Source organism: Ralstonia pickettii (assembly GCF_001699815.1).
GTDB classification, from domain to species: Bacteria; Pseudomonadota; Gammaproteobacteria; order Burkholderiales; family Burkholderiaceae; genus Ralstonia; species Ralstonia thomasii.
In genome coordinates this window covers 1-49840 of the sequence record NZ_MCGB01000106.1, presented here as the reverse complement: position 1 = coordinate 49840, position 49840 = coordinate 1, and the positions used below count along the sequence as shown (strand labels likewise).

Sequence of the window (49840 nt, the reverse complement as noted above, 5' to 3'; positions counted from 1 at the left end):
TGAGGTCGACAAGATCTCGGACAACAACGCAGGTGTGAACGGCCCTTGGCCGCGCGCCAGCGATTCTTGCATTTACTGCCACGGCTTCGAAGGCAACGCCGTTACCCAGGCCTATCCGCGCCTGGCGGGGCAGAAGGAGGCCTATCTCAGGAAGCAGCTCAAGGCATTCGCCAGTGGCGAGCGTAGCGATCCGACCATGACGCCAGGTACGCCTGGGGCGCGCATCACTTCATCGCTGCGGTTGGCGCGTTTCGGCCCGACATGGCCGAACTGCCGCCGCGCCTGTGCGTGCATGCCGCTGCGGTCGATCGGCTGTACGCCGATACGCTGGTCGACCTGGAAGCCGAAGCCGGCGACCTGCTGCAGGCCGGTGTGCCGTGGTCGCGTGTGCGGCCATTACAACAGTGCATCGATATGCCGCCCGACACGCTTACGCAGCCTGCGCCGATATCGCCCGTGGTGTTCAAGAGCGTCGGCAGTGCCCTGTGGGATCTGGCCGCCTGCGTGCTGGCGCTATCCAAATCCAGAACTGTTTAAAAACCTAGCATGTGCTCAAGACGCCCGCCCCAGGCGGATGTCAGGCACCGCTTGTAACAGAAAACCTCTAGAAAAAGGGTTCTAGCCAAGGCAATCACACGGGATAATGGCCATCCCTTCCGCCTGGGAGGAGACGTAGAGCGCACCGCAACGTATTGATCACGTTTACGTCGGATGCGTCTGACACAGGAGCACATATAGAGATGGCCTATAAAAAAGCACTGGCGGCTGCCGCCGGGATGATCCTCGCCACCGCCGCGCACGCACAAGCTGCCGGCAGCAACATCGTCAGCCTCGGCTGGTTCCGCGTGATGCCGAATAGCTCGAGCGACCCGCTGGTGGTCAAGAGCATCGGCGGTATCCCGGTGAATCAGTCGCAGTCCGGCACGGGCGCCAAGATTCAGGAAGCCGATACCGTTGGTCTCGCCTTCACGCATTTCTTTACCGACAACGTTGCCGTTGAACTGGTGGGTGGCATTCCGCCGCGCCACAAGATCGAAGGGACGGGCGCGCTGTCGGGTTACGGCGAAATCGGCTCGGCCAAGCAATGGAGCCCGGCCGTGCTGGCGAAGTGGTACTTCTTCAACGCCGACACCAAGTTCCGTCCGTACGTGGGTCTGGGCCTGAACTACACCTGGTTCTCCGACGAGAAGATCACGAACAGCGCCTTCCAGACGAAGCTGGCTGGCCCGGGCAGCAAGAGCAACGTGTCGACCGACGGTTCGTTGAACCCGGTGCTGAACGTGGGTGCTACGTACGCCATCACCAAGGACTGGTTCGTTGGCCTGTCGGTGTCGTACCTGCCGCTCAAGACCACGGCAACGATCGACAGCACTACGGCGACCGGCGTCCACGTCGTGAGCGAAGCGAAGATCAAGATCAACCCGGTCGTGACCTTCCTGAACGTCGGCTACCGCTTCTAAGCGGCTTCCGCGTCAACAAAAAGGCGTGCCACAGCGGCACGCCTTTTTTGTTGCCAACGCCCGGCTCAGGCGGAAGATTTGACCGGGTAGCCGGCTTGCTCGATGGCCGCCCTGACTGCATCGGCGCTGGCGCCGCTGGTGACGGCCACGGTCTGCTTGTCCAGATCCACCTGTACATTGGCACTTGCATCGACCTGCTGCACTGCTCGCGTGACAGCCGACACGCAATGGCCGCAGCTCATGCCGGTCACAGAAAAGGTTGTGGAAGACGTTGTCATGGCGTGCTCCTGAAAAGAGGGAAGAGAATCACGGGAGCAGTATGAACCTTCCCATCGTGGGAAGTGCAAGCGTAGAATGAGGGCTTGACCTTACCAAGATGGGAAGGTCTAGGCTGATGCCATCTTCTTCAGAACGGACGCTTCCATGACCGCCGCCAGCCTTGCCGACGTGACCTCCACCGACCTCGATATCAGCGGGATGACGTGCGCGGCTTGTGCGGGCCGGGTCGAACGTGCCTTGCGCGCCGTGCCAGGCGTGACCGAAGCCAGCGTGAATCTCGCGACCGAGCGCGCTCGCGTGCAGGGCGGTGCCGGCAGCGATGCACTGATCGCCGCAGTCTCTGCCGCCGGGTACGAGGCGCGCGTCGCTTCCGATGAAACCGCCGCCTCCGTTGTTGCCGAACCCGACTTCTGGGAAGGTGCCGGCCCCGTGTGGATTGCCGCCGCCCTGTCCGTGCCGCTCGTGTTGCCCATGATCGCAGGGTGGTTCGGCGGCGGCTGGATGCTGCCTGCGTGGGTGCAGTGGCTGCTGGCGACGCCGGTGCAGTTCGTGATTGGCGCGCGCTTCTACAAGGCGGGCTGGAAGGCGCTGCGTGCGCGTGCCGGCAATATGGACCTGCTGGTCGCGCTCGGCACGTCGGCGGCGTATGGGCTGTCGCTGTGGCTGTGGTGGCGCGCCGGTGCGGACGGGATGCACCATGCGCCGCACTTGTACTTCGAAAGCGCCGCCGTGGTCATCACGCTGGTGCGGCTTGGCAAGTGGCTGGAAGTGCGTGCCAAGCGCCAGACCGCGCAGGCCATCCGTGCCCTGCAGGCGCTGCGCCCCGATACCGCTCGCGTGCGCAGCGCCGATGGCACGCTGCGCGATACCCCGGTCGCCCAGGTGCGCGTGGGCGATGTGGTGTCCGTGCGTGCCGGTGAACGCATCCCCGTGGATGCCGTGGTGCTGGAAGGCGCGAGCCACGTCGATGAATCCATGCTGACCGGCGAAAGCCTGCCCGTGCCCAAGCACGAAGGCGACCGCGTGACCGCAGGCGCCATCGCCACCGACGGCGTGCTGCTCGTGCGCACCACGGCCATCGGCGCGGACACGATGCTTTCGCGCATCATCCGCCTTGTGGAAGACGCGCAGGCCGCCAAGCCGCCGATCCAGCAACTGGTCGACCGCGTGAGCGCCATCTTTGTGCCGGCGGTGCTGGTGGCGGCCCTGCTCACGCTGGCCGGTTGGTTCATCGCTGGTGCGGGGTGGGAGACGGCCATCGTCAACGCCGTGGCCGTACTGGTGATTGCCTGCCCGTGTGCGCTCGGCCTTGCCACGCCGTCTGCCATCATGGCCGGCACGGGTGCGGGCGCGCGGCGCGGCATTCTCATTGCCGATGCGCAGGCGCTCGAACGCGCCCAGCAGGTGGATTTCGTGGTCTTCGACAAGACCGGCACGCTCACCGTCGGCCAGCCGCGTGTGACGGCGGTGGAAGCGGCATCCGGCGTCGACACCGACACGCTGCTCGACCAGCTTGCCGCGCTGCAGGCTGAGAACACGCACCCGCTGGCACACGCTACGCGTGAATATGCGATGGAGCGGGGCCGTGCAATCACGCCCGCGCAATCGCCGGAAGTGTTGGCGGGGCGCGGCACGCGCGGCATCGTGAATGGCGCATCGCTGCAACTCGGCAATGCGCGGTGGATGGACGAACTGGGACTGGATCGCGGCGCATTGCAAACGCGTGCCGATGCGCTGGAGGCGCAGGGCAACACCGTCTCGTGGCTTGCGCAGCGTGATGAAGGCGGGGTGCAACTGCGGGGCCTGATTGCGTTTGGCGATGCGCTCAAGCCCGGTGCCAAGGAGGCCGTAGCGGCGCTGCAGACGCGGGGCGTGCGCACCGCGCTCGTGACGGGGGACAACGCCGGCGCCGCGCACAGCGTGGCGCACGCGCTCGGCATCGACGAAGTGGCCGCGCAAGTGCTGCCGCAAGACAAGGCCGCGCGTGTGACGGCTTGGCAGCAGAGCGGCCATGTGGTGGCGATGGTGGGCGATGGCATCAACGATGCGCCCGCGTTGGCGGCGGCCGACGTCGGCATCGCCATGGCCACGGGCACCGATGTGGCGATGCAGGCCGCCGGTATCACACTCATGCGCGGCGAGCCGCGCCTGGTGAGCGATGCGCTGGACCTGTCGCGCCGCACCGTCGCCAAGATTCGCCAGAACCTGTTCTGGGCTTTCATCTATAACGTGGTGGGCATTCCACTGGCGGCATTCGGCTTGCTGAACCCCACGTTTGCCGGCGCGGCAATGGCGTTCTCCAGTGTGAGCGTGGTCACCAATGCGCTGATGCTGCGCCGCTGGCGCGCCACCGGAGACAACGCATGACGCGCACCCATCTCATCGACCCAGGCCCCGTCAACATTGGCGAGGCCGCAAAGGCCAGTGGCGTGTCGGCCAAGATGATCCGCTACTACGAGAGTATCGGCCTGCTGCCGCCGAGTCCGCGCACCGAAGGCAACTACCGCATGTACGACGCGCGGGCGTTGCATGTGCTGCGCTTTATCCACAGGTCGCGCTCTCTGGGTTTCGCGCTGGAGGAGATCCGCACGCTGCTGTCGTTGTGGAACGACCGCGAACGCGCCAGCGCCGATGTGAAAGCTGTCACCCTGCGCCACGTGGCGGATCTCGATGCGCGCATCAGCGAGCTGCAAAGCATGCGCGACACGCTCATGACGCTTGCCAACGCCTGCCACGGCGATGACCGCCCCGATTGCCCGATCCTCCAGAGCGTGGCCGGCGAGGGTGATGAAGGCGGCGGCACCGATGCCTGCTGCCACTGACGGGCCGCACGATTAACGCAGATTGCGACAGGCGGCGTCTATGCCACAATCTGGCAACCCAAGGAGGAGACGCCGATGACGCAAGCCCCCGCTCAGGTCACTGCCCATCCAGCGCTGGAAAGCCGCCAGCGCATGAAGGACGGCACTGAACTGCTGGTCCGCACCTGGTTGCCCGCGCCCGACACCGGCGAGCCGCGCGGCACCGTCATCCTCGTCCATGGCATGGCCGAACACAGCGGCCGCTATCCGCATGTGGCCAAGGTGCTCACCGATCTTGGCCTGCGCGTAAGGGCCTTCGACCTGCGCGGCCACGGCAAGAGCGGCGGCCCGCGCATGGCGCTCGACGCGCAAGACAACTACCTCACCGATCTCGCAGAAATCGTCGATGCGGCGGTCGCCGAATGGCACGAGATGCCGTTCGTGCTCGGCCACAGCATGGGCGGATTGATCGTCGCGCGCTTCACCACCGCGCGTATCCGCCCCGTGCGCGGCGTGCTGTTGTCATCGCCCGCACTGCGCGTGAGGTTGCCGCCCGGAACGGGCATCGTGCGGGGGATTCTCTCCGCCATCGCGCCGAGGTTGCCGGTGCCCAATCCCGTCGATCCAGCCAAGCTTTCGCACGATCCGAGCATCGCCGCCGCCTATCGGGCAGACACACTGGTGCAAAGCACGATCAGCGCATCATTGCTGGAGTTCATGCTCAATGCGATCACGCAGGCGCAGCAAGACGCGCCGCGCCTGGAAGCGCCGATGCTGCTGATGGCCGGCGGCGCGGATTCGATTGTCGATCCGTCTGGCAGCCGCGACTTTTATGCGAATGCGCCGGAGGATTTGCGCTCGTTGGCGTGGTTTGAATCGGGGTACCACGAGATCTTCAACGAAGCCGAACCGCTGCGTAGCGAGGTATTCGGAAAGATGACGGAGTGGTTGGCTTCGCGGATTTGATTTGAAGTGAGTTGGTTGCACCACAAAAAACAAAAACCAATAACACCAAGGAAAAGAAGCACGGAGACATGGACACCTACGACTACATCATCATCGGCGCAGGCTCCGCAGGCTGCGTCCTCGCCAACCGCCTGACCCGCGACCCCGACGTTTCCGTGCTGCTGCTGGAAGCCGGCGGCAAGGACGATTACCACTGGATCCACATCCCCGTCGGCTATCTGTACTGCATCGGCAACCCGCGCACCGACTGGCTCTATCGCACCCGCGAAGAACCCGGCTTGAACGGCCGCTCGCTCGGCTACCCGCGCGGCCGCGTGCTGGGTGGGTGCTCGTCGATCAACGGCATGATCTACATGCGTGGTCAGCGTGAAGACTACGACGGCTGGGCCGCCATCACCGGTGATGATTCCTGGAGGTGGGACGCCGTGCTGCCGCTGTTCAAGGCCAGCGAGAACTATCACGGCGGCGCGAACGCATGGCACGGCGCAAACGGCGAATGGCGCGTCGAGCCGCAACGCCTGCACTGGCAGGTGCTGGAGACCTTCATCGAGGCGGCCGTGCAGGCGGGCATCCCGCGCACGAGTGACTTCAACCGCGGCGACAACTTTGGCGTTGGCTACTTCGAGGTCAACCAGAAGCGCGGCATCCGCTGGAACACGGCCAAGGGCTTTCTGCGCCCGGCCTCGCAGCGTCCGAACCTGACCATCGTGACGGGTGCGCAAGTCCGGGCGCTGACGTTTGACGGCAAGCGCTGCACTGGCGTGACGTATCGCGGGGCCGGGCAGGACTACACGGTGGCCGCGCGCGAAGAGGTGATCCTGTCGGCGGGCGCGATCAACTCGCCGCAATTGCTGGAGCTGGCCGGCATTGGTCAGCCGGAACGTCTGCAGGCGCTCGGCATTCCGGTGCGCCAGGCGCTGCCGGGTGTCGGAGAAAACCTGCAGGACCACCTGCAACTGCGCAGCGTGGTCAAGGTGAACGGCGTGCCCACGCTCAACACGCGCGCCTCAAACTGGTGGGGCAAGGCGCTCATCGGCATGCAATACGCGTTCAACCAGAGCGGGCCGATGAGCATGGCGCCGTCGCAGCTGGGCGTGTTCGCGCGCTCGAACCCGCACGTGTCGCGGCCCGATGTGGAGTACCACGTGCAGCCGCTCTCGCTCGACAAGTTTGGCGATCCGCTGCACGCGTTCAATGCGTTTACCGCGAGCGTGTGCAATCTGCGGCCGACCTCGCGCGGCACGGTGCATGTCACGTCCGCCGACCCGTTTGCCGCGCCGACCATCGCGCCGAACTACTTGTCCACAGAGGAAGACCGCAAGGTCGCGGCCGATTCGCTGCGCCTCACACGCCGCATCGTCGCGCAGCCAGCCTTGGCGCAATACAGGCCCGAGGAGTACCTGCCCGGCGCGGCGTTTCAAACCGACGAGGAACTTGCCCGCGCCGCCGGCGAGATCGGCACGACCATCTTCCACCCGGTCGGCACGTGCCGCATGGGGCGCGCCGATGATGCAAACGCGGTGGTCGACGCGCAGCTGCGCGTGCGCGGGATCGAAGGCCTGCGGGTGGTCGACGCGTCCGTCATGCCGACGATTACGTCGGGCAATACCAACTCGCCGACGATCATGATTGCGGAGAAGGCGAGCGAGATGATCCGTGCCGCGCGCAAGGCCCGAGCCCGCGGTGAGGCCGTCCCGGCCTGACACCAGCTCGCGTGCCGATGACACGGGCATGACACACCGCCCGTGTCCACTGGATGCGCAATCCGCATTGCCCCGATAGGTAACTCTACGTAACCCCCGGGCGTGAGTCGGAAATCCAATACCGGTGCGGGTTTCCGGGGGGTAAGCAGGGTGTAATCGTCTCGGTAAAAACCCCGATGTTTTGCAACGCAACAGCCGTTGACAATCATCCGCACCATAAAAAGGACGGGAGACCAGAGGGAATCATGGCGCAGGACATCATTCTCGAAACGCGCGGACTGACCAAGGGCTTCAAGGGCTTTACCGCCGTGTCCGACGTCAACCTGCGCGTGCAGCGTGGGTCCATCCATGCGCTCATCGGCCCGAACGGTGCCGGCAAGACGACCTGTTTCAACCTGCTGACCAAATTCCTGGTGCCCACGCGCGGCACGATCCTGTTCAACGGCGTCGATATCACGTCGGAGAAGCCGGCACAGATCGCGCGCCGCGGCGTCATCCGCTCGTTCCAGATCTCCGCCGTGTTTCCGCATCTGACGGTGATGGAAAACGTTCGCGTTGGACTGCAGCGGCAGCTCGGCACGGCGTACGCGTTCTGGCGCAGCGAGCAGTCGCTCAACACGCTGAATGCGCGGGCGATGGAGTTGCTCGAACAGGTGGGCCTGACCGAGTTTGCGCACACCGTGACGGTGGAGCTGCCCTACGGCCGCAAGCGCGCGCTGGAGATTGCCACCACGCTGGCGATGGAGCCCGAGCTGATGCTGCTCGACGAGCCCACGCAGGGCATGGGCCACGAAGACGTGGACCGCGTGACGGAGCTGATCAAGCGCGTCGCACAGGGCCGCACGATCCTGATGGTCGAACACAACATGAACGTGGTCTCGTCCATCGCCGACAAGATCACGGTGCTGCAGCGCGGCCAGATCCTGGCCGAAGGCCCGTACGAAGACGTCTCGAAGAACCCGCAGGTGATGGAAGCCTATATGGGCACCGCCGATGCGGCGCTGGAAGGCCATTGAGGCCACTGATCGACGCTGATCGATCACGCGACGCGGCCACACGCCGCGCATCAAACGTAAGCGAACGCTAGACCCGAACACACGAGAACACTGCATGAGCACGCCCGCGCTCCAGATCAAGGACCTGCACGCCTGGTACGGCGAATCGCACATCCTGCATGGTGTCGACCTGACCGTGAACCGCGGCGAGGTGGTCACGCTGCTCGGCCGCAACGGTGCGGGCCGTACCACCACGCTGCGCGCCATCATGGGCCTGGTGGGCACGCGCAAAGGCTCCATCGTCGTGCATGACGCTGGCGGCCAGGGTGTGGAAACGATCGACCTGCCCACGCACAAGATCGCCCACTGCGGCATCGGGTACTGCCCCGAGGAGCGCGGCATTTTCTCGAGCCTGTCGTGCGAAGAGAACCTGATGCTGCCGCCGGTGCTGAAGGGCCAGGTGGCCAAGACCGGCAATGCCGGTATGAGCATCGACGAGATCTACGAGATGTTCCCCAACCTGGCCGAGCGCCGCCAAAGCCAGGGCACGCGCCTGTCGGGCGGCGAGCAGCAGATGCTGGCGGTCGGGCGCATCCTGCGCACCGGCGCGAACCTGTTGCTGCTCGACGAGATTTCCGAAGGACTGGCGCCGGTGATCGTGCAGGCGCTGGCCCGCATGATCCTGATGCTCAAGAAGCGCGGCTACACGGTGGTGATGGTGGAGCAGAACTTCCGCTTTGCCGCGCCGCTGGCAGACCGGTTTTATGTGATGGAACACGGCCGCATCGTCGAGCGTTTCGAGGCGGCGCAGTTGCAGGACAAGATGCCGGTGCTGCACGAGCTGCTCGGCGTTTAAGAGGTTTTCCCGATCGACTTGCAAGACCCATGCGCCAGCGTGATCCGCGGCGCGCACGACACAGGAGACAAGACCATGACACTCAAGAAGCTGGCTGGTGCATTGATGGCGGTAGGGCTGGGGGCGGCCGCATTCGGCGCGCATGCGCAGGTGAGCGGCGACAAGGTGAAGATCGGCTACATCACCGATCTTTCGGGGCTGTATGCCGACATCGACGGGCAGGGCGGTGTCGAGGCGGTGAAGATGGCGATCGAGGATGCGGGCGGCAAGGTGCTCGGCAAGCCGATCGAACTCGTGACGGCGGACCACCAGAACAAGGCCGACATTGCCGCATCGAAGGCGCGTGAATGGATGGACCAGCAAGGCCTGGACATGCTGCTGGGCGGCACGAACTCTGCCACGGGCCTGGCCATGAACAAGGTGGCTTCCGAGAAGAAGCGCGTGTTTATCGACATCGGTGCCGGCACGGCGCGCCTGACCAACGAAGAGTGCACGCCGTACACGATCCACTATGCGTACGACACCGTGGCACTGGCCAAGGGCACGGGCAGCGCGGTGGTCAAGCAGGGCGGCAAGTCGTGGTTCTTCCTGACCGCCGATTACGCGTTCGGTCACTCGCTGGAGAACGACACCACGGCTGTGGTGAAGGCCAACGGCGGCACGGTGGTCGGTTCGGTCAAGCACCCGCTGTCGGCATCGGACTTCTCGTCGTACCTGCTGCAGGCGCAGTCGTCCAAGGCACAGATCCTGGGCCTGGCCAACGCCGGCGGCGACACGATCAACTCGATCAAGGCAGCCAAGGAATTCGGCATCACCAAGACGATGAAGATCGCAGGCCTGCTGATGTTCATCAACGACGTGCACAGCCTGGGTCTGCAGACGGCCGAAGGCCTGCTGATGACCGACAGCTGGTACTGGGACATGACCGACGCGTCGCGCAAGTTCGCCAACCGCTACTTCATGAAGATGAAGAAGATGCCGAGCAGCCTGCAGGCAGCGGATTACTCGGCGGTGTCGAACTACATCAAGGCCGTGGCCGCTGCTGGCACGGATGATCCGGACAAGGTCATCGCCCAGCTCAAGAAGACCAAGATCGACGACTTCTACACGAAGGGCTATATCCGCCAGGACGGCCGTGCCATCCACGACATGTACCTGCTGCAGGTGAAGACGCCGGCCGAATCGAAGAAGCCGTGGGATTACCTGAAGGTTGTCGCGACGATCCCGGGCGAGCAGGCTTTCACCACGCCGGCCGAGTCCAAGTGCTCGCTGATGAAGAAGTAAAAGCGTAGGCAATCCGGCGCCGCCGTCCGTGTGGAGGGCGGCGCCATCAACGTTGTGTTGGTGTTCTTCCCCTGACCGCGATGGAAATCTTCGGCGTTCCGCTACCGGCCATGCTCAGCCAGCTGCTGCTGGGTCTGGTCAACGGTTCCTTCTATGCGATGTTGAGCCTGGGCCTTGCGGTCATCTTCGGGCTGCTCAACGTCATCAATTTTGCGCACGGCGCGCTGTTCATGCTGGGCGCGGTGCTCACGTGGATGGGCTTCTCGTACCTGGGCGTGCCTTATTGGGCGATGCTCGCGCTCTCGCCGCTGGCGATCGGCTTGCTGGGCGTGGTGATCGAACGCACGCTGCTGCGGTTCATCTACAAGCTCGATCACCTCTATGGCCTGCTGCTCACGTTGGGCGTGACGCTCGTCATCGAAGGCGTGTTCCGCGCCATCTACGGTGTGTCTGGCCTGCCATATGACACGCCCCAACTGCTGCAGGGTGCCACCGACCTCGGCTTCATGATGCTGCCCAACTATCGCGCGTGGGTGGTGGTGGCGTCGCTGGCGGTGTGCTTTGCCACGTGGTTCATGATCGAGAAGACGAAGCTGGGCGCTTACCTGCGCGCCGGCACGGAGAACCCCAAGCTGGTCGAAGCCTTTGGCGTGAACGTGCCGCTGATGGTCACGCTTACCTACGGCTTTGGCGTGGCGCTGGCGGCGTTTGCTGGTGTGCTGGCGGCGCCGGTCATCCAGATCTCGCCGCTGATGGGGCAGAGCATGATCATCACCGTGTTTGCGGTGGTGGTGATTGGCGGCATGGGGTCGATTCTCGGTTCGATCGTCACCGGGCTGGGCCTGGGCGTGATCGAGGGGCTGACCAAGGTGTTTTATCCACAGGCGTCGGCGACCGTGGTGTTCGTGATCATGGTGCTGGTGCTGCTGGTGCGTCCGGCGGGCCTGTTCGGTAAAGAGAAATGAGCGGCGCGGCCAACATGACCAACTCTTCTTCCCTCAAATACGTGCTGTACGGGCTGCTTCTGGTGGCGCTGATTGCCGCGCCGCTGGTGGGCGCGTATCCGGTGTTCGTCGCCAAGCTGCTGTGCTTTGCGCTGTTTGCCTCCGCCTTCAACCTGCTGCTGGGTTACACAGGGCTGCTATCGTTCGGGCATGCGGCGTTCTTTGGCGGCGCGGGCTACGTGGCCGGCTACATGATGCGCGACCTGCATGTCACGCCGGAGCTTGGCCTGCTGGCGGGCACTGCAGCGGGCGCGTTCATCGGTTTGATCGTCGGCCTGCTCGCCATCCGTCGTCAGGGGATCTACTTCGCGATGATCACACTGGCGCTGGCACAGATGCTGTATTTCTTCTGCCTTCAGGTGCCATTCACCGGCGGCGAAGACGGCCTGCAGGGCGTGCCGCGCGGCAAGCTGTTCGGCGTGCTGGATCTGTCGTCCGACCTCACGCTGTATTACGTCGTGCTCGCTATCGTGGTGCTGGCGTTCCTGCTGATCGTGCGCACGATCCACTCGCCGTTCGGGCAGATCCTCAAGGCCATCAAGGAGAACGAGCCGCGCGCCACGTCCCTCGGCTACGACACCGATCGTTTCAAGCTGCTGGCCTTCGTGCTGTCGGCGGCGCTGACGGGCCTGGCCGGTTCGCTCAAGACGCTGGTGCTCGGCTTCGAGACGCTCACCGACGTGCACTGGTCGATGTCCGGCTCGGTCATCCTGATGACGCTGGTAGGCGGCCTGGGTATCCTGTCTGGCCCGCTGCTGGGTGCGGCGCTCGTGATCGCGCTGGAAAACAAGCTCGGCGACATCGGCAGTTTCCTCGCTGGCGCCACTGGCATCGACGGCTTCAATATCCTTGGCGAATCAGTCACCACGGTCACGGGCGCGATCTTCGTGATCTGTGTGCTGACGTTCCGGCGCGGCATCATGGGCGAAATTGCGGCGCGTGTGCCCTGGCTGCGACGTTGACGCCACAATGCGCGAAGATGCCGGTAAATTTCACCCGAACGGCTGCACTTGGTGCCTCATGCACCGTAAGGGTTTGCTCTAGTTGCTGCATTGCGGTGCATCTTTTACAGTCTCGTTACGGTTTTCGCACGAGATAAATGAGGCGGGAGCGAGGAGACGACAGCACGCACCGCATGTACGGTGGAGATGCAAAATAGATAAAGGCCCTGCCAGGCGATCCCCGGCAGGGCCTTTTAGTTTGTGCGGTCTCCTTCCGCGAGAGCGCCGGCCAGCAGTGCCCGCCCCCGGGCGCTGACCGTCACTAGCTGCAGCTCAGGCGGGGATTCGGGCGCGCAGTCGACCAGCCCGTCGATACAGGCATCCTCCCAGATCGACAAGCGCGGGCACGACGTCCGCCACGTTTCCAGCACTTCGGCGTAGGGCCGGGGCCGCTCGGCCAGCGACTGCAGCAATTGCAGGGTGAGGGCGCGGGTCGGGTCTGCCATGGCGGGCTCCGTGGGGCGACGCATCCATTCTGGTTCGTGCAGATTCACAAGAGAAATGCATTAGGCGTCGACGCCTATGCGCGCGCTGCATGACAATGGCGCCTTCGCCAGAGCCGCCCATGATCCTGTCCACCCGCCTTGCCACGCCTGAAGACCGCGCGCACCTGCTGACCGCCGTCGCGTCGACCGCCTCGCCGCTGCAGCTGGCGCATGCCGTCGATACGCTGCTCGCTCATCCGAGCGTGCATCCATGCTTCCTGGTGGAGACGGGTGAGGTGTTGGCCGGCGTGGTGCCGATCACGCTCGTGCCGCATCTGATGCTGGGCGGTCTGGTGGCGTGGTTGCCGGCTGGCGTGATGCTATTTACCGGTGACATGGCCACGCGTGAGGCCGCCTTGGCGGCCGTCAATGAGTACGCCAGGGCACACGGCATACTCCACGTCCTGCTGCCGCCCGCGGCGCTTTCGGCTGAAGACGCCGCAGCGCTCGGCTTTGTGCCCGACGCGTCGGGCTGCTGGCGGCGCAGCGCACGCCCGTCGCCCAAGTCGCTGGGCTAATCCTTCGTGTTTCGTTTCTCCTGATGGAATTCGCTTTGCTCGCCGTGGCCGGCTTTCTGGCCGGCCTGATCGATGCCGTAGCCGGTGGCGGCGGCCTAGTGCAGATTCCCGCCCTGTTCTCTGCGTATCCGAACATCGCGCCCGCTACGCTCATCGGTACGAACAAGGTCGCGTCGATGTCGGGCACCGCGACGGCGGCGGTGCGCTACGGCCGCACGGTGCGCATCTATTGGGGCGCGACGGCACCGGCGGTGGTCACCGCGTTTATGTTTTCGCTACTGGGCGCGTGGGCGCTCATGCATATTCCCGCCGAACCGCTGCGCCGTGCGCTGCCGTTCGTGCTGGCGGTGCTGCTCGTCTACACGGTGGCCAAGAAGAATCTGGGCGCCGATCACGCCCCGAGCCTCCAGGGCTGGCGCGAGCGGGCGACGGCGTTGCTGGCTGGCGCCGCCATCGGTTTCTACGACGGCGTCTTCGGCCCGGGCACCGGCAGCTTTCTGATGATCGTGTTTGTGCGCGTGTTTGGGTACGACTTTCTGCACGCGTCGGCGTCCACCAAGATCGTGAATCTGGCGACCAACGTGGCGGCCCTGTTACTGTTGGCCGCCAAGGGCCACGTGTGGTGGCAGCTTGGCGTGGTGATGGCAGTCGCCAACGTGGCCGGCAATCAGGTCGGCAGCCACCTCGCGTTGCGGCACGGCAGCCGCTTCGTGCGCAAGGTGTTCATCGTGGTGGTGCTGGCGTTGATTTTGAAGACGGCTTACGACGCGTTCATCCGTTGAGTTGCTTCTCGAGCGTCACGCTGCGCTCGGTAATGACATCGCCCGTGTGCTGCGTGGTCACGGTTTCGATCAGCATGATTCCGCATTCCTCGTCGGCAACCGGAAAATGCCGCACGCCACGCGGTACGACGCAGAAGTCACCGGGGCCGAGATGCACATCGGCGCGGTCCTCGAAGGCGATTTTCAGGTGGCCATAGACCACGAAAAACAGTTCGTCTTCATTCGGGTGGTCGTGCCAGACGAATTCGCCCTTGAGCTTGGCGACCTTGATGTATTGGTCGTTGACTTGGCCGACAATGCGCGGCGACCAATAGTCCGTGACCTGTTCCAGCGCGTGCGTGACCTGTACGGCGTGTCCTGCGAGCATGGTGCGCTCCGATGGGTGGGAAGGCACTGAAGATACGGGCGCCCGCCGCGCATTCCCAACCAAACTTTCTAATCGCGCCGATCACGCGGGCTAATGCGCGGTGCGTTGTCACCGTGTTGCCGCACGGGCTGGCTAGGCTGCAAAGTTCCGCTTTTACTGCGCAGCATCATGGCCCTGAGTCTTGACGACATCCGCACGCTGTTCGATCGCCACGGCAGCATTGCCTACAGTGGCGAGCCCGTCACCCAACTCGAACATGCGTTGCAGACGGCGGCGCTGGCGGAGGCGGCCGGCGCGTCGGATGCGCTGATCACGGCGGCGTTGCTGCACGACCTCGGTCATTTGCTGAACCTGCAAGGTGAGACCCCCACCGCGCACGGCATCGACGATCAGCACCAGTACGTTGCGCTGCCATTTCTGCGCGCCACGTTTCCGGACGCCGTGCTGGAGCCGATCCGCCTGCACGTGGATGCCAAGCGCTGCCTGTGCGCGATGGACGCGCATTACTACGCACGCCTATCAGCGGATTCGGTACGCAGCCTGGCGCTGCAGGGCGGCGTGTTTTCGACACACGAGGCCGAGGCCTTCATGCAGCGTCCATACGCTGCCGATGCGCTGCAATTGCGCCAGTGGGATGACCTCGCCAAGGTGGCGGGGCAGCGCACGCCTGACCTTGCGCACTTCCTGGCGATGGCCGCGCGGGTTTCAGCGGCAGCCTAGACTGCGTAACGTCGCGCCCACGGCTTCGTCCCACGGCGTGTGCGGTTCGGCGCCGAGTGCCTGCACGAGCTTGGCATTGTCCATGCGCACCGGGTGCTGCCACAGATAACGCATCTCGCGCATCTCGCGCAGCATCTCCGAGAACGGTGTCAGCGCGGGCATCAGCCACCACGGGAATGCGCGCGTCTTGACGGGGTGGCCCACCGCGCGGCCAATCGATGCGACCATCTGCGTGCCATCGGCATCCCAGTGGCCGCGCATGTGATAGACGGCGAAGTCCGGCAGACGGTCGCCTTGCTCGACAAGACGCAACATCGTTTCGGCCACATCGGGCAAATACGCCCATTGATGACCGATGCCGGCGGCGCCCGGATGCGTAACGGTGCGGACAGGCTTGCCCGGCTTGACCAGCGCGCCGGCAAACCAGGTGTTGCTGGTTTGCGGCCCGAAGAAATCGCCGGCGCGCACGATCAGGCTGCGCACACCGTCGGCGCTGGCGGCCTGCATGCGGCGCTCCAGCTCCGCGCGGATCTTGCCCTTGCGCGTGAGCGGTGCCTGCGGGGTGGTTTCGCGCAGCACGGGAAACGTGTCCGGCGCGAAGTTGTACACCGTGCCCGGCAGCACGATGCGCGCACCCGAGGCGCGGGCGGCGGCGATGGTGTTGTCGATCATCGGCAGCACCAGGCCGGCCCAGTTCTGGTAGCCCGGCGGGTTGACGGCGTGGATGATCAGCTCCGCGCCTTGCGCCGCGCCGACCACGTCTTCGCGCACCATCGCGTCGCCGCGAATCCACTCGAATGCGGTGTTGCGGTTCGTCAGCGCGACCGGATTGCGCTGCAGCGCCCGCACATGCCAGCCACGTGCCACCAGCCGACGTGCCACTTCGCCGCCAATGCCGCCAGTGGCGCCCAGTACCAATGCGATGCGTTTTACCTGTTCCATGATCGTGCTCCTGATGTGAGAGAGAGCGTTGCGATGGAGGCATTCTGGGCGCAGCTATGCTTCAATGGAATTGTTGATATCAAGCGTACAGCTATACAAATTTGTATGAGCGGATCAGAACCGGGTTGGGAGTTGTATCGGACGTTTCTTGCCGTCGTGCGAGAAGGATCGCTGTCGGGCGCCGCCCGCGCGTTGGGGCTGACGCAGCCGACCGTGGGGCGACATGTCGATGCGCTCGAACGGGCGCTGGGCATGTCGCTCTTCCTCCGAACGCAGCAAGGGCTGAGCCCCACAGAAGCGGCGCTATCGCTGCGGCCGTTTGCGGAATCGCTCGAAGCCACGAGCGCCGCCTTGCTGCGCGCCGCTTCCAGCCAGGGCGAGGGCGTGCGCGGCACCGTGCGCATCACTGCCAGCGAGGTGGTGGCGGTGGAAGTGTTGCCGCCCATCCTCGCCGACCTGCACGCCGCCTATCCGGAGCTGACGCTCGAACTGGTGCCCTCCAACCGGATGGAAGACCTGCTGCGCCGCGAGGCGGATATCGCCGTGCGCATGCAGCCACCGAGCCAGGGCGTGCTCGTCGCGCGGCACATCGGCGCGATCGAGCTGGGGATATTTGCCCACCGGCGCTATCTGGCGCAGCGCGGCACGCCAAGCACGGTGGAAGAACTCGCGGCCCACACCTTGATCGGCTACGACAAAGAGAACGCGTTCCTGCGCAGCATGCGAGCGCAACTGCCGTGGGTTCAACGCAACCGCTTCGCACTGCGCACCGACAGTGACCTGGCTGCGATTGCCGCGCTGCGTGCGGGCTTTGGCATCGGCTTCTGCCAGATCGGGCTGGTGCGGAACAACGCAGATCTGGTTCGGCTGTTCGGCGATCAGATTTCCATCACGCTCGACACCTGGCTCGCCATGCACGAAGACCTGCGTGACAGCCCGCGCTGCCGCGTGGTGTTTGATGCGCTGGCGACGGGGCTGCTGCGTTACATCAACGGCGATTGATCGATCGCGTTGTCAGCGGCCCTGGCGCAGTGGGTCGAGCAGGCCCTTCAGGCCGTTGTGATCCAGCTCCTGCATCAGCGCCAGCAGTCGGCCGATCTGCCCCGGCGGAAACCCTTCGCGTGCAAACCAGTTGAGGTAATGACCCGGCAGGTCGGCAATCAGGCGGCCCTTGTATTTGCCAAAGGGCATCTGCGTGGTGACGAGGCGGTGGAGGTCTTCGGGGTTCATGGGCGCTATTGTGCCGCCGATGCGGGGACGAACGTGGGCACCTGCGCCAGCAAATGCTCCACAAAACCGGAGAGCTTCGGTAGCGGCCGCCGGTCCTGCCGATACACGACATGAATCGGCCGCGGCCCGGGCGCATACGCTTGCAGCACGCGTACGAGTCGGCCGCTTGCCAGGTCTTCGGCGACGAGCACTTCGGGCTGCAGCAGCAGGCCGGCACCGGTCAGCGCTGCCGCGCGCAAGCCATGGCCGTCGTAGGCGCCATTCCAACCGGATTTGCGAGGGAGCAAGACAGGAAGATCGTCGTGATTGGTGCCAGCGGCACGCTGGGCCGCGCCGTGGTGGCGGAACTGGAGCAGGGCGGTGCGCACGAAATCATCCGCGTCGGCCGCACGCAGGGTGAGCATCAGGTCGACATCACCAATGCCGACAGCGTGGCCGCACTGTTCGACAAGGTTGGCCGCGTTGATGCGATCGTCTCCACCGCCGGCAACCTGTTCTTCGGGCCGCTGACAAAGATGACGGCCGCGGATTTCACCGTTGGCCTGCAGGACAAGCTGCTCGGTCAGGTGCGCCTGGCGCTCGTCGGCCAGCATTATCTGAACGACGGCGGCTCGATCACGCTGACGACCGGTATCGTGGGGCAGGAGCCTGTTGCACAAGGCGCCAACGCGAGCGCCGTCAACGCGGGCGTGGAGGGTTTTGTGCGCGCCGCCGCGTGCGAACTGCCGCGCGGCATCCGCATGAACGCGGTGAGCCCGACGGTGCTGACCGAATCGATGGAGGCGTATGGCGCGTTCTTTCCGGGCTTCTAGCCTGTGCCGGCAGCGCGTGCGGCGCTGGCGTACCGACGCAGCGTGGAGGGCGTGCAGAGCGGCCGGGTGTATCGCGTAGGCTGAATCTGCCCAGATCGTGAACACGTTAAGGTTTGGGGTATCTCCCCCCTTGCTCGCGTGGCGTGACTCCTTCTAGACTCGTTCATCCCCGACCCAGCGGTCGGCCAAATCGCAGATCCAGGGCGGGCGCAGACCCGCTTCGCATATCTCAGGAGACGGACGGCATGAAGGTTTCGCGCGCATCCCGCATTGCACTCGCCGCGACGGCACTGTTGGCAGGTACGGCGTTCGCCCAGGTGAAGGTCGGCATCACGGTGTCTGCCACGGGGCCGGCCGCTTCCCTAGGCATTCCGGAAAAGAACACCGTCGCGCTGCTCCCCAAGGAAATCGCCGGCAAGAAAATCGAGTACATCGTGCTCGACGATGCGTCTGACACGACCACGGCCGTCAAGAACACGCGCAAGTTGATCACCGAAGACAAGGTCGACCTGGTGATCGGTTCGACCGTCACGCCGAACTCGCTGGCGATGGTGGATGTGGTGGCCGAGAACGAAACGCCAATGATCACCTTGGCCGCATCAGCGCGGATCATCGAGCCGATGGACGCCAAGCGGGCGTGGGTCTTCAAGACGCCGCAAAACGATTCCCACATGGCGACCGCCATTGCCGAGCACATGGCCAACCACGGCGTGAAGACGGTCGCGCTGATCGGTTTTGCCGATGCCTATGGCGATTCGTGGGCGCAGGAGTTCGACAAGGTGGCTGCATTGCGCAAGCTGAAGGTCGTCGCCAATGAGCGCTTTGCTCGGACCGATACGTCGGTGACGGGGCAGGTGCTGAAGATCATGTCAGCCAATCCGGATGCGGTGCTGATCGCAGGCTCGGGTACGCCGGCCGCGTTGCCGGAACGGGCGCTCAAGGAGCGCGGCTACAAGGGCAAGCTGTATCAGACGCACGGCGTGGCGAACGCCGACTTCCTGCGTGTGTGTGGCAAGGACTGCGAAGGCACGTACCTGCCCGCGGGCCCGATCCTGGTTGCCGAGCAACTGCCGGACAGCAATCTGGTAAAGAAGCCGGCGCTGGCGTACAAGACTGCATATGAGAAGGCCTACGGCGGGCAGGTTTCCACCTTCGGTGGCCACATGTGGGATGCCGGTTTGTTGTTCACGCAGGCGATGCCCGAAGCGCTGAAGAAGGGGCAACCCGGCACGCCGGCGTTCCGCAAGGGGCTGCGCGATGCGATGGAGACGACGACCAACCTGGCCATCTCGCACGGCGTGATGAATATGAATGCGAAGGATCACCTCGGGCTGGATCAGCGGGCGCGGGTGATGGTGGAGATCAAGGACGGGAAGTGGAAGCTGCAGAATTAATGACGTAGCCCACGTCATTGCCCAAAGCAAAACGCACGGTTCGCGCCGTGCGTTTTGCTTTTGGGGCTCAAGTGCTGGCGAGGCTTTTCGGTACTGGCGATGCCGCGGTTGTGGGCAGCGCCGCGACATGGTCGGCGTGCCGATTGGACCGGCGCGCCGTATCGCGGTGGTGGGCAGCGCAGGCTATTTGCAAGCGTATGGCACTCCTGAATCGCTGGACGCACTGCGCGGGCATCGGTGCATCCGATATCGCTTTCCGAGTAGCGGCGCCTTGTATGACTGGGCGTTTGTCGAACCCCGCGGTGGTGCCATTCAGTCGGCCGATGTGACGGGGGCTTCATCGCCAATGATGTGCTGGCGATGGTCGAGGCGGCGAAGCAGGGCATGGGCTTGGCGCACGTGTTGGAAGACCTCGTTACCGAGCATGTGGCGGCCGGCCGCCTGGTTCGAGTGCTCGAGCCGTGGTGTCCGCCGATGTATCGCTTTCATCTCTATTTCCCAGGCACGCCTCGGATGCCGGGCAAGCCGCGCGTCTTCATCGACTTTCTGCGGACGCACTCGGGTCACGATGCCTGAAGGCCAACCCTCGGTGTGTTTCACGTGAAACACAAGCCTGCCCGACAAGCGGTGCATGTTTCACGTGAAACACGAAAAGCGGGGGAATTTCGTCTCGATTACCGCATCGTCGAACTGTGGTGTAGCTGCGCGACTTATAATTCCGCTTCTCCAAATTTTCAATGCCTCCATGCGAGGAGGAAGCCATGCTGTATCCAATTGAATTCGATGTGATCGTGGTGGGCGGCGGACACGCCGGCACCGAGGCCGCCCTGGCGGCGGCGCGCATGGGCTGCCAGACCCTGCTGCTGACGCACAACATCGAGACCTTGGGGCAGATGAGCTGCAATCCGTCCATCGGCGGCATCGGCAAGGGTCACCTGGTCAAGGAAGTGGATGCGCTCGGCGGCGCCATGGCCATTGCGACGGACGAGGGCGGGATCCAGTTCCGTATCCTCAATTCCAGCAAGGGCCCGGCCGTGAGGGCGACTCGCGCGCAGGCAGACCGCGTGCTGTACAAGGCGGCGATCCGTCATCGCCTGGAAAACCAGCCGAACCTGATGCTGTTCCAGCAGGCTGTGGAAGACCTGGTGGTAGAAGGCGATCGCGTAATCGGGGCGGTGACGCAGGTTGGCGTGCAGTTCCGTGCACGTGCTGTGGTACTGACGGCCGGCACGTTCCTCGACGGCAAGATCCACGTCGGGCTAAACAACTACACCGGCGGTCGCGCGGGCGACCCGGCTGCGGTATCGCTGTCGGCGCGTCTGAAGGAATTGAAGCTGCCGCAAGGCCGCCTCAAAACCGGCACGCCGCCGCGCATTGACGGCCGCTCCATCGATTTTTCGGTGCTCGAAGAGCAGCCGGGTGATCTCGATCCGGTGCCGGTGTTCTCGTTCATGGGCCGCGCGGACATGCATCCGCGTCAAGTGCCGTGCTGGGTAACGCACACCAACGAGCGCACGCACGACATCATCCGCGCCGGGCTGGACCGCTCCCCCATGTACACGGGCGTGATCGAAGGGGTGGGGCCACGCTACTGCCCTAGCATTGAAGACAAGATCCATCGCTTCGCCAGCAAGGACAGCCACCAGATCTTCCTGGAACCGGAGGGCTTGGCGACCAACGAGTTTTACCCGAACGGCGTGTCGACCAGCCTGCCGTTTGATGTGCAGCTCGACCTGATCCACTCAATGCGCGGGCTGGAGAATGCCCACATCCTGCGTCCCGGTTACGCCATCGAGTACGACTACTTCGACCCGCGCGGCCTCAAGGCCTCGCTGGAGTCGAAGGCGATTTCCGGCCTGTTCTTCGCTGGCCAGATCAACGGGACGACCGGTTACGAAGAGGCCGCGGCGCAAGGCCTGCTGGCGGGCATCAACGCCGGCCTGCAAGTGCAGGGCAAGGATGCCTGGACGCCGCGCCGCGACCAGGCTTATCTGGGCGTGCTCGTCGACGACCTCATCACCCGGGGCGTGACCGAGCCGTATCGCATGTTCACCAGCCGGGCCGAGTTCCGCCTCAGCCTGCGGGAAGACAACGCCGACATGCGCTTGACCGAAGTCGGCCGCACGCTGGGCGTGGTCGACGACGCTCGCTGGGATGCCTTCAACCGGAAGCGTGACGCTGTTTCACGTGAAACAGAGCGCCTCAAGTCGACTTGGGTGAATCCGGCCACGCTTCCGTTGGAAGACGCTGAGCCGGTCCTGGGCAAAGGCATTGAGCGCGAGTACGCCTTGGCCGACTTGCTGCGCCGGCCTAACGTGACGTACGAAACCCTTGTGGGCATGCAGGGCGGCAAGTACGCGCTCGAATCGCCGTTGGCTGAAGACCCGTTGCTGGCCGAGCAGATCCGCGAGCAGGTCGAGATCGGCATCAAATACCACGGCTATATCGCCCGGCAAGCCGATGAAGTGGAGCGCCTCGGTGCGAACGAGAACACCCGTCTGCCGGCCGATTTCGATTATTCGCAAGTGCGCGGTCTGTCGATCGAGGTCCAGCAGAAGCTCGCCAAGCACAAGCCCGAGACCATCGGACAGGCTTCACGTATCTCCGGCATCACGCCGGCCGCCGTGTCGCTGCTGCTCGTGCACCTCAAGAAGGGCGTGCTGCGTGGCCAAGTTGGCCCGCGCGCCAGTTCAGAAGGCGAGGCCGCTTGATGGCGAATGCACTGACAGACGCCCGGGCAGAGTTGGAAGCCGGCGCCCGTGCGCTTGGCTTGTCGCTGGACGACGCGCAGGTCGATCGCCTGCTGGCGTATCAAGGGCTGCTGGCCAAATGGAACCGCGTCTATAACCTGACCGCCATTCGTGATGCCGGCGACATGCTGACGCATCACCTGCTGGATTCGCTCTCGGCCGTGTCGCGCATCGCCGGTTTGGCCCGCCGTGCCCAACCCGACGCACCGCGCGTGCTGGACGTCGGTTCGGGTGGTGGGCTGCCGGGCATTCCGCTGGCCATCGCTTTCCCAGATGTAAGCGTCACGATGGTCGACATCGTGCAGAAGAAGACCGCCTTCCTGACGCAGTGCCGCGCCGAGCTTGGCTTGGCCAATGCCCAATCGCATTGGGGCCATGTAGAAAAACTGGCCGATGCCACCGGCTACGGCGTCATCACGTCACGCGCGTTTGCCGAGTTGGTCGATTTCGTGAATCTGGCCGGGCACCTGCTGGCGCCCGGCGGCCGCATGGTCGCCATGAAGGGCGTGCGCCCGGATGCCGAAATCGAACGCCTGCCCGCCGGCTGGACCGTCGAAGCCATCGAGCGCCTGACCGTGCCGGGGCTGCCGGCTGAGCGTCACCTGGTCATCCTCGCGCCGTCGGCGTGAGCGAACGTTGTAGCGAGCCATTCACCGCAGAGGAGTCATGTCGAATATTTTCGTGATCGCCAACCAGAAGGGCGGGGTCGGCAAGACCACCACCACGGTGAATCTCGCGGCCGGACTGGCCGCGCAAGGGCAACGCGTGCTGCTGGTCGACCTCGACCCTCAGGGCAATGCTTCGATGGGCTCCGGCATCGACAAGCACACGCTGGAATTCAGCGTCTACCAGGTGCTTGTCGGGCTGGCGACGATTCCGCAGGCGCGCCAGCGCTCGGAGGCAGGGCGCTATGACGTGCTGCCCGCCAACCGCGACCTGGCCGGCGCCGAAGTCGAACTGGTCGATCTGGAACATCGCGAGAACCGCCTCAAGCTTGCGCTCGCCGAGGTGGAAGCCGACTACGACTTTGTCCTCATCGATTGTCCGCCGTCGCTCTCGCTGCTCACGCTCAACGGCCTGTGCGCCGCGCATGGCGTGGTCGTGCCAATGCAGTGCGAGTACTTCGCGCTCGAAGGCCTGTCGGATCTGGTCAACACCATCAAGCAGGTGCACGCCAACCTGAACCGCGATCTCAAGGTGATCGGTCTGTTGCGCGTGATGTTTGACCCGCGCGTGACGTTGCAGCAGCAGGTCTCGGCGCAACTCGAATCGCACTTCGGCGACAAGGTGTTCAAGACGGTCATCCCGCGCAATGTGCGTCTGGCCGAAGCGCCGTCGTACGGCATGCCGGGCGTGGCGTTTGACGTGGCATCGAAGGGGGCCAAGGCCTATCTGGATTTCGGTGCCGAGATGATCGCGCGCGTGCGGCAGATGGCCGACACGCCGGCCTGAGCGGTAAGAGGAACAACATGAGCACGATGAAAAAAAAGGGACTGGGCCGCGGCCTCGAAGCGCTGCTCGGCAGTCCAGCCGAGATTGTCGAAGCCGCCAAGCAGGAGGGCGCCCCGACGGTCCTGAAGCTGGAACAGATGCAGCCCGGCAAATATCAGCCGCGCACGCGCATGGACGAAGGCGCGCTGCAGGAGCTCGCCGCCAGCATCCGCGCACAAGGCCTGATGCAGCCGATTCTGGTGCGCAAGGTCGAGTCAGACGGCGCGAAGCCGAAGTACGAAATCATCGCGGGTGAACGCCGCTTCCGCGCTTCGCGCCTCGCCGGCCTGACCGAAGTGCCCGTCCTCGTGAAGGACGTGCCGGATGAATCAGCCGCTGCCATGGCGCTGATCGAGAACATCCAGCGCGAAGATCTCAACCCGCTGGAAGAGGCGCAGGGCATTGCGCGCCTGGTGCGTGAATTCCAGTTCACGCACGAGCAGGCGGCGGAATCGGTAGGGCGTTCGCGCAGCGCGGTGTCGAACCTGTTGCGCCTGCTCAATCTCGCTCAGCCCGTGCAGACCATGCTGATGGCCGGCGACCTCGACATGGGCCACGCCCGCGCGCTGCTCGCCGTCGATGGCGCTACGCAGATCACATTGGCCAACCAGATCGTCAACAAGCGCCTGTCGGTGCGCGAGACGGAAAAACTGGTCGCGTTGACGCTCAAGCCATTCGAGCTGAAGTCACTCAAGCAAAAGGGCGGTCACCAAGGTGGTCGTGACGTCGCGCGCCTGGAAGAGGAGTTGGCCGATCAACTGGGCCTGGGTGTGCAGATCAAGCTGGCGGCCAAGGGCCGTGGTCAGTTGACCGTGCAGTTCAGCAGTCTTGACGAGTTCGACGGCTTGCTCGCGCGCCTGCGACCGGACGGCAACGAAGAGGCGGCCTGAGTTTCCCTGCGACAGTTTGACGCACGTATTGGAGCCGTCGTCGTGGCGCCGTGTACGGGCACCCTTTGGCACGGAATTGGTGCAATTACCTCGCGCGTCATCGACGCCGCGCTTCGCCAGCACCATCATGGAATCAACGGGGTGCAGCACCATCAGGCGGATTCGGTGCCCCGGCGACAGCACCGTATTGCGCTCGCCGTATGGAACGCGGCCGCACGGAGTGCTGTCGAAGGCGCCCGCACGAGCATTCGCTTGCGCGTTGACTGGCGAACGCCATGTCCCGTAAAATCGTGCGGTTTTAAATCCGCCTGACCCAAAGCGGTGCGGCATGATGAAAGCGCATTCTTCCATGCAGCCAACCGACCGGCAACGGCCCGATTCTTACGCTTCGTTGAAAGCCGCCCGACCCACGTCGGCGCAGGATCCGAAGCGCGACGGTTGGGACGATGAGGAGCAGGCGGAGCCGCCGGTGCATGTGCTCTCGCATGACGAAGCGGTCGCCCTGTTCGGCGAGCAGGCTCTGCAGGCCTCGCGTATCACGCCCTTTTCCATCGTGCTCGGCCAGGTGGCCATCACACTGTTGTGTGCGCTCGGTTGGTATGTCGGCACTTGGTTCGCGGGAGCGGGCGCTGCGTCAGCCGCCGAGGCTGGATTGTCGGCGCTGCTGGGCGGTGGCGTATGCGTGGTGCCTTCGGCATGGTTCGCGATGCGGCTGTCGACGGCCAAGGGGTTCGAATCCATCGCCCGTCTGGTAGTGGGCGAAGCGATCAAGGTGCTTGGCACGGTCGCGCTGCTGGTGATCGTGGTGGTGGTGTTCAAGGGCCTGCATTGGCCGCCCTTGCTGATCACCCTGATCCTGGCGCTCAAGATGTATTGGGTCGGTCTCGCGCTGCGATAGTGCGTTGAATCGGCTCCAGCCCACCACGACATGGCGGGCACACTGGACGTGTTGGTACACGGCAAGGACCTGATGCAGGAGAAGCCAGGTTCATTGCGCTGACACTCCGCAAGAATAAGGTGGCGTGTTTCAGCCGCGTGCAGTCCGCGATCTCCAGGGGAAACCTGGTTGCATCGGGCGCGAGTCGGAACGGGTCACGAAGAATGTTTCGCAATATTGGACTGAATCATCATGGCAACTGAAGTCGCAGAAGCCGCCGGCCACGCCGCCGAGCACGCTCTTACGCCTTCCGCGTATATCGCGGAGCATTTGCAGAATTTCAACAGCATCGGTGGCAAGCAGGCCTCCGTCGTCGACTTCTCCGTCATCAACTGGGACACGATGTTCTGGTCCGTGTTGATGGGCCTGATCGGCATCATCGTCCTGGGCATTGCCGCACGCCGCGTCACCGCCGGCGTTCCGGGTCGCTTCCAGGCTTTCGTTGAACTCGTTGTCGAGATGGTCGACGATCAGGCCAAGGGCATCATCCACGGCGATCGTTCCTGGATCGCTCCGCTGGCGCTGATGGTCTTCGTGTGGGTTACGCTGATGAACGCGGTCGACCTGATCCCGGTGGACTGGGTCACGGGCGTCAACCACCTGCTCGGTACCTTCGGCGTGCACGTCCCGCACCACCGCGCGGTGGCCACGGCTGACCTGAACGGTACGTTCGGCATGTCGTTCGCTGTGCTGATCCTGATGATCTACTACAGCTTCAAGATCAAGGGCGCCGGCGGCTTTGCACACGAGCTGCTGTCGGCACCGTTCGGCGCCAAGTGGTACCTCGCGCCATTCAACCTGATCCTCAACATCATTGAATTCCTCGCCAAGGCTGTGTCGCTGGGCATGCGGTTGTTCGGCAACATGTACGCGGGCGAACTGGTGTTCCTGCTGATCGCGCTGCTTGGCTCGGTCTGGACGTTCGGTGCTGATACGTCGGCACTGGGTTTCGTGGGTCACGTGGTGGCTGGCGCAGTGTGGGCGATCTTCCACATCCTGATCGTGCTGCTGCAAGCCTTCATCTTCATGATGCTGACGCTGGTGTATATCGGCCAGGCACATGAACACCACTAAGTAGTTGCGGTTCAGGTTCTCCGGTTCCGTTTGATTTTTCCAAGTTCTCAAGTTCTTAGTCTTTCACGTAAAAGGGAGTCATCATGCAAGCATTTCTCGCCAACATCCAAGGTCTGACCGCCATCGGTATCGGCATCATCATTGGCCTGGGTGCTATCGGCGCCTGCCTCGGCATCGCACTGATGGGCGGTAAGTACATCGAAGCCTGCGCACGTCAGCCTGAACTGATGAACCCGCTGCAAACGAAGATGTTCCTGCTGGCTGGCCTGATCGACGCGGCATTCCTGATCGGTGTTGGTGTGGCCATGCTGTTCGCGTTCGCCAACCCGCTGCTGTCGGTCATCAAGTAATTCTTTTCGGTCTGCATGATGCCGGAGGCGGCTAGGGTGAACGCACCGCGTGACCCTCGCCGCTTCGTGCATTGATCCGTAGTCTCAATACCGAAAGGAACACACCATGAACCTGAACGCCACACTCGTCGCGCAGATGGTCGTGTTCTTCATCCTGTGGTGGGTTGTTGCCAAATTCATTTGGCCGCCCCTGGTGAAGGCGCTCGACGAACGCGCGAAGAAAATCGCCGATGGCCTGGCCGCTGCCGATAAGGGCAAGGCTGAGCTGGAGCTGGCCAACAAGCGGGTCGACCAAGCACTGACCGAGGCGCGCAATGAAGGCGCGCAACGCATCGCGGACGCTGAAAAGCGCGCCCAGATGACCGCCGATGAGATCAAGCAAAACGCCCAAGCCGAAGCCGCGCGCATCATCGCGCAAGCCAAGGCCGAAGCCGAGCAGCAAACCGTGCGCGCGCGTGAATCGCTGCGTGACCAGGTTGCTGTTCTGGCCGTCAAGGGTGCCGAGCAGATCCTCAAGCGTGAAGTCAATGCGCAGGTCCACGCCGATCTGCTCAATCAACTCAAGGCTGAGCTGTAATCATGGCAGAACTCGCAACCGTTGCCCGTCCGTACGCAGAGGCGCTGTTCCGCGTGGCGAAGGCCGGCAATCTGGGTGCATGGTCTGAGCTCGTGTCGGAAATGGGGCAAATTGCCGCCGTGCCCGACATGAAGGCAGTCGCCGATGATCCGAAGCTCTCCAAAGCCGATGTGGCGGGGATCTTCCTGTCGGCGCTGAAATCTCCGGTATCGCATGAGGCGAAGGAACTGGTTGGCCTGCTGGTGGCCAACAAGCGCCTGACGCTGTTGCCGGAAATTGCCGCGCAATTCCATGTGCTGCGGAATGCCAGCGAAGGCGCCGCCGACGTCGAGATCACCAGTGCGTTCCCGCTTGAGGGCGCGCCCCTGACCGAACTGGTCGCCACGCTCGAACGCAAGTTCGGCAAGAAGCTGCAGGCTCACGTGAGCGTCGATCCTTCGTTGATCGGCGGCGTGCGTGTGCAGATTGGCGACGAAGTGCTCGACACCTCGGTGCGCGCGCGCCTGACGCAGATGCAGTCTGCGCTGACCGCCGCGTAATGCTGTTTCGCGAGGCGCCGATGCAATCGACGATATCGCGCCCGCAGACAGATTGAAGAATTAGGAGCATTCGATGCAACTGAACCCCTCCGAGATCAGCGACCTGATCAAGACCCGTATCGAGGGCTTGAAGGCTGGCGCTGACGCAAAGAACACCGGCACGGTCATCTCCGTGACGGACGGTATCTGCCGCATTCATGGCCTGTCGGGCGTGATGCAAGGCGAAATGCTGGAATTCCCGGGCAACACGTTCGGCCTCGCGCTGAACCTCGAGCGCGACTCTGTCGGCGCTGTGGTGCTGGGTGAGTACGAGCACATTTCCGAAGGCGACGAAGTCAAGTGCACGGGCCGCATTCTGGAAGTGCCGGTTGGCCCGGAACTGCTGGGCCGCGTGGTCAACGCACTGGGCCAGCCGATCGACGGCAAGGGCCCGATCAACGCCAAGAAGACGGACGTGATCGAAAAGGTCGCTCCGGGCGTGATCGCGCGTCAGTCGGTGAGCCAGCCGGTGCAGACCGGTCTGAAGTCGATCGACGCAATGGTGCCGATCGGCCGTGGGCAGCGTGAGCTGATCATTGGCGACCGCCAGACCGGCAAGACCGCCGTGGCAGTCGACGCCATCATCAACCAGAAGGGCAAGGGCATCTTCTGCGTGTACGTGGCAATCGGCCAGAAGGCTTCGACGATCGCCAACGTGGTGCGCAAGCTCGAAGAGCACGGCGCGCTGGAATACACGATCGTGGTGGCTGCCGCCGCTTCCGATTCGGCTGCCATGCAGTACCTGTCGGCCTACGCCGGCTGCACGATGGGCGAGTACTTCCGCGACCGCGGCGAAGACGCGCTGATCGTGTATGACGATCTGACCAAGCAAGCTTGGGCGTACCGTCAGGTTTCGCTGCTGCTGCGCCGTCCGCCTGGCCGTGAGGCTTACCCGGGCGACGTGTTCTACCTGCACTCGCGTCTGCTGGAGCGTGCTGCGCGTGTGAACGCCGAGCATATCGAGAAGATCACCAACGGTGAAGTCAAGGGCAAGACCGGTTCGCTGACCGCACTGCCCGTGATCGAAACGCAGGCCGGCGACGTGTCCGCGTTCGTGCCGACCAACGTGATCTCGATTACCGACGGCCAGATCTTCCTGGAAACCGACCTGTTCAACGCAGGTGTACGCCCCGCAATCAACGCCGGTATTTCGGTGTCGCGTGTGGGTGGTGCTGCCCAGACCAAGGTCATCAAGAAGCTGTCCGGCGGTATCCGTACCGACCTGGCCCAGTACCGTGAACTGGCTGCGTTCGCGCAGTTTGCTTCCGACCTGGACGAAGCGACCCGCAAGCAGCTCGAGCGCGGCCGCCGCGTGACCGAACTGCTCAAGCAGCCGCAATACCAGCCGCTGCAGGTGTGGCAGCTGGCCGCGTCGCTCTACGCAGCCAACAACGGCTTCCTCGACAACGTGGACGTGAAGGACATCCTGGCGTTTGAAAAGGGCCTGCACGACACGCTGAAGACGAAGTACGCCGACCTCATCAACCGCATCGAAGATACGAAGGATCTGTCGAAGGACGATGAGGCCGCCCTGCGTGCCGCGATCGAGGATTTCAAGAAGTCCGCCGCGTTCTAACCGCGTCATTCCCTGAACTGGTCACGCTTAGCCTGCGTGGCCAGGTCGGAACGGAGAGAGTGAAATGGCCGGAACAAAAGAAATCCGCACCAAGATCAAGAGCGTGCAGAACACGCGCAAGATCACCAAGGCGATGGAAATGGTCGCCGCATCCAAGATGCGCAAGGCGCAGGAACGGATGCGTGCTGCCCGCCCGTACGCCGAGAAGATCCGCAACGTGGCTGCGCACATGGCGCTGGCCAATCCGGAGTACAAGCACCCGTTCATGGTTGCGCGCGACATCAAGCGTGCCGGCCTGATCGTCGTGACGACGGACAAGGGCCTGTGCGGTGGCTTGAACACCAACGTGCTGCGTGCCGTCACCACCCAACTGCGCGATCTGCAGAACAAGGGCGTTGAGACGCAAACCACCGCCATCGGTACCAAGGGCATGCAGTTCCTTGGCCGCGTCGGTGCAAAGGTGGTCTCGAATGTCGTGCATCTGGGCGACACGCCGCATCTGGAAAAGCTGATCGGTGCAATCAAGGTGCAGCTGGACGCGTTCAACGCTGGCCAGATCGATGCCGTGTACCTGGCGTACACCCGCTTCATCAACACGATGAAGCAGGAGCCGGTGGTCGAGCAGCTACTGCCGCTGACCGCCGACAAGCTCGCGCAGAGCGATGCCGAGAAGCAGGCCTACTCGTGGGATTACATCTACGAGCCGGACGCGCAAACGGTGGTCGACGAGCTGCTGATCCGCTATGTCGAGGCGCTGGTGTACCAGGCGGTGGCCGAGAACATGGCCTCCGAGCAATCGGCCCGGATGGTGGCGATGAAGGCGGCTTCGGACAACGCGAAGAACGTGATCGGCGAACTGCAACTGGTCTACAACAAGACCCGTCAGGCAGCGATCACGAAGGAACTGTCCGAGATCGTCAGCGGCGCAGCTGCAGTCTGATAGCCACGGCAAAGAATCAAGTTATTGGAGATACAAATGAGTATCGCAAACGGAAATATCGTGCAGTGCATCGGCGCCGTGGTGGACATTCAGTTCCCGCGCGACGCGATGCCGAAGGTCTACGACGCGCTGGTGCTGGACGACAGCAACGACGCTTCGTTCGCCGAGAAGGGCCTGACCTTCGAAGTGCAACAACAGCTGGGCGACGGCGTGGTGCGTACCATTGCGCTGGGTTCGTCCGACGGTCTGCGTCGCGGCATGCGCGTGGCGACCACCGGTGCGCCGATCTCGGTGCCGGTCGGTCACGGCACGCTGGGCCGCATCATGGACGTGCTGGGTCGTCCGATTGACGAAGCCGGCCCGATCGCCTGCGACGAAAAGCGCGCGATTCACCAGAAGGCCCCGAAGTTCGACGAGCTGTCGCCGTCGGTGGACCTGCTGGAAACCGGCATCAAGGTGATCGACCTGGTCTGCCCGTTCGCCAAGGGCGGTAAGGTGGGTCTGTTTGGTGGCGCCGGCGTCGGCAAGACCGTGAACATGATGGAGCTGATCAACAACATCGCCAAGCAGCACTCGGGCTTGTCGGTGTTTGCTGGCGTGGGCGAGCGTACCCGTGAGGGCAACGACTTCTACCACGAAATGAAGGACTCCAACGTGCTCGACAAGGTGGCCATGGTGTTCGGCCAGATGAACGAGCCGCCGGGCAACCGTCTGCGCGTGGCGCTGACCGGCCTGACGATGGCCGAGCGCTTCCGTGACGAAGGCCGTGACATCCTGTTCTTCGTCGATAACATCTACCGCTACACGCTGGCCGGTACCGAAGTGTCGGCACTGCTGGGCCGTATGCCTTCCGCCGTGGGCTATCAGCCGACGCTGGCTGAAGAAATGGGCAAGCTGCAGGAACGTATCACGTCGACCAAGACTGGCTCGATCACGTCGATCCAGGCCGTGTACGTGCCTGCCGATGACTTGACCGACCCGTCGCCGGCAACGACCTTCCTGCACCTGGACTCGACCGTCGTGCTGTCGCGTGACATCGCTGCACTGGGTATCTACCCCGCAGTGGATCCGCTCGACTCGACGTCGCGCCAGCTCGACCCGCAAGTGGTTGGCCAGGAGCACTACGAAGTCGCCGACCGCGTGAAGAAGACGCTGCAGCGCTACAAGGAACTGCGCGACATCATCGCGATTCTGGGCATGGACGAACTCTCGCCGGAAGACAAGCTGGCTGTGGGCCGCGCCCGTAAGATCCAGCGTTTCCTGTCGCAGCCGTTCCACGTTGCAGAAGTGTTCACGGGCTCGCCGGGCAAGTACGTGCCGCTGAAGGAAACCATCCGCGGCTTCAAGATGCTGGTGGACGGCGAGTGCGATCACCTGCCGGAACAGGCGTTCTACATGGTCGGCTCGATCGACGAAGCCTTCGAGAAGGCCAAGAAGCTCCAGTAAGAGCAACGTCTGGCACCGCGCGTGAGCCGGGGCCAGTACTGGCTTCCTGAAGCCCCTTCAGGAAGCCGCTTTTCTGAGCAAAGGAATCGAGATGGCAACCATTCATGTAGACGTCGTCAGCGCTGAGCACGAGATCTTCTCCGGCAATGCCAAGTTCGTGGCGCTGCCTGGTGAAGCCGGCGAGCTGGGCATTCTGCCCGGCCACACGCCGCTGATCACGCGCATCAAGCCGGGCGCCGTGCGCATCGAGAAGGAAGACGGCGGCGAAGAGTTCGTGTTCGTTGCCGGTGGCATTCTCGAAGTGCAGCCGAAGAGGGTGACCGTGCTGGCCGATACCGCAATCCGCGGTCACGACCTGGACGAAGCCAAGGCGAACGAAGCCAAGCGTGCGGCTGAAGAGGCGCTGCAGAATCAAGGCAGCGACCTGGATCTGGCCCGTGCGCAGAGTGAACTGGCCGTGGCCGCTGCGCAGCTTGCAGCGATCGCGCGCCTGCGTCGCAAACGCTAGGGCAAGTGTGTACCGGCCGGTGTCATCGGCCGGCGCAGAGGAAAAAGCAGCCCCGAAAGGGCTGCTTTTTTTTTGCCTGAGAACTGGCGCAGTGCCTGCTCAGCGGTGCTCACCTTCGCGCTTCTCATCACCGCGATTGCCTTGCGGATGCGGCTGGGCCTCGTGGTGTTCCTGCCGAGGTGGTTGTGCCTGCTGCTGCGGTTGTGGCGCACGAGCTTCAGGCGGACGCGGTTGAGGCTGCGGCTGTGGCGGGCGCATCTCAACGTGCGGTTGCGGTGCGGGACGCGGGGCTTCCATGTGCGGTTCCGGCCGGCGTTGTTCGGGCTCGGGGCGTGCGCGCATCTGCGGCGGTTCGTTGTGCTGGCGCTCCTGCATGGCCGGTGCCGGGTTACCGTTGAAGCGATTCGGCTCCTGGCCGCCGCGCTGCGGCTGAGGTTGTGGCGCTTGCGCGCCGGCTTGCGGCAGTTGCGGACGCGGTTCGAAGGCGCGGCGCTCGTCTCGCGGTGTACCGGGCGCGCCGTCGCGCAGCGGTGGACGTGTCGTCATGCCCGCCGGGCCTTGTGGCGCCTGTGTAGTCTGCGGTTGTCCCGGGCGGTCCTGCGGCGCGGCGGCACCCGGCAGCGGGCGTGGCCGGTTGATCGCGCCCGGGGCCATCAGACCCTGTGGAGCTGATCCAGGTTGGGCACCATGGGCCGTCTGCGCATTCTGCGGGTTTGGGGAGCCCATCAACCCTTGCGGCCCATTCGGACCGCGTTGTTCCGCCGGTCGGCCAAGCTCGTTACCGGCGCGTGAGGGCCCATTTGGTCCATTGGGCCCACTCGGCGCGGCGCGGGTCAACCGTAGACCCGCTGCCTGCGCAGCGGCTGGCGCGGTCGGCATTCCCGTATCGGCGTGGCCTCGCACTGGCGCAACGCGGGCGCTCACGTTGCCGCCCGTCCATGCCGGGCCAGCGCCCGGGAGCGCACCGCCTTGAGAGCGGAACCGTTCTGCCAATGCATCGTGTCCACCTGCCGGCGCGGCGGGTGCTCGTACTGCAATCGCCTGACGTGCAAACGCCTGCGGCGGCGGCAACTGGTGCGGCCCGCCGTTGGCCGCTGCACCCACCAGGCTGGCACGCAGCGGTGCCAGCGCCGGCGTCGACACAAACTGCGCATGCGCCATCTGCGCGCGCAATTGTTCCGGTCGCAGATGCGTCATGGCGGGACCGACCGGCTGGCCGTTGACGAAGGTCTTGGCTGGCACCGCCGTCAGTGCGGCTGGGTTGTTGGCATTGACATAGGTGACGCGGTTCACGTTGCGAACGTTGGTCACGTTGGTGGTGTTGTTGATGATGGTCTTGTTGACCGTGACGTTGTTCACCACCACCGTGCGGTTGATGTTCGTCACGTAGGTCGGGCTGGCCGCATACACCGGGCGATACGCCTCGCCCGGCGCCAGCGGGAACCATGCCACCCCCGGCGAGCCGATCGAGATGTTGATCCCCCAGCTCACTCCACCGCCGCCTCCGCCGCCCACGAAGCCGACGAGCGCTGGCGCATAGACCGGCCGCGGTACCACCGGTCCCGGCACCCAGCACCACGTCGTGCCGACGTACGCCCAACGGCCGTAGTGGAAAGGCGCAAAGCCCCACGGCGCGTCGTCCACCCACGTCCAGCCCCAGGGCGCCACCCAGGCCCAATGGCCCGTGCGATACGGTGCCCAGCCGACGGGCACGGCGCGCGGTACCCACACGGCGCCATAGCCGTCTTCTTCACGCCAGGTGCCGTTGTCGTCGAGGGCCTCGTAGCCGGTCATTTCGCGGCCGACGTAGCGGGCGGAGACCGAAGCGTCTTCGCGTGCATCGCGCGATTCGGCCCAGCGGTCGAAGGCGTCGCGACCTGGGTTGTCGGTGCCGCCGGCCTCGGCGAGGTCCGTGCCGCCGAAGCGGATTTGCTGACCTGCGCCCAGCGGCGTGGAGCGGTCATCGCCGTAGGCCGTGCCCTGACCGTGCCACACGGTGACGGTCGTGCTCGAACCATCGGGGGCGACGTCAAGACGGTATTCGCCCGGTGCCTGCGGCGTGAACGCCAGGTTGGGCGTATCGATCTCGATGGTCTGGTCGGCCGGCAGCGACCGCACGCGTACCGACAGCGCGCCTTGCGTGAGCTTCACCTGCGTGTTGCGGTCGTCCAGGTCGACGAGCGTGGCGCCGGTGTTCTGGCCCAGGCGCAACGCTGTGGAGCCGACGTGGAGCTCACTGTGGCTGCCTTGGTCGGACCACAGGCGGTCACCCGTGGTGAGCGGGCGGTTGAGCGAGGCGCCGGCCCAATCATCGGAGCCGGCGGGCGCGAAGCTCACCGTGCCGGAAAAGTCCGACAGCCGCGCCACCCGTGAAGCCGGATCGGCTGCCATCGCGGCCTGCGCACCGCAGACCAGCAGCACGGCGGCAACACCTACCGCGCGCAACACATACGGCAGCCGTACACCGGAAAGGGGGGAACGACGGGAAACTTTGGACATGATGAGCCCTCGTTTTTATAGCGGCCTGTGCCGCGTGGATGTCTCCATTTAACGCGGCAGGCGGCGAGGGGTCGACTTGCCTTTGTAAGAGCGTGTTTCGCGGTAGCAGGCAGCCCCCAGATGTATCGGCTGGATCCAAGGCACTTGCGAGAGGCGGGAAGCTGTCGGGCAGGCGCGCGAATTGCGCACACAAAAAAAAGCGCGCGGGCCGGGGAGCGCCGCGCGGACGGGAAATCCCTTCGAGGGGTCAATTCGAAAGGAGGGGGTAACCTTGCACCGGGGTCTGCGTCCGTGGTCGTCGCCCTGGACGGGGATGGTCATCCGGCGCCTGATATGGCGCACAACAATTGGACACAAACGCTGAGGTGCGAAGGCATTGTGGGTGACGGGGTGGCCCCGAGGCGTAACAAAGTGTGTCGGATTGCAATCGAATGCAAGCGCGGTAAAAGCCGCCCTGTGTGAGTCCGAAAGCGCCTGAAGGGCCGGTTCGGGGAACGCCTGCTGCACCTGCACAGTCCCATCGTTTTGCCGCTGAGGCAGACGGGGCTTGGAAAACGGCGAACCAGCGGTGTGTGTCCTAGTCTGGGGTGTCGGGTTGATAGGAGGGAGGCATGCACAGGCATGCGATGCACGATGTGTTGCAGAAGTCGGTGAGGGCGGGCGTTTTTGTTACCTTGATGGGGGCACTTGGCGGGTTGGGCAGCGCACAGGCCGGAACAGAAGCGGTCTTCGCTGCGCCTGCAGCACCCGCGAGTGCGCCGCCCGCCTCGGCACCTGTTGCTTCTGCGCCAACTGTCCCCCTTGCAAAAACGAAAGAGCAGCACGAGCGCCTGGCGGGTAGTTTCTGGCAGGGCACGGTGGGAAAGGGCGCCGACAGCCCAGGGTGGAACGTCTGGCTGAACGTGTACGACCCGCCACCCAGAGGGCAGGACGCGGACAAGGACCCGGTGGCCGACACGCTGACTGGCGATGCCTACGACGACCGCCCCCAGGGCCGCACCTTCTGGACCATCGAAGGGCGCAACGTACCCGAGCGCCGCTTCGTGTGGCGCGAGCGCGCAGAAGCACTCGATGCGGCTGGCCAGCCCGTCGTGCGCGAGGGCGGCACGCTCTCCGGTGCGCTGTCGGCCGACGGCTCCACCGCCACCGGCACCTGGAGCGATGGTGGCCGCAGTCAACCCTTCACGCTCAAGCGCGTGGCGCGCTATCAGGAGTCCACGGGCGCTTCCGGCCAGGCCAAGCTGACCGAGCGCTATCCGGTGACGGGCGATGCCGGCATCGACACGCTGATCCAATCGCTGCGCGTGCGCAAGTGCGATCAATTCGACAACGAATGCGTCATCCGCATCAGCGCCATCGGTTTGGGCGACACCGTGAGCCTCTTGCGCATGGTCTGGGCCTACAGCGGCGGCGCGCACGGCAACTACAGCTTCACCGCCGGCAACTGGCGACGCGGTGCGCAGGGCTTCCAGCCGATCGCCTTGGCCGATGTGCTGAACCCCACATCCGCCTGCCTGCAGAGCTTCAATACGCAGATTGTCGATGCGCTCAAGCGCGAAGGCGCACCCGATGCGCCGCGCGGCGCCCTCAAGGAGCGCGACCTGCGTAACGCCGCGTTTCCGTTTACGCTGCAAGGTGACCGCATCGTCGTGCACTACGGGCCGTATGAGGTCGGACCCTATTCGTCGGGCGCGTTCCGTGCTGCCGTGCGCATCGATGACCTGGGCGCCGCATGCAAGCGGCCCGCAACCTGATTCCATCTGCATCGTCAACCATGTTGTCCGCCAATCCCTCCTACGCTGACGAGCAAGCCACCATGCGCCGGCTGCTGTCCGGCAAGACCATCGCCGTGGTCGGGCTGTCGCCGCGTCCCACGCGGCCCAGCTATGACGTGGCGCGCTATCTGCAGCAGGCCGGCTATCGCATCGTGCCCGTCAATCCGCAGCACGCGGGCGAAGACGTGCTCGGCGAGCCCTGCTACGCCACGCTCACCGAAGCTGCGACGACGCTTGCCGCCGCCGGCCAGCGCATCGATCTGGTCGATATCTTCCGGCGCTCAGAGCAGGTGCTGCCCGTCGTGCAGGAAGCCGTGATGCTGGGCGTGGGCGGCATCTGGGTGCAGCTCGGCATCGTGAATGACGAGGCGATGGCCGTGGCGCGCAACGCTGGCATTCCGGCCGTGCAAGACCGCTGCACGAAGATCGAACACTGGCGACTCGGCATCGGCGAGCAAAAATAAATGTCAGCCCCCAAGGCGCCCTGTGCGACGAACGCGACGGCGCCCCGGACTGACATTCCGCTGCCGCTCGCGCCGTGCGGCTTCCTGACGTATCGGAAGGTCCAAGCCAGCGCGACGCGCTACACTCGGGCGGTCGTCGCATCCCGCTTACGTCATGGCCGTCGATCCGCAAATCCTGCAGTTCTACCAACGCCTTGCCGAACAGTTCGGCGCCCTGCCACTGCCCGAGGACGCAGCCGCGCAGCGCGCGCGCTTCGAGGCGATTGCTGCGGTATCCGCCCGACCCGATCCCGACGGCGTTGAAGTTTCTGACTTGAGCGTGCCGCTTGCGGGCCGCACGCTCGACGCCATCGTCTTTCGTCCGAAAGGCGTGGCAACGCCGCGTTTGCTGGTGTGGTTTCACGGTGGCGGATGGGTGGTTGGCGCGCCGCGCACAACGCATCGCATGCTGGCCGCATTGATGGCGCAAGACACCGGCTGCGCCGTGATGAGCGTCGACTACCGCCTCGCGCCGGAGCATCCATTTCCCGTGCCGGCCGATGATGCCCGCGACGCGCTCGCGTACCTGGCCGAGCAGCGCGTGCACCTCGGCTTCGATCCGGACTTCCTGGCTGTGGGTGGCGACAGCGCCGGCGGCCATCTTGCGGTGCAGGCCGCGCAGGGTGCGCGCCCTGGCCTCGTCAATGCGCAGTTCCTGCTGTACCCCGTCACCACGCCGGCTTTTGGCAGCGAGAGCTACAACGCGTTTGCGCAAGGCCCCGGCCTCACGCGCGATGAAATGCGCTGGTACTGGGAGAAATACATCGGTGCAGACGCCCTCGCCAAGCCCCTCGCCGAGCAAGACCCCCGCATCTTCCTGATGGCGCGCACGCCGGCAACTACGCCGCCCGATACCGTCGTCATCGTGGCGGCGCACGACGTGCTGCGCGACGATGGCCTGCAATACGCCGACTACCTCGTGCAGCACGGCGCGCAGGTCATCACCATCGAAGCCTCGGGCATGACGCACGCCTTTGCGCGCATCCAGTTCGAGGCCGAGCGTGCACGTGAATGGATGCGCCGCGCGGCGCACGCATTCGTCGGGATGATCAGCGGGGAATAAGTGAGGGGCAGGGCCTAACGCGTCGGCGTGCGGCGCTGGCGGAACGCGGCACGCACGCGGCGTGTGACAAACAGCGAGAGATAGTCCTGCACGCTGGCATCTGCCGCCAACGCGCGCATCGTCTGCATGTACTGCTCGCGGACGAGATCGGCCGGTGCGCCGGTGTCCTGTGCGATCTGCTGGATCTGCTCGTCCTGGTCTGCGATGGGGGTACCCATGTGTCCTTCCCGTCGTTGCTTTGGCAGTGACGCGCGGGGCTGACTTGCGCGGCGAGTGATCACTATAGGAAACGCGCCGGAACAATCCAGCCTTGTTGCAAAGCTTTCAGCGGGCAGCCTGTGCGGCATCAAACCGGTGCTGTTGCCGGTGCAAACACTGCACCGGCAAGGATCATTTCCCCCAGTTCGCGGGCATGCTCTGCAGACCGATGGCAGCGCCCGATACGTCCGTCACGCGGGCCAGTTCACGATACGCAATGGCCTGCACGCGTTCGGGCAGCGGCACGAACTTCGCACGCGCGGCCAGTTCGTCGCCGTGGAAGTAACCCCACGTCAGGAACTTCAGCGCGGCCAGCGTGCGCGCGCCCGATGCGCTGACCACCGGCACGACGATGAAGGTGCCCATAGTGATCGGCCACGTTTCCGCGCCCGGCAGATTGACCAGCGGCGCGGTGAAATCGCCCTTGCGGTTCCATGCGCTTTGCGTGACGGCTTCGCGGAAACCGCTCACCTGCGCGCTGACGAAGCGGCCCGCGACGTTGCGCAGTTGCACGCCGCTCAGGTCGTTGTCGAGGATGTAGTTGTAATCGACATAACCGATGGCGCCGGACGTGGCCTGCACGGCTTTGACCACATCGCCGCTGCCCTTGGCCGCTGTGAAGCCTGCGGGCCAGTTGATGGTCGACTTCGTGCCGTACGTGCTTTTCCATTCGGCGCTGACGGCGCTCAGGTAATCGGTGAAGTGGTACGTCGTGCCCGAACCATCGGCGCGCACGACCGGATGGATCTTCAGCTTGGGTAGCGTCACACCCGGGTTCAGCGCGCGCAACTCCGGCGCATCCCAGCTCTCGACCTTGCCAAGGAAGATCTGCGCCAGCAGTTCGCCCGTCAATTTGAGCTGACCGCGCGGTACCCCTGGCACGTTCACAAACGGCACCGCACCCGTCACCACCGACGGCACGCAGACGAGGCCCGCCTTGGCAGCCTCCGCGCTGGAGAGCGGCACGTCGGACGCACCAAAATCCACGGCGCCTGCGCGAATGCGCTTCAGGCCTTCTCCCGAGCCCACCGCGTCATAGCTGAGCGTAACGCCGGATGACGCGGCATACCCCGCCGCCCAGACGCGATAGACCGGTGCAGCGGCGGTCGAACCTGCCCCGCGCACCTCCGCGCGAGCGAGAACCGGCAAGCCCGCAGCCGCAACGGCCAGGGCGAGAACAACGTGCTTGAACATGAGAAGACCTGCGGGGCTGCAGAAGACGCAAAGCATGCGATTGTAGCGACGCGCATGTGACAGCACGGCGTGTAGCCCTGATAGAGCCCATCTACAACATGGGGATCTGTTGTAAGACGTTCCGCAAACGTTGGGCGGAGTAGGGGGTGGGATCGGCGGTTTTGTTTAGGACCCGCCGCTCCCCGGCTACCGATCAGGCGACGGTGCTGGCCGCGTCGGCCTTGATCAAGCCCTCGGCTTTCAACGCTGCCACCACCTGCGGCCGCGCACCCACCCGTGCCATATACGCCTGCACATGCGGATACGCGCCCATCGGCAGCGCCAGGAAGTTCGTCCAGTTCAGCACCGCAAACGCATAGGCGTCGGCCACGCTGTAGGTGTCGGCCAGGTAAGGCTGTTTGGCGAGGCGGGCGTCGAGTTCGGCAAAGCGCTTGGCGAGCTTGTCCTTGGCGCCCTGGCGCGTGGCCTCGGGTGTGTCCTTGTACCAGAGCGGGCCGAAGCCTTTGTGCAGCTCGGTGCTGACAAAGGTGAGCCATTCGATCACGGCCAGGCGGTGCGCGCTGCCGGGCTTGCCGATCAGCGCCTGTGTCGGGTCGAGGTCGGCCACGTACTGCAGCAGCGCGGCAGCTTCGGTGTGGCGCGAGCCGTCGGCCAGCTCCAGCAGCGGCACGTAACCGCGCGGCGAGATCGTGTAGAAATCCGTGCCATCAGCGGTGAGGTGCTTGGCCAGGTCGACGGCGGTCAGGTCAAACTGCGCACCCACTTCGCGCAGGGCGATATGGACGGCCAGCGAGCAGGCGCCGGCGGAGTAATAGAGCTTCATGGTCTGGGTCTCGTGAACAGGTTGGGAAAGCCGCCAACGGCGGCGGTGACGACACTGTAGGATTGCGTCAGTGCCAATGAAATAGGCAGAACAGCAAATCATGCTTGCGCAAACGCAATACCGATTGAGCGCGGCAGACCTGGAGATCGTGCTGGCGATGGTGCGCACGGGCACGTTGGCGGCGGCTGGTGAACGGCTTGGGGTGGATGCGTCCACGGTGTTCCGGTCGTTGCAGCGCATCGAGCGCGGGCTGGGCGCCACGCTGTTTGCGCGCTCGCGCACGGGCTATCTGGCGGGCGACCTAGCGCACGCGCTGGCGGAGCAGGCCGAGCAGGTGGAGTCGGCACTGGAGGCCGCGCGATCGGCGGTACATGCCGTGCCGGACCAAGTGTCGGGCACGGTACGCATCACCACCACGGACACGATCCTGGTCGGCCTGGTCGCCCCCGCGTTGAAGGCGCTGCAAGCCCAGCATCCGAACCTCAACTACGACCTGCGTGTGAGCAACGAGCTGGCCAGCCTGACCCGGCGCGATGCCGATATTGCCGTGCGGGCCACGCGCCGTCCGCCGCAGCATCTGGTGGGCAAACACATCGGGCCGATTCGCGTGGGGTTATACGCGGGGCGCGCAAGCGGCATCACCTACGCCGATGTCGAAGCTGGCCGCACGCCGTGGCTCGCCATTGACGATGCAATTCCGGATCACCCGTCAGTCAGTTGGCGCAAACGGCATTTCCCCAAGGTCATGCCCACGTACTTCGTCAACAGCTTGCAGATCGCGGCCGAGATGGTCGGCATGGGCATGGGCGTCGGGATCCTGCCCGTGGTGATGGCGCAGACGCGCAGCGATCTGGTGGCGCTGCGGGATCTGCAAGACGCCAATCAATCGGAGCTATGGCTGCTGACGCATCCGGAGTCGCGCCACCTGCGGCGGATCGCGGTGGTGTATGGCCACTTGGCGCAGACGCTGCGTCTGCCGTAGTTCAGTTCGCAGCAACGGCCGGGGCGACGACGGGCTCGTCGGGAATGAGCGCGGCGCGGCGACGCAGATCCTCCGTTGTCTCGCCACGGCCATCGGGCCGCCAGCCCGGCGGGCGGAACAGGTAGCCAAAAACCTCGCCGGCCGAGCGGGCGGTCTTCAGGTCTTGCCACAGCGCCCGCCAGTGCGCGAATTCGATCACCAGCAGGTTGTACGTGCGCATCGGGTGCACGAGGCCGTAGCGGCACGGCACGTCTTTGCGTTCGGGGATGTAGGTGCCGAACAGCCGGTCGAACACGATCAGCACGCCGCCGTAGTTGCCATCCAGATATTCGAGGTTGGACGCGTGGTGCACGCGGTGTGCCGAGGGCGTGTTCAGCACCCATTCCAGGGGCCCCAGGCGGGGAATCCACGTGGCGTGGATCCAGAACTGGTACAGCAGGTTGAGCGACAGCAGCATCAGCACGATGCGCGGCGGCATGCCCAGCAGCGGCGCCAGCGCAAAGAAGGCGAGCGTGCCGGTCAACCGGCCCGTCCAGCCGAAGCGGTAGGCAGCCGAGAGGTTCAGGTCATTCGGCGAGTGGTGGATGGCATGCGTGCACCAGAACCAGCGCACGCGGTGCGCGGCGCGGTGGTACCAGTAGTAGCAGAACTCCTGGCCGAGAAAGCACGCGGCCCAGCCCGTCCAGTGGTCCATCGGCAGCGTCCAGAGACGATGCTGGTAGACCCATTCGAGGCCTGCGTCCAGAACGCCAGAGGCAGCAGCCAGCGTAGTGGGTACTCGCGTACCAGGAAATCGACCACCGACACGCCGGCGGCCTTCCAGTCGTAGCTGGCCCACCCGTTTCTCAGCGACAGCACGATCGCCTCGGCCAGCGACGACACCAGCACGAGCACGACGGCGATCTTCAGGATGGTGAACAGCACGGCCATGACGCTGGGCTCCGGGCTCCGTTGGGAATGCCAGCGACGGTACTGCAAACGGTGCGGGGGCGGCAATCGGGGCCGACGCCGGGGTGTCTTACAACGTGTTCAACGCGCCCAGGTGTTGTTGCGGTTCCCCGGTGGCGGGGTCGATTTGAAGGGCGTCGTGCATGGGCTTGTGTTTCAACCGGGTGAATTGCCTGGGCAATCATGCGAGGCGTTGCCTTTTGTCGCAGCCATCCTTTTGTGGGAACGGGTTTTGCCGCCTCAAGTTCGCCTGTGCGGTGCCGTAGCAGCTTGAGTGGCCCCGACAGTCAGCAGTCGGTTCTGGAGGGCGCTGCGGCCAATACCGTACGCAGTCAGATTCATGGAAAACGTTTCGCCTAGAAGAATCATGATCTCCTCCCTCCGCACCCGCATTCTCTTCATCTCATCGGCCACCGTGGTTGGTGCCCTGGCGCTGTCTGGGGCCGCAACGTATTCCATCGTGCGTTCCAACACGATGGAATCGATCGACCAGAACCTGGCCGCCGTTGCCAGCGGCAACACGCTCGCCATCGACAAGTGGGTCGGGGCAAAGGCACAGGCCGTGAAGGCCACCGCCGGCGTGATCGAGCACGGTGACCCGCAAGGCTTCGGCAAGCACATGGGCGATGCCAACGGCTTCCCGATCATCACGATCGGCTGGACCGACAAGAGCTTCATCTCCACCAGCGCCACCACGCCCAAGGACTACGATCCGACCGGCCGCCCCTGGTACAAGCAGGCAATCGCTGCGGGCCAACTGCTCGTCACCAAGCCCTACGGCGACGTGTCGACCGGCGTGCCGTACGTGTCGTTTGCTGCGCCGCTCGTCAAGAATGGCGAAACCACCGGTGCGTTGTCCGGGGCTGTGCCGCTCGACGGCGTGCGCGAGGTGGTCGCGGCGGTACACCCGACACCGTCGAGCCTCGCCTTCGTGGTCGCCAAGGATGGCCAGGTGATCGCTCACCCTGACGCAAAGCTGATGCTCAAGCCGGCCACCGACGTTGCGCCGTCGCTCACCGTCGATACGCTCGCCAACCTGGCCAAGGCGACGTCGCCGCTGGAGGTTGAACTGGCCGGCGCGCCGAAACTGCTCAAGGCGCAGGCCGTGCAGGGCACCGACTGGTATCTTGTAATCGCGCTGGACAAGGCCGAAGCCACCGCCGGTTTGCGTAACGTCGTCAAGGCGCTGGCCGTGGCCATGGTGCTGCTGACGCTGGCCGCTGTGGGCATTGCCGCGTTCTTCACGTCGCAATCGTTCCGCCGCCTGTCGCAGGTGCGCGATGCGATGGACACCATCGGCTCCGGCGGCGGCGACCTGACGCACCGCCTGCCCGTGGTCGGCAACGATGAAGTCGCGCAGATCAGCGCGTCGTTCAACACCTTCATCGACAAGATTGGCGAAGTGCTGCTGGAAGTGCGCGCCAGCGTCGACAGCATGAAATCCGCCACCGGCGAGATCGAAGCGGGCAACCGCGATCTCTCCAACCGGACCGAGGTTTCGGCCAGCAACCTGCAGGAAACCTCTGCCGCGTTGACGGAGCTGACGACCAGCGTGAAGAACTCTGCCGATGCGGCCGTGCAGGCCACGCGCCTGGCCAGCGACGCAAGCGATGCCGCCACGCGCGGCGGCGAGGTGGTTTCCAGCGCCGTCAGCACGATGGACGAAATCGCCAAGTCGTCGGCGCGCATTACCGAGATCATCGGCGTGATCGACAGCATTGCGTTCCAGACCAACATCCTCGCGCTGAACGCTGCAGTGGAAGCGGCCCGCGCCGGCGAGAACGGCCGCGGCTTTGCCGTGGTGGCCGGCGAGGTGCGCACGCTGGCACAACGCAGCGCTACGGCCGCGCGCGAAATCAAAGACCTGATCCAGGCATCGGAAGCCAGCGTGAAGACCGGCGCGCAACGCGTGCAGGCCGCCGGCGCAACGATGCAGGAAATCGTGCAGGGCATCGAACGTGTGGCGCGCATCATCGGCGAGATCGACGGCGCGATGCACGAGCAGAGCACTGGCATCAGCCAGATCGATCGCAGCGTCGCCGAGATGGATCAGGCCACGCAGCAGAACGCGGCACTGGTGGAGCAGTCGACGGCTGCATCGTCCATGCTCAACGAACAGGCGCACGGCCTGGCTCGCACGGTTGGGCTGTTCAAGTTGCGCAACGTCTGACGCGCCGCTACATTGACCGCCCGTCAAAGTGGGTGACCGGCACGCTGGTCAGATCGATGTCTTCCAGGCAGCGGACGTTGACGGCAATCATTGGTGTGCCGTCGGGCATCGCGCCCTCTGCATAGGGATGGATGCCGCAGGTCGGGCAGAAGCGGTGCTTGATCACATGCTTGTGGAAGAGATAGGTGCTGGCGTTGTCTTCCGGCGTGAGCAATCGCACCTTGTCGCGGGCCACGAACCACAGCAGCGACCCCTTGCGCTGGCAGATCGAGCAGTTGCATGCCATCGCGTTTTCGGGATGCCCCTCAACTTCGAACGCGACGTTGCCGCAGTGGCAGCTTCCTTTGTGTGTCATGCCGGTCTCCTGTGATGTGCGTTTGTGGCGGGCTTTGCGCCGTCCACTATAGGCGAGCCGGTTTGCGTACGAGGGGCACGTTCTCGGGAATCGCCCTAGGTCAATGGCTCTGTGTGCCGATGCGACAATCGCCGCGAGCGCGCCAAACGAATGAGCCAATCAACGCGCCACGGATCGCCGCGCCTTTGCGGCGACCGCGTCATGAGGAGCCATCATGCATCGCCATCGTCCTGTTACCGTGATCCGGTCGGTTTCTGCCGCCGCCATCTTTGCCGGCTGCGCCGGCGCGTTTGCGCAAGCGTCGCAACCGGCTGCGGCAGCGGCTCCACCCTCGGCACCGCCGCTCTCGGCGCAGATCATCAACATGGGCGGTATGGCCCCGGACGAGGTCGGCCCAGTCATCGCCGAGATGGGTACGCTGCGCACCAAGACGCTGGTGACGGCGGCCAATGGCACGGTGGGCGTCCAGGTCGGCACCGTGGCCAAGCACACGCACACGTACTCCGACGAGATCCAGTATGTAATGTCGGGCACGGCCACCGTCTGGCTCGACAACGCGCCGCGCGAGGTCCGGGCGGGTGATCTGATCGTGATCCCTCGTGGCGTGGTGCACGGAACGCTGACCACCAGCACGGATTTCAAATCGATGGCGATCAAGCTGCCGCCGCAGCGCGCCGGCGATACACACAAGGTGCCGTGATATCTGCGCCCTGATCTTCGGCATGTTGGCCTGGGTCAGGTCGGAATAAAAACACCATCCCTTACAATGGCGCCCTCCTAAAGAGTCCATCGCCATGTCCGCACCGCTCGCCAACGACACCTTCCTGCGCGCCCTGCGCCGCCAGCCCACCGACTACACGCCGCTGTGGCTGATGCGCCAGGCGGGCCGCTATCTGCCCGAGTACAACGCCACGCGCGCACGGGCTGGCAGCTTCCTCGGCCTGGCCAAGTCGCCGGCGTATGCGACCGAGGTGACGCTGCAGCCGCTGGATCGCTATGCGCTGGACGCGGCAATCCTGTTCTCCGACATCCTGACCGTGCCCGACGCCATGGGCCTGGGGCTGTCGTTTGCACAGGGCGAGGGCCCGCGCTTTGCCAAGCCGGTGCGCACGGAAGCCGATGTGGCTGCGCTGTCGGTGCCTGACATGTCGTCTCTGCAATACGTGTTCGACGCCGTGGCGGAAATCCGCCGTGCGCTCGTGCAGGACGGCCGCCAGCGTGTGCCGCTCATCGGCTTCTCGGGCAGCCCGTGGACGCTCGCCTGTTACATGGTCGAAGGCGGCGGCTCGGACGACTTCCGCACCGTCAAGTCGATGCTCTATGCGCGCCCGGACCTGATGCACCGCATCCTGGAGATCAACGCGCAAGCCGTGATCGACTATCTCAACGCGCAGATCGATGCCGGTGCCCAAGCTGTGCAGGTGTTTGATACCTGGGGCGGTGCCTTGGCCGATGGCATCTATCAGCAGTTCTCGCTGGCCTACATGGCGCGCGTGGTGGAAGGCATCCGCGCCGGGGCAGACGGCCAGCGCGTGCCGGTCATCCTCTTCACCAAGGGCGGTGGCCTGTGGCTCGAAGCCATGGCCGAGACCGGTGCCGACGCGCTGGGTGTGGACTGGACCGTCAACCTGCAGCTTGCGCGCCAGCGAACGGCAGGGCGCGTTGCCCTGCAGGGCAACCTGGACCCGACGGTGCTGTTTGCTGAACCCGACGCGATTCGTGCCCAAGTGCGTCGCGTGCTGGAAGACTACGCAGCCGGCGGCGGCAGCGACGGCCACATCTTCAACCTCGGCCACGGCATCTCGCAGTTCACACCGCCCGAAGCGGTGTCGGTGCTGGTGGACGAGGTGCACAGCTTCAGCCGCGCGCTGCGCACGAAAGCGAGGTCACACGGTTGAGATCAATGCTGCGGTGCGATAGCGTTTGAATCGTGCCGCAGTCGTGCGTGAAGCCAGGGGCACGAGTTGAATCTTCGCCGCTTTGGTGCATTAGGGGTGAGTGACTACTTGCGTGCCGGTGGCCCCATCTGGCCCGAAAGAGGTGTCAAGCGATTTATTTCGTGCTTTCTGGTGCGTAACCCGGCTGTCAAGACTTGACTTATGCACAAAGCTGTCGCGGCTGGTTCTTTCCGCGGCGCAACAGGGAAGGCTGTGTGCACCCAACGCATAAGTGTTTGATTTTTCTGAAAGAAAGGCGTGTGCGCGTAAATCGTGCAAGCTAGAAAAACGGTGAGTCCATTGGCCTTTGCAGAGACTGCAGGCGACTTTTCAACAAAGTTATCCACAGGCTATGTGGATAGCCCGGAAAACGGTCGCCGATCATGGCGCCAAGCCACAAACCTCAAGTAATACTTGAACATCGAACCGGCCACGGCAATGGCTGTAAAGGCAAGGTGAGATGGGCAAGACGCATTTTCCAGGTGCAGGATCCGCCGCTGCATCGCAACATTCCCTTTGCAATTCAACCGTTTGCGCCTTGCATGACCACGTCCCAAGTCGACGCCGCGTTTTCTGATGCCAAGGTGTCGGCCTCCATTGCTCGCGTGGTGATTGATACGCCGCTCGATGCGGTGTTCGATTACCGGTGTGGGCAGCCCGTGCTGCCGGGGCAATTGGTTGTGGTGCCGTTTGGCAACCGGCGTGTGGCGGGGTTAGTCGTCGAAACCGCCGCGACCACCGATGTGCCGCAAGAAAAGCTGCGCGATGTCGAGCGGGTGCTCGACTGGGTGCCGCCGCTCGACGCCGAATGGCGGGCCCTGGCCGAATTTGCTGCCGGCTACTACCACCGCGCGCTCGGCGAAGTGACGTTACCGGCGCTCCCGCCGCTGTGGCGAACCCCGGGCAGTTGGGACAGTCTCGCCCGGCAGGCCACCGAAACCGTCTACGTGATGTTTGAACCGGCCCGGGCAGCGTTGCTGGACAGCATTCCGAAACGTGCGTCTGGCGCCATGCGATTGGCCGAAGCGCTGACCGGCGATGGCGAGCTGTCCACCAGCGCTGCTGTTGAACTGCACGGGCAAGCCGTCGCCAAGCTGCGGGATTGGACGTCCGTCGGCTGGCTGCGCGCAGAACTGCGGCCGAAGGCGCTGTTGCCGCAACCGCTCGAACTGCCACTGCCTTCCATCGCGCCCGCACTGAACGACGAACAGACCGCCGCCGTGGCAGCCATTGCCCAGGCGGGGGCGGCCGGCAACTTCAGCCCGTTCCTGTTGTACGGCGTCACCGGCAGTGGCAAGACCGAGGTTTACCTGCACGCCATCGCCGACGCCTTGGCGCGCGAGCCCGCCGCACAGGTCCTGATGCTGGTGCCCGAGATCAACCTGACGCCACAACTGGAGGCGCGCATTGCGGCGCGTTTTCCCAGTGTGCCCATGGCGGCGCTGCACAGTGGTCTGGCCGAACAGCCGCGTGCGCTGAACTGGCTGGCCGCCCATCGCGGTGAGGCGCGCATCGTGCTTGGCACGCGGCTGGCGATGCTGGCGTCGCTGCCCAAGCTCGCGCTCATCCTCGTCGACGAGGAACACGACACTTCGTACAAGCAGCAGGAGGGCCTGCGCTATTCCGCACGCGACCTGGCGCTATGGCGCGCCAAGCAGCGCAACATCCCCGTCGTGTTGGGCTCGGCCACGCCGTCGCTGGAGACCTGGTGGCGCGCGGAGCAGACGCCCACCACGCGCCTGACGCTCTCGCGGCGCGCGCAGGCCGAAGCAGTGCTGCCGCGCGTGTCGCTGATCGACCTGAATCTGGAGCGCCGCGCCGGGCGCCAGATTCGCGATGGGCTGTCCAAGCCACTTGTCGATGCGATTGCCGATCGTCTGGCGCGCGGCGAACAGAGCTTGCTGTTCCTCAACCGCCGCGGCTACGCGCCCGTGCTCTCGTGCGACGCGTGCGGCTGGCTGTCGGGCTGTCCGCGCTGCTCGGCGTACCTGGTGCTGCACAAGCCCGAGCGGCGCCTGCGCTGTCACCACTGCGGGTACGAATCGCGCATTCCGCATCACTGCCCAGACTGCGGCAACGTCGACATCGCGCCGCTCGGGCGCGGCACCCAGCGCATCGAAGAGACGCTCGGCGAGCTGTTTCCGCAGGCCCGCGTCGCCCGCATCGACGCCGATTCCACGCGCCGCAAGGGCAGCGCCGAAGCGCTGTTCGACACCGTGCACGAAGGCAGCGTCGACATCCTGATCGGCACGCAGATGGTCGCCAAGGGGCATGACTTCCAGCGCGTGACGCTGGTGGGCGTGGTCGCGCCCGACCCCTCGCTGTTCTCGCACGACTTTCGCGCAGGCGAGCATCTCTTTGCATCGCTGATGCAGGTGGCGGGGCGCGCGGGCCGGGCGGGGTTGGCGGGCGAGGTGCTGATTCAGACGCGGTATCCAGATGCTCCGGCGCTGCAGGCGCTGGTTCGGCACGACTACGATGGGTTTGCGCGCCAATTGCTGCGGGAGCGCAAGCAGGCCGGGCTACCGCCGTTTGCCTATCAGGCGCTGCTCACTGCCGAGCACAAGGAAGTCGCGCGGGCGCTTGAATTCTTGAGTGCTGCGCGCTCGGCAGGTGA

General features: G+C 64.6%; 48 protein-coding genes and 4 pseudogenes. 40 read left to right on the top strand and 12 right to left on the bottom strand.

What is annotated here, in order from left to right; genetic code table 11:
* Positions 1 to 34: 34 nt before the first annotated feature.
* The 3 genes and pseudogenes from BEK68_RS26605 to BEK68_RS23210 form a co-directional block, all read left to right on the top strand.
* A pseudogene (locus BEK68_RS26605) lies at positions 35 to 142 on the top strand (c-type cytochrome); the annotation flags it as partial.
* 71 nt (positions 143 to 213) lie between these two features.
* Positions 214 to 537 (top strand): annotated as a pseudogene (locus BEK68_RS23215) (delta(1)-pyrroline-2-carboxylate reductase family protein); the annotation flags it as partial.
* A gap of 203 nt (positions 538 to 740) precedes the next feature.
* On the top strand, positions 741 to 1460 hold the full coding sequence (locus BEK68_RS23210; RefSeq protein ID WP_012436744.1) for an OmpW/AlkL family protein: 720 nt from the start codon (positions 741 to 743) through the stop codon (positions 1458 to 1460).
* A gap of 65 nt (positions 1461 to 1525) precedes the next feature.
* Here BEK68_RS23210 and BEK68_RS23205 read toward each other — a convergent pair whose 3' ends face one another.
* On the bottom strand, positions 1526 to 1738 hold the full coding sequence (locus BEK68_RS23205) for a heavy-metal-associated domain-containing protein (RefSeq protein WP_004628571.1): 213 nt from the start codon (positions 1736 to 1738) through the stop codon (positions 1526 to 1528).
* A 145-nt stretch (positions 1739 to 1883) separates the two neighbouring features.
* On the opposite strand from BEK68_RS23205, the gene BEK68_RS23200 reads away from it, so the two are divergent.
* From BEK68_RS23200 to BEK68_RS23160, 9 genes are all read left to right on the top strand, one after another.
* Positions 1884 to 4106: a heavy metal translocating P-type ATPase gene (locus tag BEK68_RS23200; protein WP_012436743.1), complete on the top strand. Its 2223-nt coding sequence runs from the start codon at positions 1884 to 1886 to the stop codon at positions 4104 to 4106.
* On the top strand, positions 4103 to 4561 hold the full coding sequence (gene cueR, locus BEK68_RS23195; RefSeq protein ID WP_012436742.1) for a Cu(I)-responsive transcriptional regulator: 459 nt from the start codon (positions 4103 to 4105) through the stop codon (positions 4559 to 4561). Before BEK68_RS23200 ends, cueR begins: the two co-directional genes overlap by 4 nt.
* A gap of 75 nt (positions 4562 to 4636) precedes the next feature.
* Positions 4637 to 5506: an alpha/beta hydrolase gene (locus tag BEK68_RS23190; protein ID WP_012436741.1), complete on the top strand. Its 870-nt coding sequence runs from the start codon at positions 4637 to 4639 to the stop codon at positions 5504 to 5506.
* Between the two features lie 68 nt (positions 5507 to 5574).
* Positions 5575 to 7209, top strand: coding sequence for a GMC family oxidoreductase (locus BEK68_RS23185; RefSeq protein ID WP_004628580.1), 1635 nt, complete (start codon positions 5575 to 5577; stop codon positions 7207 to 7209).
* A gap of 245 nt (positions 7210 to 7454) precedes the next feature.
* The gene (locus BEK68_RS23180) at positions 7455 to 8225 is read left to right on the top strand and encodes an ABC transporter ATP-binding protein (RefSeq protein ID WP_009239534.1); all 771 of its coding nucleotides are present in this window, start codon (positions 7455 to 7457) and stop codon (positions 8223 to 8225) included.
* Between the two features lie 94 nt (positions 8226 to 8319).
* On the top strand, positions 8320 to 9060 hold the full coding sequence (locus BEK68_RS23175; protein ID WP_004628584.1) for an ABC transporter ATP-binding protein: 741 nt from the start codon (positions 8320 to 8322) through the stop codon (positions 9058 to 9060).
* Between the two features lie 75 nt (positions 9061 to 9135).
* Positions 9136 to 10344 (top strand): ABC transporter substrate-binding protein, encoded by a 1209-nt coding sequence (locus tag BEK68_RS23170; RefSeq protein ID WP_012436740.1) that lies wholly within the window; start codon positions 9136 to 9138, stop codon positions 10342 to 10344.
* 80 nt (positions 10345 to 10424) lie between these two features.
* Positions 10425 to 11309: a branched-chain amino acid ABC transporter permease gene (locus BEK68_RS23165; RefSeq protein ID WP_004628588.1), complete on the top strand. Its 885-nt coding sequence runs from the start codon at positions 10425 to 10427 to the stop codon at positions 11307 to 11309.
* A 14-nt stretch (positions 11310 to 11323) separates the two neighbouring features.
* Positions 11324 to 12310: a branched-chain amino acid ABC transporter permease gene (locus tag BEK68_RS23160; RefSeq protein WP_024542449.1), complete on the top strand. Its 987-nt coding sequence runs from the start codon at positions 11324 to 11326 to the stop codon at positions 12308 to 12310.
* Positions 12311 to 12543: 233 nt separating this feature from the next.
* Here BEK68_RS23160 and BEK68_RS23155 read toward each other — a convergent pair whose 3' ends face one another.
* Positions 12544 to 12795 carry a hypothetical protein gene (locus tag BEK68_RS23155; protein WP_012436739.1) on the bottom strand — a complete coding sequence of 84 codons (252 nt, stop codon included), beginning with the start codon at positions 12793 to 12795 and terminating at the stop codon, positions 12544 to 12546.
* A 119-nt stretch (positions 12796 to 12914) separates the two neighbouring features.
* On the opposite strand from BEK68_RS23155, the gene BEK68_RS23150 reads away from it, so the two are divergent.
* The gene (locus tag BEK68_RS23150) at positions 12915 to 13352 is read left to right on the top strand and encodes a hypothetical protein (protein ID WP_012436738.1); all 438 of its coding nucleotides are present in this window, start codon (positions 12915 to 12917) and stop codon (positions 13350 to 13352) included.
* Positions 13353 to 13375: 23 nt separating this feature from the next.
* A complete protein-coding gene (locus BEK68_RS23145) occupies positions 13376 to 14134 on the top strand; it encodes a sulfite exporter TauE/SafE family protein (protein ID WP_004628594.1) in 759 nt (252 codons plus the stop codon).
* Here the strand turns inward: BEK68_RS23145 and BEK68_RS23140 are convergent.
* Positions 14124 to 14501 (bottom strand): cupin domain-containing protein, encoded by a 378-nt coding sequence (locus tag BEK68_RS23140; protein ID WP_012436737.1) that lies wholly within the window; start codon positions 14499 to 14501, stop codon positions 14124 to 14126. The two genes, BEK68_RS23145 and BEK68_RS23140, sit on opposite strands and share 11 nt — an antisense overlap.
* 168 nt (positions 14502 to 14669) lie before the next feature.
* Between BEK68_RS23140 and BEK68_RS23135 the strand changes: the two genes are divergently transcribed.
* A complete protein-coding gene (locus BEK68_RS23135; RefSeq protein ID WP_012436736.1) occupies positions 14670 to 15221 on the top strand; it encodes a phosphonate degradation HD-domain oxygenase in 552 nt (183 codons plus the stop codon).
* On the opposite strand, the gene BEK68_RS23130 is transcribed toward BEK68_RS23135, so the two are convergent.
* Entirely contained in the window at positions 15207 to 16163 is a 957-nt protein-coding gene (locus BEK68_RS23130; protein ID WP_012436735.1) for an SDR family oxidoreductase, read from the bottom strand. The two genes, BEK68_RS23135 and BEK68_RS23130, sit on opposite strands and share 15 nt — an antisense overlap.
* A gap of 105 nt (positions 16164 to 16268) precedes the next feature.
* Here BEK68_RS23130 and BEK68_RS23125 point away from each other — a divergent pair, with 105 nt between their 5' ends.
* Entirely contained in the window at positions 16269 to 17165 is an 897-nt protein-coding gene (locus BEK68_RS23125) for a LysR family transcriptional regulator (RefSeq protein WP_012436734.1), read from the top strand.
* A gap of 12 nt (positions 17166 to 17177) precedes the next feature.
* Here the strand turns inward: BEK68_RS23125 and BEK68_RS23120 are convergent, their stop codons facing one another.
* Together BEK68_RS23120 and BEK68_RS23115 are read right to left on the bottom strand one after the other, a co-directional pair.
* The gene (locus tag BEK68_RS23120; protein ID WP_004628605.1) at positions 17178 to 17393 is read right to left on the bottom strand and encodes a DUF3820 family protein; all 216 of its coding nucleotides are present in this window, start codon (positions 17391 to 17393) and stop codon (positions 17178 to 17180) included.
* Between the two features lie 5 nt (positions 17394 to 17398).
* Positions 17399 to 17680, bottom strand: a complete 282-nt coding sequence (locus BEK68_RS23115) for a LysR substrate-binding domain-containing protein (RefSeq protein WP_404944687.1) — start codon at positions 17678 to 17680, stop codon at positions 17399 to 17401.
* On the opposite strand from BEK68_RS23115, the pseudogene BEK68_RS23110 reads away from it, so the two are divergent.
* The 16 genes and pseudogenes from BEK68_RS23110 to BEK68_RS23035 all read left to right on the top strand — a co-directional run bounded on the left by BEK68_RS23110 (position 17636) and on the right by BEK68_RS23035 (position 32716).
* Positions 17636 to 18289: pseudogene (locus tag BEK68_RS23110) on the top strand (short chain dehydrogenase). The gene BEK68_RS23115 and the pseudogene BEK68_RS23110 sit on opposite strands and share 45 nt — an antisense overlap.
* Before the next feature lie 161 nt (positions 18290 to 18450).
* The gene (locus BEK68_RS23105; RefSeq protein ID WP_012436732.1) at positions 18451 to 19599 is read left to right on the top strand and encodes an ABC transporter substrate-binding protein; all 1149 of its coding nucleotides are present in this window, start codon (positions 18451 to 18453) and stop codon (positions 19597 to 19599) included.
* 279 nt (positions 19600 to 19878) lie between these two features.
* Positions 19879 to 20175 (top strand): LysR substrate-binding domain-containing protein, encoded by a 297-nt coding sequence (locus BEK68_RS23100; RefSeq protein WP_080515832.1) that lies wholly within the window; start codon positions 19879 to 19881, stop codon positions 20173 to 20175.
* A 185-nt stretch (positions 20176 to 20360) separates the two neighbouring features.
* Complete coding sequence (gene mnmG / locus BEK68_RS23095; RefSeq protein WP_012436731.1) at positions 20361 to 22310, top strand: tRNA uridine-5-carboxymethylaminomethyl(34) synthesis enzyme MnmG; 1950 nt, start codon at positions 20361 to 20363, stop codon at positions 22308 to 22310.
* Positions 22310 to 22978, top strand: a complete 669-nt coding sequence (gene rsmG / locus BEK68_RS23090) for a 16S rRNA (guanine(527)-N(7))-methyltransferase RsmG (protein ID WP_012436730.1) — start codon at positions 22310 to 22312, stop codon at positions 22976 to 22978. Before mnmG ends, rsmG begins: the two co-directional genes overlap by 1 nt.
* A 37-nt stretch (positions 22979 to 23015) precedes the next feature.
* Entirely contained in the window at positions 23016 to 23801 is a 786-nt protein-coding gene (locus tag BEK68_RS23085) for a ParA family protein (protein ID WP_004628617.1), read from the top strand.
* Between the two features lie 17 nt (positions 23802 to 23818).
* On the top strand, positions 23819 to 24730 hold the full coding sequence (locus BEK68_RS23080) for a ParB/RepB/Spo0J family partition protein (RefSeq protein WP_004628618.1): 912 nt from the start codon (positions 23819 to 23821) through the stop codon (positions 24728 to 24730).
* Between the two features lie 349 nt (positions 24731 to 25079).
* Entirely contained in the window at positions 25080 to 25628 is a 549-nt protein-coding gene (locus BEK68_RS23075) for an ATP synthase subunit I (RefSeq protein ID WP_012436729.1), read from the top strand.
* Positions 25629 to 25859: 231 nt separating this feature from the next.
* Positions 25860 to 26741, top strand: coding sequence for a F0F1 ATP synthase subunit A (gene atpB / locus BEK68_RS23070; protein ID WP_004628622.1), 882 nt, complete (start codon positions 25860 to 25862; stop codon positions 26739 to 26741).
* 83 nt (positions 26742 to 26824) lie between these two features.
* Positions 26825 to 27091, top strand: a complete 267-nt coding sequence (gene atpE, locus BEK68_RS23065; protein ID WP_003262709.1) for a F0F1 ATP synthase subunit C — start codon at positions 26825 to 26827, stop codon at positions 27089 to 27091.
* 106 nt (positions 27092 to 27197) lie between these two features.
* Positions 27198 to 27668, top strand: coding sequence for a F0F1 ATP synthase subunit B (locus BEK68_RS23060; RefSeq protein WP_004628630.1), 471 nt, complete (start codon positions 27198 to 27200; stop codon positions 27666 to 27668).
* 2 nt (positions 27669 to 27670) lie between these two features.
* Positions 27671 to 28207, top strand: a complete 537-nt coding sequence (locus tag BEK68_RS23055) for a F0F1 ATP synthase subunit delta (RefSeq protein WP_004628631.1) — start codon at positions 27671 to 27673, stop codon at positions 28205 to 28207.
* 73 nt (positions 28208 to 28280) lie between these two features.
* The gene (atpA, locus tag BEK68_RS23050; RefSeq protein WP_004628633.1) at positions 28281 to 29822 is read left to right on the top strand and encodes a F0F1 ATP synthase subunit alpha; all 1542 of its coding nucleotides are present in this window, start codon (positions 28281 to 28283) and stop codon (positions 29820 to 29822) included.
* A gap of 64 nt (positions 29823 to 29886) precedes the next feature.
* Positions 29887 to 30762 (top strand): F0F1 ATP synthase subunit gamma, encoded by an 876-nt coding sequence (gene atpG, locus BEK68_RS23045; protein WP_004628636.1) that lies wholly within the window; start codon positions 29887 to 29889, stop codon positions 30760 to 30762.
* Positions 30763 to 30804: 42 nt separating this feature from the next.
* Positions 30805 to 32208, top strand: coding sequence for a F0F1 ATP synthase subunit beta (gene atpD, locus BEK68_RS23040; RefSeq protein WP_024542535.1), 1404 nt, complete (start codon positions 30805 to 30807; stop codon positions 32206 to 32208).
* Between the two features lie 91 nt (positions 32209 to 32299).
* Complete coding sequence (locus tag BEK68_RS23035) at positions 32300 to 32716, top strand: F0F1 ATP synthase subunit epsilon (protein WP_004628639.1); 417 nt, start codon at positions 32300 to 32302, stop codon at positions 32714 to 32716.
* A 99-nt stretch (positions 32717 to 32815) separates the two neighbouring features.
* On the opposite strand, the gene BEK68_RS23030 is transcribed toward BEK68_RS23035, so the two are convergent.
* A complete protein-coding gene (locus tag BEK68_RS23030) occupies positions 32816 to 35215 on the bottom strand; it encodes a DUF6600 domain-containing protein (RefSeq protein ID WP_065851918.1) in 2400 nt (799 codons plus the stop codon).
* A gap of 611 nt (positions 35216 to 35826) precedes the next feature.
* On the opposite strand from BEK68_RS23030, the gene BEK68_RS23025 reads away from it, so the two are divergent.
* The 3 genes from BEK68_RS23025 to BEK68_RS23015 all read left to right on the top strand — a co-directional run bounded on the left by BEK68_RS23025 (position 35827) and on the right by BEK68_RS23015 (position 38556).
* Positions 35827 to 36969 carry an RsiV family protein gene (locus tag BEK68_RS23025; protein ID WP_012436727.1) on the top strand — a complete coding sequence of 381 codons (1143 nt, stop codon included), beginning with the start codon at positions 35827 to 35829 and terminating at the stop codon, positions 36967 to 36969.
* A gap of 23 nt (positions 36970 to 36992) precedes the next feature.
* Complete coding sequence (locus tag BEK68_RS23020; RefSeq protein WP_024542534.1) at positions 36993 to 37454, top strand: CoA-binding protein; 462 nt, start codon at positions 36993 to 36995, stop codon at positions 37452 to 37454.
* 154 nt (positions 37455 to 37608) lie between these two features.
* Positions 37609 to 38556 (top strand): alpha/beta hydrolase, encoded by a 948-nt coding sequence (locus tag BEK68_RS23015; protein WP_012436726.1) that lies wholly within the window; start codon positions 37609 to 37611, stop codon positions 38554 to 38556.
* A gap of 14 nt (positions 38557 to 38570) precedes the next feature.
* Here BEK68_RS23015 and BEK68_RS23010 read toward each other — a convergent pair whose 3' ends face one another.
* The 3 genes from BEK68_RS23010 to gstA all read right to left on the bottom strand — a co-directional run bounded on the left by BEK68_RS23010 (position 38571) and on the right by gstA (position 40831).
* The gene (locus BEK68_RS23010) at positions 38571 to 38774 is read right to left on the bottom strand and encodes a DUF3562 domain-containing protein (RefSeq protein WP_004628649.1); all 204 of its coding nucleotides are present in this window, start codon (positions 38772 to 38774) and stop codon (positions 38571 to 38573) included.
* A gap of 172 nt (positions 38775 to 38946) precedes the next feature.
* Positions 38947 to 40008 (bottom strand): phosphate ABC transporter substrate-binding protein PstS, encoded by a 1062-nt coding sequence (pstS, locus tag BEK68_RS23005; RefSeq protein ID WP_004628651.1) that lies wholly within the window; start codon positions 40006 to 40008, stop codon positions 38947 to 38949.
* A 193-nt stretch (positions 40009 to 40201) separates the two neighbouring features.
* Positions 40202 to 40831, bottom strand: a complete 630-nt coding sequence (gene gstA / locus BEK68_RS23000; RefSeq protein WP_012436725.1) for a glutathione transferase GstA — start codon at positions 40829 to 40831, stop codon at positions 40202 to 40204.
* A gap of 100 nt (positions 40832 to 40931) precedes the next feature.
* Between gstA and BEK68_RS22995 the strand changes: the two genes are divergently transcribed.
* Complete coding sequence (locus BEK68_RS22995; protein ID WP_012436724.1) at positions 40932 to 41813, top strand: LysR family transcriptional regulator; 882 nt, start codon at positions 40932 to 40934, stop codon at positions 41811 to 41813.
* A 1-nt stretch (position 41814) separates the two neighbouring features.
* On the opposite strand, the pseudogene BEK68_RS22990 reads toward BEK68_RS22995, so the two are convergent.
* Positions 41815 to 42743 (bottom strand): annotated as a pseudogene (locus tag BEK68_RS22990) (sterol desaturase family protein).
* 385 nt (positions 42744 to 43128) lie between these two features.
* Here BEK68_RS22990 and BEK68_RS22985 point away from each other — a divergent pair.
* Positions 43129 to 44931, top strand: coding sequence for a methyl-accepting chemotaxis protein (locus tag BEK68_RS22985; RefSeq protein WP_012436722.1), 1803 nt, complete (start codon positions 43129 to 43131; stop codon positions 44929 to 44931).
* Between the two features lie 7 nt (positions 44932 to 44938).
* On the opposite strand, the gene BEK68_RS22980 is transcribed toward BEK68_RS22985, so the two are convergent.
* Complete coding sequence (locus tag BEK68_RS22980; protein ID WP_012436721.1) at positions 44939 to 45286, bottom strand: GFA family protein; 348 nt, start codon at positions 45284 to 45286, stop codon at positions 44939 to 44941.
* Between the two features lie 214 nt (positions 45287 to 45500).
* Here BEK68_RS22980 and BEK68_RS22975 point away from each other — a divergent pair, with 214 nt between their 5' ends.
* The 3 genes from BEK68_RS22975 to BEK68_RS22965 all read left to right on the top strand — a co-directional run.
* Complete coding sequence (locus BEK68_RS22975; RefSeq protein WP_012436720.1) at positions 45501 to 45986, top strand: cupin domain-containing protein; 486 nt, start codon at positions 45501 to 45503, stop codon at positions 45984 to 45986.
* Between the two features lie 94 nt (positions 45987 to 46080).
* Positions 46081 to 47184 (top strand): uroporphyrinogen decarboxylase, encoded by a 1104-nt coding sequence (gene hemE / locus BEK68_RS22970; RefSeq protein WP_012436719.1) that lies wholly within the window; start codon positions 46081 to 46083, stop codon positions 47182 to 47184.
* Between the two features lie 581 nt (positions 47185 to 47765).
* Positions 47766 to 49840 (top strand): primosomal protein N' (locus BEK68_RS22965; protein WP_065851922.1); only part of this gene is annotated, 2075 nt, incomplete at its 3' end.

What these genes read in the sequence shown, in the direction of transcription:
- BEK68_RS22995 (WP_012436724.1), top strand. Translation starts at nt 40,932, where the DNA reads ATGCTTGCGCAAACGCAATACCGATTGAGCGCGGCAGACCTGGAGATC.
- atpG (WP_004628636.1), top strand. Translation starts at nt 29,887, where the DNA reads ATGGCCGGAACAAAAGAAATCCGCACCAAGATCAAGAGCGTGCAGAAC.
- BEK68_RS22980 (WP_012436721.1), bottom strand. Translation starts at nt 45,286, where the DNA reads ATGACACACAAAGGAAGCTGCCACTGCGGCAACGTCGCGTTCGAAGTT.
- atpA (WP_004628633.1), top strand. Translation starts at nt 28,281, where the DNA reads ATGCAACTGAACCCCTCCGAGATCAGCGACCTGATCAAGACCCGTATC.
- BEK68_RS23175 (WP_004628584.1), top strand. Translation starts at nt 8,320, where the DNA reads ATGAGCACGCCCGCGCTCCAGATCAAGGACCTGCACGCCTGGTACGGC.
- BEK68_RS23155 (WP_012436739.1), bottom strand. Translation starts at nt 12,795, where the DNA reads ATGGCAGACCCGACCCGCGCCCTCACCCTGCAATTGCTGCAGTCGCTG.
- BEK68_RS23015 (WP_012436726.1), top strand. Translation starts at nt 37,609, where the DNA reads ATGGCCGTCGATCCGCAAATCCTGCAGTTCTACCAACGCCTTGCCGAA.
- BEK68_RS22975 (WP_012436720.1), top strand. Translation starts at nt 45,501, where the DNA reads ATGCATCGCCATCGTCCTGTTACCGTGATCCGGTCGGTTTCTGCCGCC.
- BEK68_RS23140 (WP_012436737.1), bottom strand. Translation starts at nt 14,501, where the DNA reads ATGCTCGCAGGACACGCCGTACAGGTCACGCACGCGCTGGAACAGGTC.
- BEK68_RS23060 (WP_004628630.1), top strand. Translation starts at nt 27,198, where the DNA reads ATGAACCTGAACGCCACACTCGTCGCGCAGATGGTCGTGTTCTTCATC.
- BEK68_RS23030 (WP_065851918.1), bottom strand. Translation starts at nt 35,215, where the DNA reads ATGTCCAAAGTTTCCCGTCGTTCCCCCCTTTCCGGTGTACGGCTGCCG.
- gstA (WP_012436725.1), bottom strand. Translation starts at nt 40,831, where the DNA reads ATGAAGCTCTATTACTCCGCCGGCGCCTGCTCGCTGGCCGTCCATATC.
- atpE (WP_003262709.1), top strand. Translation starts at nt 26,825, where the DNA reads ATGCAAGCATTTCTCGCCAACATCCAAGGTCTGACCGCCATCGGTATC.
- BEK68_RS23075 (WP_012436729.1), top strand. Translation starts at nt 25,080, where the DNA reads ATGCAGCCAACCGACCGGCAACGGCCCGATTCTTACGCTTCGTTGAAA.
- BEK68_RS23210 (WP_012436744.1), top strand. Translation starts at nt 741, where the DNA reads ATGGCCTATAAAAAAGCACTGGCGGCTGCCGCCGGGATGATCCTCGCC.
- BEK68_RS23165 (WP_004628588.1), top strand. Translation starts at nt 10,425, where the DNA reads ATGGAAATCTTCGGCGTTCCGCTACCGGCCATGCTCAGCCAGCTGCTG.
- BEK68_RS23205 (WP_004628571.1), bottom strand. Translation starts at nt 1,738, where the DNA reads ATGACAACGTCTTCCACAACCTTTTCTGTGACCGGCATGAGCTGCGGC.
- cueR (WP_012436742.1), top strand. Translation starts at nt 4,103, where the DNA reads ATGACGCGCACCCATCTCATCGACCCAGGCCCCGTCAACATTGGCGAG.
- BEK68_RS23185 (WP_004628580.1), top strand. Translation starts at nt 5,575, where the DNA reads ATGGACACCTACGACTACATCATCATCGGCGCAGGCTCCGCAGGCTGC.
- rsmG (WP_012436730.1), top strand. Translation starts at nt 22,310, where the DNA reads ATGGCGAATGCACTGACAGACGCCCGGGCAGAGTTGGAAGCCGGCGCC.
- atpB (WP_004628622.1), top strand. Translation starts at nt 25,860, where the DNA reads ATGGCAACTGAAGTCGCAGAAGCCGCCGGCCACGCCGCCGAGCACGCT.
- BEK68_RS22985 (WP_012436722.1), top strand. Translation starts at nt 43,129, where the DNA reads ATGATCTCCTCCCTCCGCACCCGCATTCTCTTCATCTCATCGGCCACC.
- mnmG (WP_012436731.1), top strand. Translation starts at nt 20,361, where the DNA reads ATGCTGTATCCAATTGAATTCGATGTGATCGTGGTGGGCGGCGGACAC.
- hemE (WP_012436719.1), top strand. Translation starts at nt 46,081, where the DNA reads ATGTCCGCACCGCTCGCCAACGACACCTTCCTGCGCGCCCTGCGCCGC.
- BEK68_RS23120 (WP_004628605.1), bottom strand. Translation starts at nt 17,393, where the DNA reads ATGAACCCCGAAGACCTCCACCGCCTCGTCACCACGCAGATGCCCTTT.
- BEK68_RS23180 (WP_009239534.1), top strand. Translation starts at nt 7,455, where the DNA reads ATGGCGCAGGACATCATTCTCGAAACGCGCGGACTGACCAAGGGCTTC.
- BEK68_RS23080 (WP_004628618.1), top strand. Translation starts at nt 23,819, where the DNA reads ATGAGCACGATGAAAAAAAAGGGACTGGGCCGCGGCCTCGAAGCGCTG.
- BEK68_RS23055 (WP_004628631.1), top strand. Translation starts at nt 27,671, where the DNA reads ATGGCAGAACTCGCAACCGTTGCCCGTCCGTACGCAGAGGCGCTGTTC.
- BEK68_RS23160 (WP_024542449.1), top strand. Translation starts at nt 11,324, where the DNA reads ATGACCAACTCTTCTTCCCTCAAATACGTGCTGTACGGGCTGCTTCTG.
- BEK68_RS23145 (WP_004628594.1), top strand. Translation starts at nt 13,376, where the DNA reads ATGGAATTCGCTTTGCTCGCCGTGGCCGGCTTTCTGGCCGGCCTGATC.
- BEK68_RS23125 (WP_012436734.1), top strand. Translation starts at nt 16,269, where the DNA reads ATGAGCGGATCAGAACCGGGTTGGGAGTTGTATCGGACGTTTCTTGCC.
- BEK68_RS23135 (WP_012436736.1), top strand. Translation starts at nt 14,670, where the DNA reads ATGGCCCTGAGTCTTGACGACATCCGCACGCTGTTCGATCGCCACGGC.
- BEK68_RS23105 (WP_012436732.1), top strand. Translation starts at nt 18,451, where the DNA reads ATGAAGGTTTCGCGCGCATCCCGCATTGCACTCGCCGCGACGGCACTG.
- pstS (WP_004628651.1), bottom strand. Translation starts at nt 40,008, where the DNA reads ATGTTCAAGCACGTTGTTCTCGCCCTGGCCGTTGCGGCTGCGGGCTTG.
- BEK68_RS23010 (WP_004628649.1), bottom strand. Translation starts at nt 38,774, where the DNA reads ATGGGTACCCCCATCGCAGACCAGGACGAGCAGATCCAGCAGATCGCA.
- BEK68_RS23130 (WP_012436735.1), bottom strand. Translation starts at nt 16,163, where the DNA reads ATGGAACAGGTAAAACGCATCGCATTGGTACTGGGCGCCACTGGCGGC.
- BEK68_RS23170 (WP_012436740.1), top strand. Translation starts at nt 9,136, where the DNA reads ATGACACTCAAGAAGCTGGCTGGTGCATTGATGGCGGTAGGGCTGGGG.
- BEK68_RS23025 (WP_012436727.1), top strand. Translation starts at nt 35,827, where the DNA reads ATGCACAGGCATGCGATGCACGATGTGTTGCAGAAGTCGGTGAGGGCG.
- BEK68_RS23150 (WP_012436738.1), top strand. Translation starts at nt 12,915, where the DNA reads ATGATCCTGTCCACCCGCCTTGCCACGCCTGAAGACCGCGCGCACCTG.
- BEK68_RS23035 (WP_004628639.1), top strand. Translation starts at nt 32,300, where the DNA reads ATGGCAACCATTCATGTAGACGTCGTCAGCGCTGAGCACGAGATCTTC.
- BEK68_RS23085 (WP_004628617.1), top strand. Translation starts at nt 23,016, where the DNA reads ATGTCGAATATTTTCGTGATCGCCAACCAGAAGGGCGGGGTCGGCAAG.
- BEK68_RS23190 (WP_012436741.1), top strand. Translation starts at nt 4,637, where the DNA reads ATGACGCAAGCCCCCGCTCAGGTCACTGCCCATCCAGCGCTGGAAAGC.
- BEK68_RS23200 (WP_012436743.1), top strand. Translation starts at nt 1,884, where the DNA reads ATGACCGCCGCCAGCCTTGCCGACGTGACCTCCACCGACCTCGATATC.